This is a genomic window from Cypionkella sp. (assembly GCF_028290025.1).
In the GTDB taxonomy this organism is placed as follows: domain Bacteria; phylum Pseudomonadota; class Alphaproteobacteria; order Rhodobacterales; family Rhodobacteraceae; genus Cypionkella.
This window is the reverse complement of sequence record NZ_JAQGKQ010000050.1, coordinates 56,526-114,196: the sequence shown is the minus strand read 5'-3', so window position 1 is coordinate 114,196 and position 57,671 is coordinate 56,526. Positions and strand designations below refer to the sequence as shown.

The following is a 57,671-nucleotide window of genomic DNA, read 5'->3' as shown; positions in this document are numbered from 1 at the left end:
ACCGATTGTGCCGCTCCTCAAACATATTTCAATTATCAGGGCAATGTCTGCTACAAATCGCATTGACGCGACAGCGGTGGCAGGATTTTGGACAGTGTACCGGGCGCAGAGTAACCTCTGCCACGCCGACTGTTGCCGCTTTGCGGGAATTGACAGAGATGTTAAGCATTCCCCTTCACAATTTTGTTTTCGGAACAACAGCATGTCTTCAACGCGCTACGGCGGCCCGCAACAGTCAATGGCCGAAGCCAACGCTGTGCCGGAAAACCCGTATGGGACCGAAGCCGCGTCGCAGACAGCGGCGGGCGTTTATCCGTTTGGCTCAACCCTTGCGGGTTTGGTGGTCACTGATGCGTTGAAGCAGCGGCTTGGGTTTAGCGATCCCGCAGAAATCCCGATTGATCTGTTTCTGCACCGCGTTCACCCGTCAGACCGCGCTCAGGTTTCGGCGCATCTTGCAGGCGCCGATCAGTCCAGCTTTGACTTTACGCTTCGATTGAATGTTGCAGATGGAACAATGCGGCCTTTTGTGATGCGCGGCGTGCATATTGGGGCGCATAATGTGTCGGGCGTTCTGGTCGAACTTTCGCGCAACAATGACGCGTTGCACGTTGAAGACATGACAGGCACCCAGACCTTAGGCTTTGCGGCGATTGCCGATGCGATGCCGCAAATGGTTTGGTCGACCCGACCTGACGGCTTCCACGATTACTATAATGCCGTCTGGTATGATTTCACCGGCGTGCCACCTGGCAGCACCGATGGCGAGGGCTGGAACGGCATGTTTCACCCCGATGATCAAGCGCGGGCGTGGCAGCGTTGGGAGCATTCCTTGGCGACCGGTGCGCCTTACGAGATCGAATATCGGCTGCGCCACAATTCAGGCGAGTATCGCTGGGTTTTGGGCCGCGCCCGTGCAGTGCGTGACGATAGCGGCCAGATCGTGCGCTGGTTGGGCACTTGCACTGACATCAATGACACCAAGAAGGCGGCTGCCTACGTTGAATTGCTCAGTCAGGAGCTGAGTCACAGGATAAAGAATATCTTTGCGATCATTCAAAGCCTTATCGGGTTGTCGGGGCGACGTGCGCCAGAATCCGCGGCCTTTGCGCGCGATCTGCAAGCCCGGATTGCCTCGCTGGGGCGTGCGCATGATCTGGCCCGGCCGCACAGTGATCAATCGCGGCCCCACACTGGCGAGGTGACGCTGCACAGCCTCGCCCGCGAAATTCTCAAGCCTTATCTGGCGATGGATGATGGCCGCATCACCATCAGCGGCGAAGATGTTTCGGTTGACGATGCGGCAGCGACACCGTTCGCGCTTATCCTGCATGAACTTGCAACTAATGCCAAAAAATACGGCGCATTGTCTGCAGATGCGGGAAAGGTTGATCTATTCTCGCGTTGTGATGACACGCAGTGTCGATTGGTTTGGACCGAAACGGGCGGTCCTGATGTCACAGGGAAGCCTGTGGTTGCAGGCTTTGGCACCAAGCTGATGCTGGCCAGCGCGCAATCTCATTTGAATGGGCAAATTGAATGGCAGTGGACGTCGGACGGCGTCGTCGTCAACGTAAGCTGCCCGCGCAGCAGTTTATTGCGCGCACGTCAAACCGTCAAAACTCGGGATGCTTAATGCTGATCTTCGCTAAACTGGCGACCCTAGGCGTGGATTTGCACCGCGCCGAACATCGTCAGCGCTGGCGGCGGCGCGAGCATGTGAGCTTGGTTGCTTTTCAGACCAAGAATATACTCAACCGTTTGCCGTATGATGTGAGGGTCCGCGGGCTTCGGTAATACCCCCACCGCGCCCGGAAAGCCGTCGCCAAGCATCCGTGGATTGGCGGTGATAAACACCACGTTAATCCCAAAGTCACGTGCCAGTCTTGCGCCAATCTCGCGCCCTGTAGGGCCATCACGCAGGTTCACATCCACCAGCGCCACGTCGGGATTGCGCGCGCCAAGCTGCAGCGCGCTTGTTGTATCGGCAGCGATGCCAACAGTTTCAAACCCGAAGTCTTCGAGCGTGGCCTCCAGATCCATCGCGACGATGATCTCGTCCTCGACAATCAATATGCGTCCAGCCATTTAAATACCTGCTCGTTTCACCCATCTTGCCTCGGAGACCTCACAAAGCACAGGCTAACGGGGGATCCGATGCATGGTTCCCTAGGTCTAAAGTTTGATGCGCCAGTGGTACGCGAAATCATCAGTGCAAATCGTCGCGATTGTATGTGTTGCCGGTGGCAGTGTGGCATCACAAGTTATCCTCTGACGGCAGCGTTATAACCAGACCGAGGGCAGCTAGTTTCAGCACGCAGGGGATCACGGTATAGGCAATGTTCAGGGTGTTCAATGCCTGCGCAGAATTGATCTGCCCCGGCTGGAAACCGTTCCATTGCAGCAGTGGCATCACGATAAAAGCCGCCAGCGCCAGCCCCAACTTGCCCGCAAACGCCCAGATGCCAAAGGCAAGCGAGGCTTTCAGACCCGCCCGCGTCAGTGCGACCGAAAACATCGCAGGCAACAGGATGGTGTCAGACCCAAGGGCGGCCCCGGCAGCGACGCAGATGATGGCAAAGCTCAGATAATCGCCGGGACTTAGAAAGGCCGCCCCGGCAAAGCCCACAATCGCCAAGGGCACTGAGATCATCAGAGTGGTCTTGGCACCTATCCGCTGGCTCGCTCGGGTCCATATCGGCACGCTGAGGCCCGCGCTGAGAAAGAACAGAGTGAGCAGCGCCCCTGCGCTACCCGGCAGCAGCAAGCGGTCTTCGACAAAAAACAAAAACAGCGTTGAGGTAATGGCGACGGGAAGGCTGTTGATCAAGGCCAGCACCAAAATCCGCAGCGCCCCTGCGTTGGCTAGACCGGCGAGCGAGAACGTCTCACCCAAGACCACCGGGCGCTGCCAGATCGAAAAGCTGAACGCCGCCGTCAGGATCGCGAGCCCGCCCAGCAGCAGGCCAAAGGCCGGATAGCCTTGCCCACTCGCCCCCAAAGCCAGCAGAACCGCCGGCGCCATTGCCGCAAGGATGACACCCGCCAACATGCCGCCCTCGCGGTAGGCGGCCAGTGTCAACAGGGCTTGCGGTTCAGGCCGCTCGGCCAAGGTGGCGCTGCGACCATAAAGCAGAATTGTGCCTAAGCTGTAGGCGGCAAACAGCAAAACCAAGGCCGCTACCAGTTGCGCCACGACATCTGGGCCGGGCGACAGCGAAAACAGCAGCGGAAAGCCAACCGCAAGCCCAGCCACGGCGGCCATTGCGAAGGTGCTTTGCAGGCGCGGCCAGCGATCTATCGCCCAGCCGATCAGCGGATCTTGCGCAAGATCAATCACCCGGATCACCAGCAAAATCGTGCCAATGGTCCCCAGACCGATGCCAAGATTGATCGCGGCAAACTGCGGCAGATGGATGTACAGCGGTATCCCCGTTGCAGCCAGCAGCAAGGCATAGAGACTGACGCGCGGGTAATGGCTTGTACCGTTGCGGGGTTCGGCGTTGGCGATCTGCGGCATATGGGATGGGCCTTTGAAATGAGCGGATATGGTTCGGCTTTGCGACGCGGCCAGTAAAACCGACGCATCACGAAGGTGCGAACAAAGGAAAGCTGACGCCTAGCGCCCAAGCGAGGCACAGGCCCAGCCCGAGCCCTGCCGCCAAGGCTCCGGAACGCTGCGCGATCCACCGCCCCATCAAGCCATGCACCAGAAAGAACAACACAAACACAGGCAGCACGATCAACACAAAGGTCAGATCGCCCGGATCAAGGACCGCGGCGACCCCCAACGAGGCAAACAGTGCCAGTCTTGCCGCACATCTGCGCCACAAAGCTGCTCGTCCGGCTTGGGTCAGATAGCTGTCGGCCACCATGCACGGCACCGTTCCAAGGCAGAGGGCTGCGATGATCGGCAGGCGTTGCAGCGTAGGCCAGAAGTTGGCGGCGTAGCGATCCAGTGCCAGACCGAACACCAGGGTGCCCCACAAGACCAGCATCAGCGCAGACAGGGCGGCGGCTTTGGTGGGCCAGCGCGGCCAAATCCGCAGCAAGGCAAGCTGAAGCAACCCGAACAACGCCAGATGCAGCATCAGATAATCGGCCACCAAAACTGGCAGGAAGTTGCGGTAAAACGGCGTTATTATAAGAGGCGCTGCGACCGTCGGCACAAGGATAGCCAGCAAAAACTGGCTGGTCGAGATGCGGGCGGTTGCAGGTGCGGCGGGCTGCTTTGAGACGACAGGGTAAAAGCCCAAGACGATGCCCCCGAGCAGCGCAAAAATCCACCAGCCGCGCGGGGTGGGTGTGGTTTTGCTTTGATGGGCAAAGGCTACGTCGAACCAATCTTGCGCAGCCTTCACCGCGCTGGGGCTGAACAACACGCCGACATGCTCGACACCGGGTGCCACCATCGTTGCCCGCCTGACAATGCCCGAATGGGCCAGCGCGCCCTCGAGAGCATTCGGGTCGACCAGATGCACAGCGTCAAGCCCGGCCTTGCGCAGATAGCTCTCCCACGCGCCCGAGATCACCAGCAGTTGTTGCGGCGCATCGGCGGTGACGGCCTGCGAGAACATCGAAATCGCAACAACGGCCTGCACCGGATGCCCTGCGGTCGTCTCGGCAATGCTGGCGCGCACGATGATGTCTGTCGCCATTGAATGGCCCAACAAGCCAACGCGGGCATCTCCGGGCAGGCTGCGCGCATAGGCGATCACCCGGCGCGTCTCGGCGACCAATAGCGCGGTTGTACCCTCCACCGAGGTCACATCGCCCGACATAGGCTGCGAATTGCGGCCGTGGCCCTCAAAATCAAACGCCAGCACGCGGTATCCCGCTTGCGCCAAAGCCAAAGAATACGACTGCATGATCTGGCGCGATCCGGCAAAGCCATGCGCTACCACGACAATCGGTCCGGGCTGCTCGCCCTGCTGCAAGGACGCGCGCTGATAAAGCGTCACCGGAGTTGTGCCAACGCTCAGGTCGGAAATCTGCAATCCCGCCCGCGATTGCTCTAGCTGGATCACCGCGACAAGGCTAAGCACTAGCGCGAAAATACCAATGAATATGCGAGCTTGGTTCAAATCAAATGCTCTGAGCTATTTGGCGAATCTGTTGGGTTATAGTTGGATACGCGGCTTTGAGGGCAGCGGATCACTGTATGACAAAGATCATCGCTCGCGGTAGCAATCCGTAAGCTTTCGATTGCAGGCGGGTTCGGCACGATGGCCGACGGCGTAAAGGACGCTGCACAGTGCGGCGGTGCGACTATGGGTGATGATCGAAGTTAACACAGAAAAGAGGCACGGCAATGCCGCCCATTCTCAGCGTCATTATACGAACTTAAAGCAAGGCTCTTGTAGATTTGAAACTCGCCTGAAAATTGCCTAAGCTCGAAGCCGCGCGCCCTCTGGATCGAGAAACGCCTTGCGCGCCACCCGCCCTGCAATACCGCCAACCGTCAGCTCTGCACCCTCTACGGCAAAGGCTTTCTCGATATGCGCCGATGCCAAAACTGCCCCGACCGAATAGCCATGATCGCTATAGGTGACATGCCCAACGCGCCGCCCATCCGCCATAACCGCAGCGCCTTCAATCGCCGAAACCTCGCCCTCCAGCCGCAACCCGACCCAAACCGTTGGCACCCCAGCATCACGCACCCGCAGCAACGCCTCACGTCCAATAAAATCCCCCTTATCAAACTTAATGAACGCATCCGTCCCGACATGAAACGGCGTCAGGCTTTCGTCCATGTCAATGCCATGTGCGGGATACAGCTTTTCCAGACCCAGCGTGAACATCGCCTGCACGCCATAAGGCCGCAGGCCAAACGCCCCACCGATAGCCATCAATCCGTTCCAAACCCCTGCCGCTTCATCTGACGGAACGAACAGCTCAAACCCCAACTCCCCCGTCACCCCGGTGCGCGAGATCATCACCCGCGTCTCGCCAAAATGTCCCCAAGTGAACTGCCACCGCTTCAGCGCGCTCAAATCCGCATCCGGAATAACCGCCGCCAACAGCTCACGCGAGCGTGGGCCCTGCACCGTCGGAAACGCAATCGCCGCCGTAATATCCGTCACATAAGCCCGCCGCCCATTCGCGTGTTGCATCGCCCAATCGCGGATTTTCAACCGATTGCGAGAGCCTGAAACAATCAGAAAATGCTCCTCTGCCAGCCGGAAAACCGTCAGATCGTCCATCACCCCGCCATCCGGCGCACAAACCGAGGCGTAACGTGCGGCTCCGACCTTCATCGCCGACGCATCATTGACGATCAGATAATTGACCAGCGCCTCAGCTTCCGGCCCCTTCACGTCAATTTTCCCCATGGTGGAAAGATCCTGAACCCCGACATTAGCCCGCGTGTTCAGATGCTCGGCGCGCACGTCGCCGTAATGATGCGCCGAGATAAACCCGCCACCCACCGGCCCCATCTGCGCCCCCAAAGCCGAAGCCAAAGCATAAAACGGTGTGCGGCGCAGCGGCATGAATGTCTCCGAAAATGGGTTTTGCAGATCCTAACAACCCAACCCATCGCCGCAGCACCACCCGCGACATTTCCAGTCGCGAACGTGCGGATTTAGTCGCGCAAGACAAACTGCAAATCGCGTGCCGAGTGCAGCACCCGCTGAATTGTGACGCCCTGCGCAGTTTCCAGATAAAGCACCAGCTGTGGAAATCCCTTGATCGGCCAAACCCGCAATCCGGCAATCGCCAGATTTCCCGCTAACCGAGGCGATCCGCTCGCCGGAAACGCATCTAGGTGGTCGATGCAGCCATCCCAAGCCGTCATAAATCCAGCAGCCAGTACGATGCCAGCTTCGGTCAAATAAAAGTCGGTAATCGCGTTCAAGTCAGCCTCTGCTGCCCGGCTGACGATAACTGCCGTCATTCGGCGGCCTTCATCCCCATTCGGGCCGCCTCAATCTTCGCACGCAATCGAGCCGAGACATCTTCAGCGGGCCCCGCATCGCCAGACTCCATGCCCTCAATCACCAAAGCCCGCAGCCGCTCAATGCCCTCTTTCCGCTCACGGATCAGCGCGCGCATATATTCGCTGGTCGTGGTAAAGCCATGCATGCGCACCTGCTCGTCCACAAACGCCTTCATGTCATCGGGTAAAGAGATATTCATCGTGCTCATACCACCCAGCATACGACATTGGCAAACTTTGGCAAGACTTGCCAAACGCCGACGTTGCGGAACCAACTGTAACACCGTTGCGTGACGACTCGCCGCTCTATAACTTCGACAAAACGGCCTGGCAAAATAACATCTAGCCGACGCGGAAACCGCCCGATTCACCGTGTCTTTCGCCGATGATAGGGCGACGAGCGATGCGGCGAAGACATTAAGAAACACCTAACGCAAAAAATAAGTTGTTGATATAAACCCAAAGCCATTCTGTCCAAACGCGGACACTTCTGATTAAAGGTCTCAAATGCCGCAAATTCTCGCAATTGACCAAGGCACGACTTCAACGCGGGCCATCTTGTTTTCGCATGACCTCACCCCGATCACCTCCGCGCAGGAGGAATTCCCGCAGCATTACCCCGCCTCGGGCTGGGTCGAACATGACCCCGCCGACCTTCTCCGCACCACGCTTTCCGTGGTCCGAACCGTCCTCTCCCGCACCGACCCCGCCGACATCGCCTGTATCGGCATCACCAACCAGCGCGAGACCACGATTATCTGGAACCGCGAGACCGGTAAACCCATCGCCAACGCTATCGTCTGGCAAGACCGCCGCACCGCCGCGATTTGCGACGCCCTGCTGCCTCACGAGCCGATGATCACCGCCCGCACCGGCCTGCTGCTCGACCCCTACTTCAGCGCCACCAAGGTGAAATACCTGCTCGACCACACGCCGGGAGCCCGCGCCGCAGCCGAAGCAGGCAAGCTCGCCTTCGGCACCGTTGACACCTACCTGATCTGGCACCTCACCGCCGGACGCAGCCACGTCACCGACGCCACCAACGCCGCCCGTACCATGCTGTTCAACATTAAAACCAACCAGTGGGACGCCGAAATCTGCGCTCTCTTAAACATCCCAATGTCCCTACTGCCCGAAGTCAAAGACTCCGCCGCCGAGTTCGGCACCACCGACGCCGCCTTGTTCGGCCACGCCATCCCGATCCGCGGCGTCGCGGGCGATCAGCAAGCCGCCACCGTCGGTCAAGCCTGCTTCCAACCCGGCATGATGAAATCCACCTACGGCACCGGCTGTTTCGCGCTTTTGAACACCGGCACCACCATGGTCGCCTCAAAGAACCGCCTGCTCACCACCATTGCTTACCGTTTGAACGGCGAGACCACCTACGCGCTGGAAGGCTCGATCTTCATTGCCGGGGCCGTGGTGCAATGGCTGCGCGACGGCTTGAAAATCATCGCCAACGCCGCCGAAACTCAAACCCTCGCCAGCCATGCCGACCCCGCGCAAGACCTGATCCTCGTCCCCGCGTTCACCGGCCTCGGCGCTCCGTATTGGCGGCCCGAATGTCGCGGTGCGGTCTACGGCATCACCCGTAACTCCGGCCCCGCCGAATTGGCCCGCGCCGCATTGGAGAGCGTTGGTTTCCAGACCCGCGACTTGTTGGAAGCCATGCGCGCCGATTGGGGTACCGCTGCCGAGGGCGTGCTGCGCGTCGATGGCGGCATGACTGCAAGCGATTGGACGATGCAATTTCTCGCCGACATTCTTGGCGCCCCCGTCGATCGCCCCAAAGTCACCGAAACCACCGCGCTCGGTGCCGCCTACCTCGCAGGCTTGCAATCCGGCCTTTGCCCGCCGCCGCAGGAATTTGCGCAAAACTGGGCGCTGCAACATCGCTTCCAACCGCGAATGTCCGAGATCACCCGCCAAAGCAAATATCAACGTTGGGGCAGGGCGGTGCAGGCCACAATGTTAGTGTGAGCCAACACTTGACCAAATCCAGTCGTTAGGGCCTAAGCTGCCGCATGGTCGATACCCCTAAAAAATCGCGTAAAAAACCTGAGCCAGAGCTGATCGCCCTTAAATCCAAGGGGCGACGGATCAGGCGTTGGCTGCTGCGCGGTGTTGCGGGCGTTGCCGGGTTTTTCGCCGTCCTGATCCTGCTGTTCAGCTTCATTCCACCACCGATTAACCTGTATCAGCTGTCCGAAAGCTGGCGGCTTGGCGGCATCAGCAAAGACTGGGTCGATTGGGATGAAATCGCCCCGGTGATGGGTCGTTCGGTTGTCGCAGCCGAGGATGCCAATTTCTGCCTGCATTGGGGCTTCGATATGGCCGCGATCCGTGCTGCCGTCGATCAAGGCGGCAATCGCGGTGCCTCGACGCTAACCCAGCAAGTCGCGAAAAACGTCTTCCTCTGGCAAGGTCGTAGCTGGGTGCGCAAGGTGATTGAAACCACCCTCACCCCGCTGGTGGAACTAGTGTGGTCGAAGCAACGTATCCTCGAAGTCTATCTCAATGTGGCAGAATTTGACGAGGGCGTGTTTGGCGTCCAAGCCGCCGCCCAGCATTACTTTGGCGTCGATGCGCGCGACTTATCCGCCCTGCAGGCCGCCCGTCTCGCTGCGATTTTGCCTGACCCCAAAGGCCGCTCTGCCAGCAAACCCAGCAGCTTCGTGCGACGCCGCACCGGCGCGATCATGTCGGGCGCCGAAACCATTCTGGCGGATGGCCGCGCGGATTGCTTTCAGCGCCGCGACTAACCGGGGATTGTGGTTGAATTTCCGAGCTTGGCGCGGCATTGAAGATCAAACCCTGCATACAAAGACCAATCCCCCCATGATCCGCCTGTATCACTTCCCGCTGTCGCCATTCTGCCGCAAGGTGCGCCTGACTTTGGCCGAAAAGCGGCTAGAGGTAGAGCTGATCGAAGAACGCTATTGGGAGCCTTCGCCCGATTTCCTGCGCCGTAACCCAGCTGGCAAAGTTCCGGTGCTGCGGATTGAAAACAAGGTGCTTTCTGAAAGCCAAGCGATCTGTGAATACTTGGAAGAAGCCTATCCGAACCCGCAGCTGATGCCGCGCGACATGGATATGCGCTTCGAAGTGCGCCGTCTGTGCGCGTGGTTTGATGACAAATTCCACGCCGAAGTCACCTCAAAGCTGCTGTATGAGCGGGTCAATAAAAAGATCATGGCGCATGGCAATCCCGACTCCAAAGCGGTGAAGTCCGGCGCGGGTAGGATCAAGTATCACCTCGACTATCTCGGCTGGTTGCTCGATCAACGCCGCTGGCTGGCTGGCGATGTGATGACTTTGGCCGATCTGACGGCGGCGGCACATCTGTCCTGTCTCGATTATATCTCGGATGTTGATTGGCATCGCTCGGCGACGGTGAAAGATTGGTACGCCAAGATCAAATCGCGGCCTTCGTTTCGCACGCTATTGGCCGACCAAGTCTCGGGTTTTCCGCCACCCCAGCATTACGCCGATCTGGACTTCTAGCTGTAATTGGGGGCTAGCCCCCAAACCCCCAGGATATTTGAGCAGAGAGGATGACCTTGCCGTCTCTCAAAGATCATTTGATCGCGAAAGCGTTGGAGGAGGGATTTTCCAAAGTCGGTATCTGTGCGCCGGATGCCGTGCCGGAAACCGCAGGACGCTTGCGCGAGTTTCTGTCAGCCGACCGTCACGGTCAAATGACTTGGATGGCCGAGCGAGAGCATTGGCGTGGCAACGCCGCCGCGCTTTGGCCCGAGGCGCGTTCAGTCATTATGCTGGCCGAGGTTTATACGCCCGAAACCGATCCGCGCGATGTGCTGAGCCAACCCGACCGCGCGGCGGTGTCGGTCTATGCGCAGGGCAAGGATTACCACGATCTGGTGAAGCGGCGGCTGAAGCGGCTTGGCGGCTGGTTCGCGACCGTTGCGAAAGCCGAGATCAAGGTTTTCGTCGATACCGCCCCGGTGATGGAGAAACCGTTGGCCGAGGCGGCGGGCTTGGGCTGGCAGGGCAAGCATACCAACCTTTTGTCGCGCGACTTAGGCAACTGGTTCTTCCTTGGCGCAATTTTCACCACCGCCGATCTGCCGAAAGATGCGCCCGAGGTCAGCCACTGCGGCACCTGCACCGCGTGTTTGGATGCCTGCCCGACCAACGCCTTCCCTGCGCCCTATCAGTTGGATGCCCGCCGCTGCATTTCTTACCTGACCATCGAGCACAAAGGCCCGGTTGACCTTGACTTGCGTGCCCTCATGGGCAACCGAATTTACGGCTGTGATGATTGTCTCGCTGCTTGCCCATGGAACAAATTCGCCCAAGCCGCCAAGGACATCGGTTATCAACCGAAAGTCGGCGCGCCTGAACTCGCCGATCTGGTGAGCCTAGACGATGCCGCCTTCCGCGCGCGCTTTGCTGGTAGCCCGATCAAGCGCATCGGCCGTGACCGTTTTGTGCGCAACGTGCTGTATGCGATCGGCAACTCCGGTCTGCCGGGTCTTGCGACCCATGCCGCAGCGTTGAGGGCTGACTCTGATCCGACCGTGGCCGAGGCGGCAAATTGGGCGGTGGGTCGGTTAATCGGTGGAGCAACTGTGAACGGTCTCTGAAGTAAGGCGCTCAAGCCAATGAGTTTGGCCGGAGTTGAGACGGTGTTTGGCCAACTTAACGCACCTTGAAAGCCATCAGGCGCTCATCCACCGAAACCAGCTTCGCGACCTTCAATCGCTGGATGAAATCCGCCACCGGCTCAATCCGCAAATCTCCGCTGAGCGGCGCTTCGGATTGCACGACCAGAACCATCGCCAGCCCGGCATTGTTAACCACAAACGCCGACCCGCCTTCAATGGCCTCGGCGACCGATGATGCGACCTGCAGCGTACCAGCCTCGCCACCCTTCCGGTTCGCCAGCAGATGCAGCACATGACCCGACCCGTCCACCACAACCGCTGACACATAGCCAGCCACCGCGGGCATCGCCACGTCAATCACCGGGTTCTGGCCGACCGTATACATACCGTCCGGGTTAGGATCGGCGCTGTCGCCATAGCCGAGCGAGACCGTGAACCCGCCAGACCCGACAGATGGCAACGCGTTCAAAACGCTACAAATCTGGGGATTTAGCGGCTGCAAATCCAGTTCCAAAGCCCGCTTGCCCACTGCGGGCGCAAGGCTGACTTTCAACGCGGAAATGGTCGCCTCCGACCCTACGCGACCATTGATCCGCACCGCATCGCCCTCGGCATACCCATCCGGAGGCGGGTTTGTTGCGCTGAGTGGCCCGCAATCCTGCGCTTGCGCCAGCAAATTCGTCAGCGTCGCGGCCGTCAGCACGGCTGGCTTGACGGACTCAGCTATCGGCACATCAGCAACGGTTTCCGGTTCCGGCGAAGGGGCGGAGTTGAAGGCACCCGAAAAATACGCCACGCCACTGGTCGCCACAATAACCGCAACCGCAAGCGGCAGGATGAGCGATCTTTTAGCTGGCGTCGCCGCGCTCACGCTAGGTGCAGCAACGGCGTTGCCAAATGGGCTGGCATCTGACGCGCCAAGCACCGGCAGCACCCCGCCGATGATCGTGGCGTTTGCCTCGGGAGAGGTTTTACCAGCAGGCACCAACGCCGGATTATCCAGCGCCGCGATCACCTGTGCCATCGTCGCGGGCCGCGCATCCGGATCAGGCGACAGCATCCATTGCAGCAACGGCACCAAGCCCGCGTCAACACCGCTAAGGTCCGGCACCGCAGCCCGCTTGCCCACGGCATCGACAATCGAATCGCCCATCGGTAGCACGGCACCTTTGCTCGCCGCCGCAGCCACCAATGCCAGCGAGTAAATGTCCGATCGACCATCCACATGGCCACCAAACGCCCCCAGTTGTTCTGGCGCAACCCAGTTGAACTTGCCCGCAAACTGGCCTTGCAACAGCGTGCCAGCCCCAATCGCCGAGGATTTCGCGATGCCAAAGTCGATCAGCTTGGCGTGCTCGACCAAACCTTCCTCAAGGATGATATTGTCCGGCGACATATCGCGATGCACCACCCCGGCGCGGTGGGCCTTGTCCAACCCCGAGGCCACCCGCCGCAGCATCACCCGCACATCATCTGCGGGCATGGGCCCCTGCTCGATCCGATCGGAAACCGGAGTGCCCGACACAAATTCCATCACCAGACACGGCCGCCCGATAATCGGATCGTTGGTGAACACATGATAACGCACAATCGCTTCGTGGCTTAACCGCGATAGCGTGGTGCTTTCCTTTTGAAACAGCGCGACGATCTTTGGATCATGCGCCAAACTCGGCAGCACGATCTTGATCGCAACCGGCTCGCCATTGTGGATGTTATGTCCGCGATAAACCTCGCCCATACCTCCCGCGCTGATCAGCTTGTCGATTTCATAGGTGCCAATAATCCGGGTGCCACCACTTACTGTTGTGGCGCGCTCGCGTGGCGGTTCGGCGGCGAAGCCGGGGTTTGTCGGGTTATTTGTCATTGCGACCTACATCCGCCCAGCGCCCACGCCTTCAGACCAATCTTGAAGGTTTCACCCAGTGGATGCGGTTTGGTCAGAGCCTCTGCTGCATCGGGTTTGGTATAGGTTTTCGCCTGATCACACAGGCTTGCTTCGGTCCAGGCATGGCAGTTGGCGCAGGATTTGTCCTTCCACGCCTCTTCGGGCAACCCTTCAATCGGCGCGAACTGCGGGGTCGCGGTTGAGATCAGGTTGGCAATGGAGCGACCCTTGATATATTCGCCCACTGGAAACGGCGTGGTGAAGGTTAGCCCGGCGAGCTCAGCCATAGGATCGGGCGCAGCCTCCACCACAGGAGCTAGGGCCAAAAGCGCGAGCTCCGATTGAGCAACTGGCGCGAACAAGCCCTGTGGATAGACAGTCAGATAGGTTTGATAATCCGCCGCATCTTTTGACATTCGAGCCGCGACAATCAGATCATGCTGCTGAACGTAGCCCTCAACCGCCTCAATCGGCATCAGTCCAAGCGCGCGTGCCGTATTGATGCTTTTGCCCAACATCGCCTTCGCTTCAGCTAGATGCGCGCTTTGCGGATAATCTTGCACAAAGCCTTGCAGTCGCACGATATCTTCAGAGCCCAGAACGGCTTGCCAATCACTGACTTCATCTGCACGAAGCTTCGGTGCCGAAACGGTCAACCCAAGCAGAGCCAGCATCACAATCCAGCCGCCTAGTCGCACCCTACTGCACCAAAGCAAATTCGATCCGCCGATTGCGAGATTTATGCTCGGTCGTATCATTGGCAAATATCGGCTTATCCTCGCCATAGCCGACCGCAGTGAAGCGGTCTGCCGCCAGCCCCTTGCCCACCAAATAGCGCATTACCGATTTGGCGCGCGATTGCGACAATGATTGGTTTGCCGCCGGGGCACCGTCAGAATCGGTATGGCCGGAAATCTCTATCTTCAAGCCGGGGCAGCGCGCAATGATATCGGCAACACTATCTAACAGCGGTGCGCTGCTGGCTTGTAGTTTGGCCGAGCCGGATTGGAAATTGATGTTGCCGCTGCGTGATAAAATCTCAAATCGCCCGGTGCATGCTTCGAGATCAAGATCGCCGGTCGGCTCCAAAGCCACTGCTGCCGTATCTACCGCGACTGCGTCGGGCACCACCGGAGCAGTTCCCGCGGGCAGTGGGGCTTCTGGCGTTGCAGGCGCGACGGGGGCTTCGGCGATCACTTCGGGCGCGGTTGGTTCCGCTGTTGTCGGTGTGGTGGTCGGTGCCGTGGCGCCACCATTGCGCTTCAACATCAAATCAAAGCTGACTGTGCCGGAGGGGATTATCACCACCTTCGCGGCCTCTTGCAGTTTTTGCACGCCTTCAGCCAAGCCGAAATCATCGGTGGCAATCACCACTGGCACCGTCGACGACACCACCACGGTATCATCTTGCAACAATGTCACAGCGACATCCGTCTCAAGCTGTTTCTTCACGCCGTGCAGGTCCAGCGTATAGGGCAGATGAATGGTCTTGCGCCGCAACGTCGGCAGATCAGCCAAGTCAGCAGGATTGATCTTGGCGGTGATCACGGCTTCGGGGAAGCGAAAGGTTTCAAACAGTAAAAACCGCATCCGCACGTTGCGCAAATCAATCTTGGTATCTACCGAGTCCAAAAACACATGCAGCGACAGCGTGCCATCTGCGGCAAGATCACCCGAGAAGGCAGCGAAGGTGCTGGACTCAACTTTGGTGACATTTTTCACGGATTGGAACCGCAGTTGAGAGCTGGCCGCATCTACTTGCCAGCCCGGCGAAAAGCTAGCCTCCTCAGCCGCGAGGGGCAGCGGTGCAAGCAAGGCAATCAGAGCGATGCTCAGTTGAAATTTGTTAAAATATGCAAACGGGCCGAACATCAAAAAGCTCCTAAATCGCGCGGGGCACAGGTCGGTAAGAAAGCAATAAACGCATTAACCTGTTAAGAAATTCTTTATCGACCCAGCCTATCGGAACCGCTGTCACCACGCAAGCCTGCCGCCTCTGGTCTGAAAGCGAAGCGAATCATTCACACACGGCATGATTGCAACGGTCCAAATTTGGTCACGCTTTAATTGCGCAGAAACAGTGACTTCTGATTGTTTCCGTGCTATCAATCATTACGCGGGTATAGACCGACAGGTGATTGTCAGGGAAAACCCTTGTAGCGCACTTTGCGCACCGCCGACACAACCCCACCACATTCCCGCCCGATTTGGATCGCAGCCAAATAGGGTCTGTTGCTCAAGCTCATAGGTGTTTCATGGCCGCTGCTCTCTCCTCCAAGCTGATAACGATTGCCGCCGGAAGCTCGGCAGCCACAATTCAAGCCGCAATTAACTCCGCCAGCGCGGGCACCCATATCGTCTTGCAACAGGGCACGTACACTTTCAACAAAACCGTCGTGCTGAACAAAGACGGCATCACGCTCGAAGGTCAGGGCAATGTGACGATCATTGCCTCAAAGGCACTCGCGGGTGCGCCTGCGTTGCAAGTTGGCAGCACGCTGTTTCGCGAGGTTGAAACCGGCATCACCCGTTTGAGCGCAGCCGCGAATGAAGGCTCGTCCAGTCTGCATTTGACCAACCACACGATGAAGGTCGGCGATGTGCTGTGGATTGAGCGGCCGAATGATGCGGCATTGTTCAAAGAGATTGGCGATACGCTTTGGCAACAGGACAAGCCACTGCGCACCGCCATGGTCGTCGTCACTGCGGTTAACGGCAATACCGTCGTGTTAGACCGACCGCTGCCATTTGATTTCGATGCCAAGACCACGACCGTCGGCATCGCAGATGTGGTCGAGGATGTGACGGTGCGCAATCTGACGTTCAAGAGCGCATACGGCACCGCCAACCCTGCCAACTTCACCAATGGCAACGCAGCCGAAGATGGCGGCATTATGATGCTGGTCAACAGCTCGGTGCATACAGTGGTGCAGAATGTTGACATCGTGCAGCCGGGCTCCAACGGTCTGGTGCTCGGGCGTTCGATTGATGCCGTGGTTGATGATGTGACGGTGACGGGCGCCCAGAACAAGGGCGACGGTGGCAACGGCTATGCGTTTTGGCTGCGCGACATATACAACTGCACGTTCACCAATCTGAAAGCAGTGGATACCCGCCATGCTGTGCTGTTCGCCAGCTATACCTCGGCTGCCAACAACACGGTTCAGGTCGATTTCACCAACCGTGACATCAATTTCCACGGTGGATTAGACCACGACAACGTCATCATCGTGAACAATTCGGTCCGCAGCACGGCACAGCAAAGCTATATGGCATCGGTTAGTTTCTTCAACGAAGGCACCACATACGGCGCGCCGACCAATCCCGATACCAACGTGATCAAATTCGCCAACGTAGTAGCAACGGTGCGTGCAGATGCCTTGGTGGCGGTGGATACCGGGGCGACGATCAGCACACTATCAGGCAATGACAGCGTCGTAGGCGGTGCAGGCAACGACAAGATTGATCTTGGCACCGGTTCTGATCTGGTGCTGGCCTCAGCGGGACAGGATACCATTATCGGCGGGCAAGGCACTGATCGGCTGGTTTTCGGCGTGAAAAGCGCGGATGTTCTGCTGACAACCATAGCCGGGCAAGATGTGATCCTAAGCGCGCTGGGCTACAGTTTCATTTCTGGCATGGAAGAGTTTCAGTTCAGCGATGGCGTCAAACCCTTAAGCGCCTTGCCGACACTGACCTCTGCGGGCACCTCGCTTGGCAAGTTGGATCTGGCGATCCCTTCGGCTGCGGCTGCATCGGTGGTTAATGTGAAGCTCGGCGGAAGTGCCAATCTCGATTTCGTTGGCAACGCCAAGGCCAATCAGATCATGGGCAACACAGGCAGCAATCTCTTGTTCGGTGAAGGCGGAAATGACCAACTTCACGGCTACGCTGGCAATGATCTCTTGAACGGTGGCGGTGGTAACGACAGCCTTTCGGGTGGAATGGGTCGGGATACCCTGAATGGTGGCACAGGTAACAACGGCCTGATCGGTGGCGTGGATGCCGATGTGTTCATCGCCAGCAAAGGCACCAATTCCGTGCGCGACTTCAGCTTTGGCCAGCACGACACTTTGGTGTTCTTCGGGTTCTCCAATCCTGATCTGGCAGAATCGCTTGACCATTGGAGCCACGGCGTCGCCCGTTCTTCAGATGATTTTACGATCTCAAGACATGTGCGCAGTGGCGTGAGCTACCTCACCCTCACATCTGATCTGGGAGATTCTTTGATTCTGTCGAATGTGAGCGCGTCAGCACTGCACGACTACCTGCTAGGCTGATCAGCCTAATCTACATGCCGCGTATGCAAACGTCATCAAAAGGCAGCCCGAGCTCACGGCTTTCCCCTGACACGCACGTAAGGCAAAAGCTTACATGCCAGCTTCCAATCAGCCCTTCTTGTAAGCAGTTGAGCGCAATTTTGCCCAATTTCCCGTAGGTTTAGCAAAAGTCATCGAATTGCTGCACCGCGTCATTGTAGCGTCGCAATAACATACGATATTGTGCAACTGTAGGTAGATTAGTCGACTTGTTCCAGAGAGGGGACGCGTTAACAATTTAGCCGTTTTCGCCCGAGTCGCCATTCTGGCGTCGTGCCCGGCGCAGGCGATACCAAGGAAATAGTATGAACGTTGAAGACCAAAAGATCCGCATGGTGGTCATCGACAAAGATCCAATGTTCGCGCTGGGCCTGTGCTCGTTGCTCGAAAAGCGTCCGAATATGCACGCATTGGCTTTCACGCCAACTGATCTGCTGGGTGCCGCCAAAGACCATATTATTGAGGCGACCGATATCGCCTTGTTAGACCCGGCGCAGATTGATTTGCTGCCATCGCAACTGGCGCAGCGCTTGCGCGACAGGTTTGCCGCGCGCTGCATCATCAGTTACACCAATGATATGTCCACAACGCTGGCCCGCGCCTGTCTTTCAGCGGGGTTCCGCGGCGTGCTGCCAAGGTCGGCGGGGCTAGAGCAGTTAGAGGCTGCCATCTCAGCGGTGCATGGCGGCGCTACCTGCATTGATCCGATTTTTGCACATCTGTTTGACAACTCACAACCCGCGCGCGCCAATCCGCGCACCCGTGATCTGACCGAGCGTGAGACGTATGTTCTCAAGTCGGTCGCTTACGGCAAAAGCCTGAAAGAGATCGGGCTGGAGTTAGACCTCTCATCCAAGACCATTGAAACTTACAAGGCGCGGGGCAGTAGCAAGCTGAACCTGCAAGGTCGCCGCGCCATCGTCGAATACGCGATTCGCAACGGTTGGGTTCAATCGGAAGAGCGCATCGCCTGACATTTCAAAACCGTGAACAAGTCCGTGCCTCAGCACACCCAAATAGGGTGTCCTGGGGTCAAAGTCATTGTTTCTGCATTGCGGCATAATCTTTCGGTCTAGCCCTACGTCCAACCTTTAGGTGTAGGGGATTCCGTAAAAATTGCGTCAAAAGTGGGGGTTTAGCCTGACTTTTCAAAACTGTTTGCGCAACCTTAAGGTGGCGTTAATGCTGCACTGCCGCATTTTCGCCGCAGAGAACCAGTTCAAAAGGACGATTGTAATGGCCAAAATAGTCGTGTTCGGGATCGGATATGTGGGTGTGGTTTCGGCAGCTTGTCTGGCGAAAGACGGCCATGAAGTGATCGCGGTGGATGTTGATCCGGGCAAGGTCGCCGCGATCAACGCGGGGCTTTCCCCCATCGTTGAGCACGGCCTGCCAGAGCTGATCGCCGAGGTTTTCGCGGCAGGTAAACTCACCGCCACTTTGGATGCGGCCGCCGCTGTGCAAGCCGCTGATGCGTCGTTTGTCTGCGTTGGCACCCCTTCGGCTGAAGATGGCTCCATCGGTTTGAAATATGTCGAAAGCTGCTGCCGCGCGATCGCCGCAGCACTTCCCGGCAAAGACGGTTTCCATTCGGTGATCGTGCGCTCAACAATCGTTCCCGGCACGATGGAGAAGGTCTGTATCCCGATCCTTGAGGAAGTTTCCGGCATGAAAGCCGGGGAAGGCTTCGGCGTTGGCTACTACCCCGAGTTCTTGCGCGAAAGCACCGCGATCCAAGATTACTACGATCCCGGCCTGATCGTGTTCGGCGCACTGGAAAAGAAGACCGCTGATTTCCTGACCATGCTGAACAAAGACCTGCCCTGCGATGTGAACGTCGTCGATGTGCGCTCAGCCGAGATGATCAAATACACCTCGAACGCTTGGCGCGCGGTGAAGGTCACGTTTGCCAATGAGATTGGCAACATCGCCAAGGCTTGCGGCCTCGATGGTCAAGCCGTGATGAAGATCCTGTGCTCGGATCACAAGGTTTCGATGAGCCCGTATTTCATGCGCCCCGGCTTTGCCTTTGGCGGCTCGTGCCTGCCGAAAGACGTCCGTGCCCTCCGCTCCATCGCGGCCGATATCGAAGTCGCCTCGCCGCTGCTGGATGCCGTGCTTATCGCCAACGCTGAACAGATCAACCGGGCAGAAGCTATGGTGATGGCCTCGGGTTCCACCTCGGTCGGCCTTGTCGGCATCAGCTTTAAACCCGGCACCGATGACATGCGCGAAAGCCCATTGGCTGAACTCGCCGCCCGTTTGATCGAACAGGGCATGACGCTGAACGTTTATGACCCCTTCGTGCACGAAGCCTACGCCAATGACATGAGCGCCGCTGGCCGTGGCAACGATTACAACATTGATTTGAAGAACCGTCTGGTGCCGACAATCAAGGAACTGCTGGCGAAATCTGACATCGTTCTCGTCGGCAACAAATACGACGACACGCTGGAGGAGCTGAACGCAGCCACCCACCCGGTGATCGACCTCACTCGCATCAAAGCCGGCAAACGCTCGGGCGGCTCTTATCAGGGCATTTGCTGGTAATGATGATGCTGGGACATATCGCTTACATCGCTGTGATGTTTTGGCTGGGGCTTAGCCTGCCGCTACATGCGATGGGCGATGTCGGCATTGCTTTGGTGGTGGTCGGTGTGATTGGCCTATGGCGCTACACTTGGGCCGCCACCAACTTCCTGCGGGCGATGCTGTTCCTGAAATGGGTCTACCCGCGCCGCAAGGCTCAAGCGATGGCTGCCTATGCGGCACTGCCCACCCCGGCCCACGCCTACTTCCTTGTCACCAGCTATAAGATCGAACCGGAGGTGACGACCCGGGTTTACCAAGCCCTATTCCGCGCCGCCGCTGCCTCGGTTGGTGGTGCGACGGTGGTGTGTTCGGTGGTCGATACCGCCGACGCCCGCCTGATCCGCAACATCTTTGACCGCATGGCGATTGATACCTCGACCGTCCGCCTGATGGTCGATCAGATTGCAGGCACTGGCAAACGTGACGCGCTCGCCCGCTCCCTGCGCCTGATCGCAGGAGAAGCTCCGACTCGCCGCGATATCGTGCTGTTTGTCGATGGCGACAGCTGTGTGCCGGAAGACATCGTCGCCGCCACAGCACCATTCTTCACCAATCCCGATATGGGTGCCGTGACGACAGATGAAGAAGTCGAGATCCGCGCCACCGACATGCCACTGTTCCGCGATTGGTTCATGCTGCGCTTTAACCAGCGCCAAGTGATGATGTCGTCAATGGGCCTGTCGGATCGCGTGCTGACGCTGACCGGCCGGATGAGCGTGGTACGTGCCGATCTTGCCACCAACGCAGGCTTCATCAACCAAGTTCAAAGCGATTTCATCGACCATTGGCGGCTTGGTCGGGTCAATTTTCTGACTGGCGACGACAAATCCACTTGGTTCTGGCTGCTGAAAAATGGCTACAAGATGGGCTACCTGCCCGACGTCGCCTCGCTGTCGATGGAAAGCCAACCGCGCCCCGGATTTGTGGATTCCGCCCTGACCCTGATGATGCGCTGGTTTGGCAACATGCTGCGCACCAATGGCCGCGCGCTGTCACTGTCGCCCAACAGCATCGGCTGGTTCACTTGGTGGTCGATCCTTGATCAGCGCGTCGGCATCTGGACCACGCTTGCAGGCCCAATCTCCGTTCTGTTCGGCGCGGTGTTTATCGAGCCGCTCGCACTGCCAGTCTACATCGCTTGGGTGATGTTCACCCGCTATTGCTACTGCTGGATACTCGCCTCCGTGCGCTTCCAGCCGTTCCCGATCACCTACCCGTTCTTGCTTTACTTCAGCCAGATCACCGGAGCAGCCGTCAAAAGCTACGTGCTGTTCCGCCTAGATCGCCAACGCTGGACCCGCCAATCAGCCCGCAAAGCCCGCGCCGTCGGAGTGCCATTGCGCCAACGCCTGCAAGGCTGGTCATCGACCTTCTCCCACTCCCTCGCCCTAGGATGGCTGACTTTGGGCGTGATTCTTTTGTCTGGTATCGTTTGAATTCGTGAAGGATTTCTGAAATGGACACCCAAGTCGCTGAACATATAGCTCTGGCTCCGCTGCCAATTCTGCCAGTGCAAGGTGAGCATCCTTTGCTGGATATTCCCTTCGTCGTCGGCATCGACGGTCGGCAATTCAAGGGTGAGCGTTTGTCCTTGGTCGCCGCCGAAATCACCGGCCTGATGGACCCTGCGATGGATGGCGCGACCCGCCTGATGCGCTTCATGTTCCCGTTCAAAGGTTTCAGCGTCACGCTGGAAGTGCTGGGCAAGGTGCAATCGTTAGACCGCGACAAGGGTGCCGCCACGGTTAACTTCGTTGACCCAACCGGCGAGCATCTGCCGCAACTGCGTCACCTCATCAACTCCTACATCGCCGGTGATCTGGTGGCGCTGGGCGAGGTGATTGGTGTAGCGCCTTCGATCCCATCGCCCGCCAATCGTGCCGCAAGCGTCGCCGTCAAACGCCTCACCTTCAGCCGCATTCTGGGCAGCGCAGGCTTGGCGCTTGCAACTTTGGCACTCGTCGCCGCTGTCGGCACGCTGGCCTATAACCGCATCTTCACTCAGCCTCTGACCGCCCCCGGTTTGGCCGTGCAAGACGGCATGACCCTCGCCGCCGTCAGCGCGGGTCAGGTCGATTACGTCAATCTCGCCGCCGCCAAGGGCGAGGTGGCTTTCACCATCCGCGCCATCTCCGGCGAATTGCTGTCGATCTCAATGCCCTGCGACTGCACCGCGACGGCACTTGCCGCGACCGTCGGTGCCACCGTCAGCGCCGGAGAGCCGATGCTGAACGTCCACACCGCCGATGCACCTGTGTTGCTGACAGCGACCGTCCCGGCCTCGGATGTGCTGACCCTAGCCTTCGCCGATCATGTCAACGCGACCTTCGGCGACGGCACCACCATCAAAGCCAAAGCCGACCCCGCCAGCCTGCGCGCCGAAGCCACAGATGCAGGTCTGCCGGTGCGGCTGATCCCAGAAACCCCGTTGCAGCCGGATCAACTTGGCCAACTCGCCAAGCTGACCATCATCAAGAAACCTTGGTTCTAGATCAATAAGTTAGCCATCCAATTCCCAATTCACCTCGGACAATGAGTTAGCGGAGCGTGCAATGAAAACGTCGATTTACCCCTTGGTTCTGTGCGGTGGCATGGGATCGCGGCTATGGCCGATGTCTCGGGTCGAGCAGCCCAAGCAGTTTCAACCAGTCCAAGGCAAAGGCAGTCTGAGCTATTTCCAGACCACACTGCAGCGCCATCGCGGCGGCGTGTTCAAATCGCCGATCATCGTGACCAGTGCCGGGCAAACTCAACTCGTCGCGCGGCAAATGCGCGATCTGCAACTGACCGGCACGGTGATTGCTGAACCAATGGGGCGCAACACCGGCCCCGCCGTTCTGGCCGCTGCGCTGAGCATCGTCGCCGAGGATCCCGAAGCGCAGCTTTTGGTGCTACCATCCGATCACATCATCACCGGCGATTTGAACGCGACCGTTGTCGCAATGCAGCAGGCGGCGGACGATGGCCGCATCGTGCTGTTCGGTGTGCCGCCCGCATACCCCGAAATCGGTTACGGCTACATCGTCGATGGCGGTGGCTACACCAATTATCCCGGCTTGCACCGCGTTGAAACCTTCATCGAAAAACCCCCATACGAGCGCGCCCAAGCCCTGATCTCCGGCGGCTATTCCTATTGGGCGTCGGGCATCAGCCTATTCCGCGCTGACGTGCTGATCGAAGAGTTCCACCGCTTCGAGCCTGAGACATTCTACGCGGTCTCCGCCGCCGTAAGCGCGGGCAAGATGATCAACGGCGCGCTGCATCTGGAAGAAACCGCTTTCGTCAAAGCCAAGTCCGAACCCACCGAACGCATGGTGTTCGAACGCTCCACCGCCGTTGCCCTAGCCCCGGCCCGCGATATCCAATGGGACGACGTTGGCGCATGGAATGCCGTCCAGAAAATCTCGACCCGCAACGAGCATGGCAACGTCATCAACGGCGATGTCTTTGCGCTGGATACCCAAAACTCGCTGATCCAAAGCGACTCGCGTTTGGTTGCGGTGATCGGTCTGCAAGACATCATCGTGGTTGATACGCCGGATGCTTTGCTGGTGATGAACCGCGATCATGCCCAAAGCGTCAAGCAGGTGGTTGAACATCTCAAAGGCTTGAACCGCCCCGAAGTCGCCAGCCACCTTCTGCGCGATACCAACTGGGGCCAGATCGAAACCATCTCGAAAGATGATGGCTACGACATGCGGATGCTGGTCGTCGCCCCCGGTGCCTCGCTGCGTGTTAACGGCACGGGCCACGGCCCCAGCCTGCTCACCTTCCTAAATGGCGGCGGCGTTTATGAGCGTGAAGGCCAGATGATCGTGGTGGAACGTGGCGACAGTGTCGCAATTCCCGCCGACGTGACCCTGCGGCTAACCAACACGGGGTCGAAAGAACTGCGCGCGATGCAGTTGCTGATGACCTATGGCACCGAAGACTCCGCCCGAACCGCCTCACCAACCATAAAGGCCGTGGCGTCGCTGTTCGCCAAAGCTGATCTGGTGGAGCCTTTGGCAGATTTCGCGCAGTATGGCGTGGTGCAGTAAATGACCCGCGCTTTGGCATATTTAGCGAGCGTCGCGCTGATCGGGGTAAGCATGGTGCAAGCCGCGCCGCAGCTTGTCGCCCCCGCAGCGCTGCAAGCCAATATCGCCGGCCTTCGGCAAGACGCCACCGCGATGAGCGCGCCCGATTTCGGCTATAACGCCGCAGCCCAGATCGGCGCGCTATATGCGGTTCAACCCGCGCCTCAGCCCAAAGCAATGGCGAATGTGATGTTGCCCCCCGGCGATACCGCCAAAGTCGCTGCCGGAGATACCCAAATCGCGCTGACCCAGCTTTCGATTTCGGAAGGCACCAACAACCAACTGCGTGTCCAGCAGGCTCAACACGGCAGCAAAGACGGCATTTTCCTCAGCGCAGGCGTGATCACCTTGCAAGATCTTGCCGCCACCGCACAACAGCAAGGCATCGCCGGCATCACGCTCAATGATGGCGTTGTAACGCTGACCAAGCCGCTGGTGATCTGGCTCGGTGCGGCACTGGTGATCCGCCCCGGCGATGTGCTGGAAATGCACGCAGCCGATGGCGCTTTCCTGCTGAACTTCGGGCAACTCGATCTGCGCGGGGCAACCTTGCGCAGCGATGTGGCCGTCACCGCACCGGAATCCCAATACCGCCCCTTCGTGCTGACCTCTGGCTCTGGCCAAGTCTATGCCGAGTCCAACCAATTCTACGGCCTCGGCATGGCCGGGATGGGCCCATTCGCGGGCTTTGTCGTATCAACTCAAGGTCTGTTCGCCTCGACCACCGTGTCGATGCTGCACGCCAACCGCTTTGAAGACCTCGGCGGCGTTGCGATGATCGGCACCAAAGGCGCGCAGATCACCCAAAACGCCTTTCTCGCCTCGCGTGGCAGCGCGCTGACCTTGTCGCAAGTGGTCGATGGAGCAGCGCTGGGCAACACGATTTACGCCACCAAAGCCGGTCCCGGCTTGCGGGTGACGGCGCGGTCGCAAGATATGCTGGTCGCGGGCAATCTGGTGTTGAGCGGGCAGGGCAATGGCGTGCAACTTGACGGCGGTATCACTGGCATCACCCTGCGCGGCAATGCTGTGCTGGATAACGCGGAAACCGGCCTCGCCGCCAAATCCGCCGAATGCCTGTCGGTGCAAAGCAATGTGATTGCGGCCAACGGTGCTGCGGGCCTGCGACTGTCGAAGACCGGCTATGCGCAGATCATCGGCAACGCGGTGGTGGCTAATGAAGGCTCGGCCATCGCCGTCGGTGGGCAACTCAGCAAAGCGCGGCTCGATCTTAGCGGCAATCTGATGGCGCAAAACCAAATCGGCCTCAGCGGTGCGCAACTGACTCGAGTGACGATGCGCGGCAATGATCTGACCGCACAACTGCCCCGTCTGTTCGATGGTGAGTTCGCCCAACATCAGGCGGCATTTCTGACCTCGGGCCAAAATGGCCAAACGGTCGATTTTCAAATTACCAGCGATCCGGCGAGCGATGCCGATTTCGCTTCGGCATGTAACCAGGAGTAACACTATGGTCTTTTCATCGGAAACCTTCCTGTTCCTGTTCTTGCCGTTATTCCTGTGCATTTACTACCTGACGCCCGCCAAAGGCCGCTCGATGGTGATCTTGCTCGCCTCATATCTGTTCTACGGCTGGTGGCGCTTTGACTTCCTGCTGCTGCTGTTCGGCACAACCGTCTGGACCTTCTGCATCGGCCTGATGATCGCGAAAAACCTCGACACCCCCCGCGCTAAAGTCTGGTGCGGTATTGGCGTTGCGGGCTGTCTTTGCGTGCTCGGCGTGTTCAAATACCTCAACTTTTTCATCGACAGCCTTGCACAACTGGTCGGCACCGATGCCGCTGGGCTAGGAGTCCACTGGCGCCTGATCCTGCCAATCGGCGTGTCGTTCTACGTGTTCCACTCGATCAGCTATCTGGTCGATGTGACCCGCAAAGACGCCGATGCCACGCTGAAGTTCTTCGACTTCGCCGCCTTCATCGCCTTGTTCCCGCAACTGGTCGCAGGCCCGATCCTGCGCTTCAAAGACCTCGCCGATCAGTTCAAACACCGCACCCATTCACTCGTGCTGTTCGCCGATGGCCTCGCCCTGTTCGTCGTCGGCCTCGGTAAAAAGGTTCTGCTCGCCGATACCGTTGCCCCCCTCGCCGATATCGCGTTCACCACCCCCGACCCATCCGCCGCCCTGTCATGGCTAGGCTCTATCGCCTACATGATGCAGCTTTACTTCGACTTCTCAGGCTATTCCGACATGGCTGTTGGCCTCGGCCTGATGATGGGCTTCCGCTTTCGCAAAAACTTCGACATGCCCTATATCAGCCGCTCGATCACCGAGTTTTGGCGGCGCTGGCACATCTCGCTATCGGTCTGGCTGCGCGACTATCTCTATATCCCACTCGGCGGCAACCGCGTCGGCCCCGGCCGCACCTATGTCAACCTGATGACGGTGATGGTGCTCGGCGGATTGTGGCACGGCGCCAACGGCACCTTCCTCGCTTGGGGCATCTGGCACGGCTCTTGGCTGGCGATTGAGCGCGCAACTGGCTGGGCCAACCGCAGCTCCACCATCGGCCTGATCCAAACCCTGCTACTGGTCTTAATCGGTTGGGTCGCCTTCCGCGCCGCCGATATGACGCAAGCCATGGACGTTTACGCTGGCATGATCGGCCTGCATGGCTTTGCCATTCCAATGGATATTGCCTTCCAGATCAGCGGCGAAAGCATGGTGATGCTGTTGATCGCAATAATTTACTGCGCAGCCGAGCCTCGCATCAACCGCATCGGCAAAGACATGTATTTCGCCCCCCAAGGCGGCATTGGCATCAGCGGAGCAGGCACCCTGACCGCCACCACCTCGCTGCTGCCCGTCGCCGTAATCTCGCTGATCGCCATGCTCGCGATCATGAAACTGGCCGAGGCGAGCTTCTCGCCCTTCCTTTACTTCCAGTTCTGAAGGATCACACCATGCAGCGCCTTTATCGGATGTCCCGCTATTTCCTGCCCGTGATGTTCTTCGGCTACGTCCCGTTCGCCAATCTCGCGGTATATGAAGAACCCGGCGGCAAGCTGGCCGCCTTCGACATGGCCGCCCTGCGTGGCAGCGTCACCCATAGCTTTGACACGCTTTACAAAACCGCGATGCCGCACCGTGATGCCTCTATCGGTGTCGTCGGGGCTGCGCGCTATCTGCTGATCGGCGAGGGGCGCAAAGGCGTCGTTGTCGGCAAAGACGGCTGGCTGTTCACCAATGAAGAAACCCGGCCGCTGCCCGTCAGCCTACAGCCCTCGGTCGCGAAAATCGCCGAAATACGCGATCAACTCGCGACCCACGGCACCAAACTGATCGTGCTGCCGCTGCCCGCCAAGGTCGATGTGCAATCAGCCGAGGCCGCATCGCCCGAGCTTTCCGCCGAGATGGCAGGCTTTTACAGCGACCTTCTCGCCAAGCTGAACGCCGCTCACGTTGAAACCGTCGATGCCCGCACCCCTCTGCTCGAACTTGTGAAATCGAAACCGGCGTTCTTCGCCACCGATACCCACTGGACGCTAGACGGAGCCGCAGCCGTCGCCGCTGCCATCGCCAAATCCGGCCTGATCCCGCTTGGCACCGCAGAGATGACGCGCACCGAGGAACCGAAAACCGAATTTGCCGGCGATCTGGTGTCCTACGTCACCACCGAAGGCATCGCGCCAATGCTTGGCCTCATCCGTGAAGACGCCAATCCCTATCTCGTCGCTGGCACTGCCGACACTTCGGATATTTTCGCCGCGCCGCAAGTCGATGTTGTCCTCGTCGGCACCTCTTACAGCGCCAATCCGCATTGGAGCTTTGCCGAAGCCCTGAAACTCGATCTGCACCAAGACGTGCTGAACGCCGCAGAGCAGGGCCAAGGTCCAGTCAAACCGATGGACAGTTACCTTGCCTCCGAAAGTCTCCGCGATACTCCGCCGAAAGTGGTGATTTGGGAAATCCCCCTGCGCTATCTGACCGACCCAAAACTATGGGACGGCCATAAGGTTGGTCAGGAGCTGGCAAGTGCAGATTAAATCCGCCCTCATCGCCGCGTTGATGCTGACCAGCTTTATGGCGACTCCGTTGCCGGTGCAGGCAGAAGATCGCGTGGTGCCCCCGACCGTGGTGTCGAAGGTCCATCTCAGTAAAGAACAAAAAGCCGCCAAATTGGCCGAAAGGTTGGCCCTGCAGAAGGCCGCGCGTTTAGCCGCCAAACCTGCGGTTGACCCAGTGGTGTCACGGCTGAAAACGCTGCACAACCGCATGATTGCAAAGCAAGAGTTGAAAGACCGCGAGCTGCAGGAACTGGCGGATTCCGGCGATGGTCTGGCGGCGTTCTATTACGCCCGCCGCCTTGAAGAAACCGGCAAGACCAGCGCACTTCCCTCCGCCACGCATTACTACGCGATGGCGTCCTATCTGGACCGCGAATTTGCCATTCACCGCCTGATCGCCCTGATGAAGTCGCCCGAGGTTAAACTTTCGGATGCCCAGATCAAAGGCGGCAAGGACGCGCTGGTTAAACTGGCCAATGCTGGCAATACCACTGCCGCGCTTGGGCTTGCCGATCTATATGCCGCAGGCCAGCCTTTCCCCCAAGACGCCGCCGAGTCGCGCTATTGGTTGCTGCGCGCCGCAAAGTCAGGCGACGCCAATGCCGCGCAAAAGCTGGCGCAGTCCGCGATCATGCCGCCAGACGGCAGCCCACCCGATGTGCCTACCGCGCGTGCAGCTTTGGCGCTGATGGTCGCCTCGAATGAACCCGGCAAAGTCGCGATGGCGCAAACCCTGCTCGCCCGGCTTGATGCCACTGACCCAACGGAGGTTTCTCAATGACCGCAGCTTTCAAGCTTGCCGCTGCCCTTGGCCTAAGCCTCGCAGGCAGCCCCGCCCTTGCGCAAACCGCCACCAACTTTGACTGCAACAACTACGAGTTCAACACCATCCTTCCTGCGATTGAGGGCAAAGATGGCGTGTTCTTCCGCACCTTCGCAGATCTGCGGATGCAACATCCACTCGACGAACGCACCGTGCAAATGATGGGCCAACTGGCGAAAGTGTTGAAGGAAAACGGCACCACGCTGGTCTATGTGACAATTCCTTCGAAATCGCAGGTGATGCCGCAATACCTGCCCGCCCACGCCGCTGACTATGGCTTCCAGCCCGAAGTTGCCGATGCGATCTACACCGATTTCATCACCCGTTTGAACCAAGCGGGCGTTGAGGCGACCGATATGATGACCGCCCTGCGCACCAACAAAGGTGGCGAGCGGGCGCTGTTTGGCGCCGACTTTCACTGGACGTCTCAAGGCGCTCGACTGGGTGCGCAAGCGATTGCCGAGACCCTCAAAGCCGATCCAGACTATGCCGATCTGCCGAAGCAAACCTTCGTGACGACCGCGATTGCCCCGGAAGTTGCGTTCTCGGGGATGCGCCGTACGCTGCAAGGCTACTGCGAAAATTCGCTGCCGCCGACCGAGACCATGGCCTACAGAACCGAGGCCACCGCCAGCACTGATGACGCTGCCGCTGGCCTCGACATCTTCGCCACCCCAAGCGATGTGCTGCCTGCGGTTCTGGTCGGCACGTCCTATTCTGACTCGCCAATCAATAATTTCGCGGGCTTTCTGGCTGAATACTCGCAGTTGGAAATCGTCAACTACGCGATTACTGGTGGCAACCAATTCGGCTCAATGACCTCTTATATGACTTCAGACGAGTTTAAGGCGCAGCGCCCGCGCTTTTTAATCTGGGAAAACCCGATCTATAACAATCTCGCCCAATATGGTGCTGCCCCGATGGAAGAGCTAATCGCCGCTGCCGGTAATTCCTGCACCACCAATATGCCTGTGACTAAAATCGACGCCAACACAGTGGAAGCCTCGCTCGAAGGCATCAAACTCGGCGCTGATGATGCAATTTTTGCTGACTTCGGTGCCGAGGGTCCGCGCGTTGCCACTTTTAACATCGAAGCCGCCGATGGTTTAATCCGCCATTCGAAAATAGAGCGCAGCACTCGGTTGCGCGCTACTGGTAACTTCTACCTAGGGTTGTCTGCCTTTACGATGCCGGATATTAAGAAAGTGACGGTGCATTTTGACCGGCCCGTCACAGAGGCAACAACGCTTAGTTTTTGCGCAAATACCAAAGGAGATGCGTCATGATTAAAGATTGTAACTGGAAGATGATTCTTTGCCTCTGCTGGGCAGGCATGTCGGCCTCGGCAGCACTGGCTCAAGATGGCGGTCTTTACGAAGACGTGCCCGATCCAAGCGCCAGCTTTGTGCGTGTTGTCGCAGCCTCGCCAACCAATGCGGTGATCGACAGCAAGACCTTCGATCAGCTGGATGACGGGATATCGGGCTATGTCGTCGTTACCAAACCCGGCGAAATCAATCTGGTGACAGGCGTTGATGATGCCACCGTTACCGTCGCTGCTGGCAAGTACTACTCGTATGTCGTCGGTGCAGATGGCACCAAAACGCTTGTGCCCGAAGATATCACCTCAAATCCAGCGCAAGCGGTGATCAGCTTCTTCAACCTTAGCGATCTGCCGACAGTTGATTTGTATGTTCCCGCCGCCAAGGCCGTCGCCCTAAAGGGTGTCGCGATGAATGGTGCGGCCAACGTGGCGCTGAAAGCCCCGCTCAAGCTGGATTTTGAAGTGCGTGACGGCGACAAGGTGCTCGCCAGCCTGCCAGCCGTTGATCTGCAACGCCGGGGCGGTGTTGCCATCGTGCTGCGCGGGTCTGCGGGCAACTACACCGTGGTCGGCTCCAACTCGGCTCTTGCGAACTAAGCTTGACGGCCCAACCGCCGCGCGGATCATCTCGCGCGGCGGCAAATCGGCAAAAGGATAAACCATGACACGCGCCGCAGCCCTGATCTCTCGTCCGCTAATGTCGCTCTGCCTTGTCGCTGTGACCGGGCTTCCCGGCTTTGCACAATCCAGCGCGCAGACCGTCGCGGTGAACTTTGAGCCGCCCCGGATCGAGGTTGAAAAGATCTGCGCCGCCAGCGCGTCGGATGAAGAACTCGCGGCGAAATGGCTTGGCTGGGATGGCAAGGCGCTGCCCGATACCGACCCCGAACTGATCCAGCGCGAACTTCGCCGTCTGATGGACAGCGACGCGATCCGCTGGTTTGACACCATACAGAAAGCGCACACGCTGATGTCGGCGGTCGATCCGCAATTCACCACCGACAAGGCGCTGCTGGCTCGGGCTGAATTGCTCATCGCTGCGGGCCGCTTGAAAGAGCTTACAAATCAACGCCTTATTGATCAGCTGATGGCAAATGAGAATGGCGGCTCGCCGCGCTTGCAGAACATCCTCGCGGATTTCCTGATGAATGGCACCGGCATCGCCGTTGATAAACAAAAAGGTCTGCAACTTCTGGTCGCCGCAGGCTATGGCGGTAACGCTGATGCGCTGTTGAAGATCGTCGCCTTGCAGGAAAAGGGTACGCAAATCCCCGGTTGGGACGTGCCGCCTGACATTGCGATAACCATGGCTTTCGGCGCTCTGGTCGGCAAGATGGATCCGATGATCTGCGACCGAGTTGCCCGGATTGCGCGCGAGTATATGAACGGCACCATTGTCACACGTGACGTCAGTTTGGCCGAAAAATGGTTCCGCTTCGGTGCTGATATGGGCGACGGCGTTTCGGCTTGGAAAGTCGCCGAGATGCATCTGCGCTCGGAAGATCTGGTGAAGTCCAACGAAACCTTGATCACCTATCTGACCAAAGCCGCCGATGCGGGCCTGCCTTATGCGCAAGTCGCACTGGGTCGCCTTTACGAGCAAGGCGCGCTTGTCGGCACCAAAGACATTGATCACGCCCGCGCGCTTTACAACCAAGCCGCGCAATTTGGCGATCGGGCGGGCCTGCTGCGCAATGCGCTGTTCTTGCAATCCGAAGCCAAGGCCGACCCCGCATATCAAGCCGCCTACCGCGCTGCACTGGAAGAATTCTCCAAGCGCAAAGACGCTCCGGCTTGGATTTTCATCGCTTTGGGCGATTTTGAGATCGCAGACAAAGGCCGCTGGGGCGGCGAGTCTACCGCCATAGCCTATTATGAAAAAGCCGAGGCGATGGGCGAGGCGAGCGCCACCAAGCGTTTGACTCCGATCCGCTTTCGCTACGCCGATACCTCGAAAGCCTTCTATGAGGTGATCGACGAGGTGATCGACACCGTCCATACCGGTGGCGAGATTGATCCGATGAACGGCTTGAAAGACGCCTTCAGTTGCCGCGCCCCGCATGCACCTCAGCGCGAAGAAGCGTTATATTGGGGCGACATCAGCGCGGCCACTGGCACCAAAACCGCCGAATACACTCCTGAGCAACTGCTTGATCTGATCGCCAACCCCAACCCGCAGGACATCGCCCGGCTGCAAAGTCAGGCGCTGTATGGCCGCCCCACCGCCATCGCGCAATACATGGCCGTGATGCAACGCAGCGGCGCTTCAGCCGAGCAAATGGCGTTTTGGGAAAGCTATTCCAAACGCTTCGCAGGCATCACTGCCGCCCGGGGTCGTCTCGAAAATAAGTTTGCCGAAATTGGCCAAAATCTTAGCGATCCTGCAATCTACCTGCGCACCGCTGTTGCCGAAGGCGATACCACTGCCGAGGTTGATCTCGCTGAACTTCTGATGAAACGCGACCCCGCAGCCAACGCCGCCGCAACGCTCGCCGCCATTGAGCCTTTGGCTGAAAATGGCGTAGGTGCTGCCATGCGGATGCTGCCCAGCCTCGACCCCGCCCGCTTCCCCGATATGGCAGCCGTCTATGCAAAATATGCCAAAGTGATTGAGGCTCGTGGTGATTTCACCGCCGTGGTGCTGGCCCTACCGTTCCAAACCGTCGCCACCCGCCGCGAAGATTACCTGCACCGCGCCACCACCGCGACCGATTGCAGCTTTGATGAGGTCCGCACCATTGCTGACGCACTCGGTCAGTTGGGCGATCATCCTGCCTTTACCAAATGGCTCGAAATCGCCGAATTCCTCAGTGAAAACGATGGTTGGCGCTTGGTGCAGCTTGGTGATCTGCTGCGTCAATATGGCAATGAGGCAGACGAACCCGCGCAACTCGCCTTTTATGAACGCGGCTTGGCGGACGGCAACACTACCGCCATTCACCGCCTACTAGACGTGTTCAGCCGTGCCGGAGCGCCGAAGTTCGATGCCGACCGTGCCGCCGATCTCTACGTCGCCTTGGTTGAACGCAGCGCCCCGCAAGACATTCCGCGCGCCTTGGCTCGGCTTTCGGTCGCACAAAAGGATATCCAGGTAAACGCCTTCGCTCGACTTGATGTGCCAGCACTCTATCGTGCGGCTGCCGATGCCGGCAATCCGGCGGGTATGCGGGAGTATGGCAAATTGCTGCAAGCCAGCGCCACATCCGCCGACGAACTCGCAGCCTCAACGCAATGGATCTCCAAAGCTGCTGCGGCAGGCGATGTGCAAGCGATGCTGGTCTATTCGGACTCGCTTGCCTTTGGTCTGGGTGTGCCACCTTCACGCGAAGACGCACTGGCTTGGCTGCAAAAAGCCGCTGACGCAGGCAATGCCGATGCAGCCGTCAAAGTCCGCAGCCTGATGCTGCAACCGGTGGCAAGTCAATGAGCGCCCGCATCCGGAATACGGTCTTGGCGCTCGTCCTGATCGGCTCCGGCCAACAGGCTTTGGCGCAAGCCGAGCCTGCCGCCGACGAGCCCAAGCCCTTCGTATGTTTTGACGCGATCCCGCCAGTCACCGCGCTCGACATCCCCAGCCGCTACAAAGATGACAGCAAAAACCGCTCGGAGTTTGACGCCGCTGCCAACGCGGCTGTCGAGGCTGCACTGAACCCGGTGGATGATTTCATCAATATCTTGGTGAAAAATGCCAACGCAGCACTTCAAATCACCGCCGCGCCCGAGGTTGATCCGAACGCCCCGGTCGATCCACCTGCCGAAGTCAAACCTGAGACCCCACCCGATCTCGCCAAGCAAACTCAAATCGCCGATTGCGTCGTGGATCGCCTGCATGAATGGGCCGCAGCCGATGCGCTGGCCGATATGAAAACCCAAGGCGCGCAGCTTTCGGTGCCAAGCCGTATTGGCGGCCTCGCGATGGCCTATGCCCAAGTGCGCGGCCTTGCCACCCAAGACACCCGCCAGCCCGCTATTGAGGCGTGGCTGACCGCGCGGATGCAGGCGAGCATGGTGTTTTTCGACACCGAAGCCCCGCCCAAATCGCGCCAGAATAACCTGCGCGCTTGGGCCGCTTTGGCTGCAGCGCAGGTCGGTTTGCTGCAAAACGACGTGGTAATGACAACTTGGGCCGCCGATTCCGTCAAACTGGTGCTGTGCACCGCCACCCCTGAAGGCGCTTTGCCGAATGAGATGTGGCGCGGCAAACTTGCGCTGCACTACCAAATCCACGCCGTCGGCCCCTTGGTGACGACCACAGCTTTGCTGCAACCGACGTTCCCCGATCTGCTCGCCACTTGCGACAATGCCCTGCTGCGTGTGGTGCGCTTCACCCTCAAAGCCGTGGAAGACCCGAAACTGGTCGAGGCGATCACCGACAAACCGCAGAAGTTTGACCCCCCCGCCGAGATGAAGCGCGCGTTCCAGTTCGCATGGCTGGCCCCGCTGGCGACTTTGGCGCAAGAGCCGGATTTCACCACCTTCGCGGCGAAGTTTGAACTGCTCAGCAACTCAAAACTGGGTGGCAAACAAAGCCTGCTGTGGCCTGCGCCAAAAGACCCCGCCACACCGTAAACCCCTCGCGCGGGCAAGCATCGCCAAGCCCGCGCCATATGCCGCTCTCGACATTGCCGGGAATTATTAATACTTGAAGAAACCCCAATGCTGGAGCCGCCATGACAGAGGTCTATATCTGCGACTATATCCGCACCCCAATCGGGCGCTTTGGTGGCAGCCTTTCCTTTATTCGCACCGATGATCTTGCGGCAATTCCCCTACGCGCCCTGATCGCCCGAAATCCCGATGTCGATTGGGATGGCGTTGACGATGTGGTGCTAGGTTGCGCCAATCAGGCGGGCGAGGATAACCGCAACGTCGCCCGCATGGCGCTTTTGCTCGCGGGCCTGCCGCAGAGCGTCACCGGCACCACGATCAACCGTCTGTGTGGGTCTGGCATGGACGCGATCCTGCTCGCTGCCCGTCAGATCAAAGCGGGTGAGGCTGATCTGATCATCGCAGGCGGCGTCGAATCCATGTCGCGCGCGCCCTTCGTGATGCCCAAAGCCGAAACCGCGTTCTCTCGCGCCGCTGAAATTCACGACACCACAATCGGCTGGCGTTTTATCAACCCGGCGATGCAGGCGGCTTACGGCACCGACTCCATGCCGGAAACCGCCGAGAACGTCGCCGCGGATTGCAACATTTCCCGCGTCGATCAAGACGCATTCGCCCTGCGCTCTCAGTCCAATGCCAGCGCCGCTCAAGCCAATGGCCGTCTTGCCCAAGAAATCACCCCAGTCAGCATCCCGCAACGCAAGGGTGATCCGCTGCTAGTCACCCAAGACGAACACCCCCGCGCCACCACGCTGGAAGCCCTCGCCAAACTCGGCACCCCGTTCCGCAAAGGCGGCAGCGTCACCGCAGGCAACGCGAGCGGAGTCAATGATGGTGCCGCCGCCCTGATCATCGCCTCCGCCGCAGCTGCCCACAAACACGGCCTCACCCCCATCGCCCGTATCCTCGGTGGCGCAACTGCCGGAGTAGCCCCCCGCGTCATGGGCCTTGGCCCGATCCCCGCCAGCCAAAAACTGATGGCTCGCCTAAACCTGACGCAATCCGACTTCGCCACCATCGAACTCAACGAAGCCTTTGCCTCTCAGGGTCTCGCCACCCTGCGCGCGCTTGGTATTGCCGACGATGACCCCCGCGTGAACCCCAACGGCGGCGCAATCGCTCTCGGCCACCCGCTTGGCATGTCTGGAGCCCGCATCACCGGGACGGCGGCTTTGCAACTGCAACCCGGTCAGCGCGCCTTGGCGACCATGTGCATCGGGGTAGGGCAGGGCATCGCTATTGCGCTAGAGCGGGCATAGAAAAACCCGCCGCTTCCGAAGATGCGGCGGGCCATTTAGATCACGCGGCACATTATTCGGCAGCAGAGAGCCGCTTCTTCCAGAACCACCGCCGACCCTCACGCAGGCTGCGATTGGACCGGCTCACCAGCATCAGCATCGACGGCGTCACGATCAGCGTCAGAATCGTTGCGAACGCCAGCCCGTAGACAATCGCCGACGACAGCGAAATCCACCATTGTGTCGAAGGCGCACCAATCGTCGTCTCGTGGCTGAGCAGTTCAAGGTTCAACCCGAAGGCAATCGGAAACACCCCGAAAATCGCCGTCAGCGCGGTTAGCACCACCGGACGCGCCCGCTCGCGACAGGTTTCCAGCACCGCCTCAATCTTATCCATGCCCTCATCGCGCAACTGGTCATAGGTCGCGATCAACACGATGTTGTTGTTCACCACCACCCCCGCCAAGGCGATCACGCCGATGCCTGTCATCACCACGCCAAACGGCTGACCCATGATCATCAGGCCCAAAAACACCCCAATGGTTGACATGATCACCGCCGACAGCACCAAGCCAACCGAGATGAACTTGTTGAACTGCGCCAACAGCACCACGAAAATCAGGAAGATCGCCGCCCCAAACGCTTTGCCCAGAAACGCCCCAGCTTCGGCCTGCTCTTGATCCTCGCCCGCCATATTCCAGCGTATCCCCGCTTTGGCATAACCAGCCTCGGCAAAGGTTTTTTCGAGCATCGCCTGCACCTGTTGGCGCACCAAATCCGGCTGCACATTCGCGCTGGCGGCAATCCCCGCCTGCACCGTAATCGTTCGCGCGCCACCCAATCGGGTCAGTGTGCCAGTCGTCGCCGCCGCACTGCGCGTCACGAAGTTAGAAATCGGCACCGGGCCATCCGGCGTCTCAATCCGCAACTGATCCAGCGCAGATATCGTGCGCTGTTCGGGCGGCAAACGCAGCACGATATCCACCGGATCATCCGAGCCCGCCGGTCTGAACTCTGACAGCTTCAGCCCAGACGTCACCATCTGAACCACCGCGCCCACCGCCGCAGGCGAAGCGCCATAACGCGCCGCCTCGCCCCGATCTACCATCAGTTCCCAATCCACACCCGGCAGCGGCAGACCGTTCGCCACGTCGATCACGTTCGGGATAGTCTTCAGCTTTTCCGCAATCGCGCGCGCCGCATCGTTCAGCCCCGCCGGATCGTCCGCCCACAGCTCAATCTGAATGGCCTTGCCCGTCGGCGGCCCCGCTGCGGGCACGGACACTTCAATATCCACGCCGGGAATGCCCTGCATCGCCACCCGCAGATCAGCCAGAATGTCATTCGCTGGCTTGCGTTCACGCCAATCGACAAACTCATACTGAATGGTGCCAATCGTATCTGGTGGAGCCTCGCTCGCCCCCTGACCTGGAGCACCCACCCGCGTGTAAACCGTCTTCAGCCCCGGCCAGCCGAGTATCCGCGCCTCGGCCTGCCGGGTCAGCACGTCCATCTCATCAATCGACAGATTGCCGCGCGCCTTCACATACAGCAGCCCATAATCCGGCTCGACATTCGGAAAAAACTCCACGCCCTTGCCCATATGCGTATAGGTGTAAGGCACCGCCACCAGCGTTGCGATGGCAATGCTCAGCACGACAAACGGATGCCGAATAGCCTTGCCCACCACCCACATATACGCGCCATCCTTATGCTGCGGCGGATGCGGGAACGGTTTGGCGATAATCGCGCCCAAAGTCGGCACGAAGATCAGCGCATAAAGCATTGAAGCCGAAAGCGTCGCGATCAGCGTGATCGGCATGTATTTCATAAACTCGCCGACAATTCCCGGCCAGAACAGCAAGGGTGAGAACGCAGCAATCCGCGTCAGGGTGGAGGCTATCACCGGCCCAGACATCTTATGGCTGGCTTCGGCAAACGCATCGCGCTTGTCCATGCCCTCACCCATCCGGCGCTCGGCATATTCCACCACGATGATGGCATCATCCACCAGCATCCCCACCGCGAGGATCAGACTGAACAGCACCACAAGGTTCACCGTCAGCCCCGCCAAAGACAGCCCCAAAATCCCCATCAGGAACGACGACGGGATAGCCAAGCCGATCAAAATCGACGACCGCACCGACAGCGCATACAAAATCACGATGAACACCAGCACCACCGCCGTCAGCACCGAGTTTTGCAGATCGCTTAACAACTGCCGGATCGTCGTCGATTTATCCTGAGAAAACGACACCACCACCCCCGGCGGCATCTGCTTTTGCAACTCGGCGGTGACAGCCTTCACCGTATCCACCGTATCAATCAAGTTCGAGCCGATCCGCTTTGAAACCTCGATCGCCACCGCAGCCTTGCCGTCCAACCGGGTGATCGTCGTCGGATCTTTCAGCGCCGGCCGGATTTCCGCCAGATCGCTGACCCGCACAATCGCATTGCCCTCAGCTACCACCGGCACTCCGGCCAAATCCTGCACCGTCTCAATCAGCGACGGCACTTTGATGGCGTAACGCCCCTCAGCCCCCTCCAAAGATCCCGCCGCTATCAGCCGATTATTGGCGTAAAAGCCCGCAATCATAGTATCGGGCCGCAGCCCGTAGGATGACAGCTTGGCCGGATCAATCACGATCTCAACCACATCCTCGCGCACACCCTGCAACGCGGCGTCGAGCACACCCGGAATATCCTCAATCCGGTCGCGCAACGCCCGCGCCGTGGCGTTCAGCGTGCGTTCCGGCACATCGCCCGACAAGGTCACCACCAGCACCGGAAACTCCGACAGGTTAACCTCGTTCACCGTCGGCTCATCCACCTCGGCAGGCAGATCGGGCCGCGCATCGTCAACCTTATCTTTCACATCCGACTTCGCTTTGGCGAGGTTCGCCCCGGCCTGAAACTCCAACAACACATTGCCGCCACCCTGATACGCGGTCGCGGTCATCTTCTTGATACCTTGGATCGACTTCAGCGCGGTTTCCATCGGCCGCAGCAACAGCCGTTCACTGTCTTCCGGCGAAATCCCGTCCAGCGTCATCGACACATAGATGATCGGAATTTGCACATCCGGCTCGGCTTCTTTCGGGATGGTGTAATACGCCAGCGCCCCCGACAAAATCAGGAACACCAGCACCGAAATCGTCAGCCGCGCATTGCGGATAGCAAGTTCTACCAGCTTCATTTCATCGCCTCAGCCGCTTGTGCCGGAGTCAATTCCGACACCGTCACCACATCGCCATCCGTCACCAGATCCTGCCCCGCGACGATCACCTTTTTGTCCTTCGGCACGCCCGTCACCACCATGCCCGCCTCGCCATCGTCAATCACCGTCACCGGCGCAAACTCGGCTTTGCTGTCAGCCCCAACCACCCGCAGACCAATCACGCCATCCTCGTTAATGGTAATAATTGACCGAGGCACCAGCACAGCGGGCACCGGAGCCGTGTATAGCCGCACCTCTGCCGTCATGCCCGCAGGGATTGCGTGATCGGCATTGGGCAGCGCCACCTCCACCTCAAACGTCCGCGTCGCGGCGGAAGCTTGCGCCGACACATGCCGCACGGCGCCTTCCAGTTCTGCCCCATCAACCAGCCGCACCTTGGCCTTCGAGCCGATCGACACGAACGCTACGTCGCGCTCGCTCACTTCGGCTTTCACTACAATCGGGTCCAGCGCCAGAATTGTTGCAATCGCCGCGCCTGCCTGTACCCATTCGCCCACTTCCACATCGACCGTATCCACAGTCCCCGCAAACGGCGCTTTCAAAAGCAGACGATCCTCGGCGGCTCTGGCCTCCGACAGCGCAGCCTCCGCCGCAGCCTTCCGCGCCCGGCGTGAGATCAACTCCAACTCGGGTAAGCTGCCCCTGTCATACAGAGTTTGCCCGATCCGCAATTCTTCGGTCGCTTGCTCCAGCGCCGCCTGCGCCGTCTCGACCCCTGCCAAAACTTCCGAGCCTTCCAGCCGCACGACCAGGGCATCGGCCGCAATCTCACCGCCCTGCTTCACACCCAACTCATGCACGATCCCCGCCGCACGCGCCGCCAGCACCGCCTGCTTATCGGCTTCCGTTGCCCCTGAAACGCGGATTTCGCGCGCATAATCAATGAATGTCGGGACCACCGCCGCCACCGTCCGTTGCACTGGCACCGCAGCCTCAGGCGCCTCGGCCGCCTCGGCGCTTTGACCCGCTACGTCAGCGTCGGGTTTTGCTTCTTCGCTACCCACAGCCGAAAACTCGCCCGTTGCCACCCAAGCAGCGGCGGCGACCAGCACAACAATAGCAGTGACGCGATGAGCAGTGAAAAATGACATGAATACGACCCTGACTACACCCGAACGCCGCACCAAGGCGCACATTCCACTTATCTGTTTCGATTGAATAGGATTTATGTCTTTGACGCAAAGGTCAATGCACTCCGCACCTTTAGCGCGCTAATTGGACCCAACAGGCTGTTACATTTCTAGCGGCTAACCGGCTCAATCGCCCTTTCTGGCCGCTTCTTCCATGCTATCAATCTTGAGCAGTCCGAATTGCAAAAGGAGCCCAAATGCCCGCGCCGATAAACCACCTTAGAGCCGCCCTCGCCGCGAAAATCCCGCAATTCGGCATCTGGCTCAACCTTGCCAGCCCGTATTCTGCCGAATTGCTTTCGGGATGCGGCTTTGATTGGCTGCTCATTGATGGCGAGCATGGCCCGAATTCCATCCCCACAATGCTAACCCAAGCCCAGACCATCGCGACCCGTACCAGCACAATCGTGCGTATCCCGGTCGGTGAGACGCATCTGATAAAGCAAGTCCTCGACCTCGGCATCCAAACCGTGATGGTGCCAATGATCGAAAGCGTCGATCACGCCAAACAAATGGCGCTTGCGATGAAATATCCACCCGAAGGCGTGCGTGGTCTTGGCGCTGCCGTGGCGCGGGCCGCTGATTTTGGCCGTGTTAGTGACTATTTATCCACCGCTAACGCCGAAACCTGCCTGATCCTGCAAATCGAAAGCCGCGCTGGCCTCGCGGCGCTGCCCGCGATCCTAACGCTCTCCAATATCGAATGTATTTTCATCGGCCCCTCAGACCTCGCCGCCGATATGGGCTTCCCCGGCAACACCGAAGCGCCCGAAGTACAAGCCGCCATCGACGATGCAATGCGCCAAATCATTGCCAGTGGCAAAGCGGCAGGTATCCTGACCTTCGATCTCGCGCGCGCCAAACATTATCGCGACATGGGCGTGACCTTCCTCGGCATTGGCGGCGACATCCCACTTCTACTGAATGCCGCAAACGCCCTGTTGGCAGAGGCGCGCAGCTAAACCGCGCGATGTCGGGCGCGAAACGCTGCCAACTCTATTGCCGTCGGGGCTATGCCGGTGAAAATCAAAACATAATCCGGGATACTATGCAGCCGATATTCCATCGGCTCCTCTGTCCGCATTGATATATACCCAACTTGCGTCAAATACACTGTTTGCGCCCGCACCCGAGCCTCCAGCGCCGGATAAGAAAACGTCTCGAACATGCCAGTTAGAGCCTTAACGCGCGCCAGATCCGCCGCCCGCAACACTTCGGCCAAGGCCGCATCCGTCAGCGCCCAGGTGCGAATTGCAAACTCCATCCTGCTGTCAAACAGCGCGGGCGTGATCCAACAATCGTTCACGTTCAGCATCGCCTCGGCAATCGTCGCCGCTGGCGCTTGGGTCCGCGCAATCAGATTGGCTGTGTTCTGACTTTGCCACCGCGCGATCAGCCCCGCCAACAGCGCCTCACGATCGGCGAAATGCCAATAGAAACTGGTCCGTGATAGCCCGAGTTTAGCGGCCAGCGGCATCACCTTAACCGCCTCCACCCCGCCTTCAACCAACAGATCATAGGCCGCGTCCAGCCATAATTCCGGCGTGCCACGCCAACCGCGTTCTGATGTTTGACCAGTATCCATCCCGCCAGACTAAGCCGCGCGCCGCATCTTTTCAACCTCAACACAGAAAACTTGACACATATGTCGATTCCTGTTTTCCTGAGCAAAACCCAGCCAGCGCGAGGCCCAAATGTCCAGTGATCCCCTGTTGCAACCCTTTCAACTAAAACACCTCACCCTGCGCAACCGGATCATGACAACCAGTCACGAACCCGCCTATCCTGAAGACGGGATGCCGAAGGATCGCTACCGCCTCTACCACCTCGAACGCGCCAAGGCTGGCGTCGCTTTAACCATGACCGCAGGCTCGGCAGCGGTGTCGAAAGACTCACCGCCCGTGTTCAACAACATCCTCGCCTACAAGGACGAGGTAGTGAAATGGATGAAGCAACTCACCGATGATTGCCACGAGGCTGGGGCCGCCGTGATGATCCAATTAACCCATTTGGGCCGTCGCACCCGCTGGGACAAAGGCGATTGGCTGCCGGTCGTCGCCGCAGGTGCATCCCGTGAACCCAGCCACCGCGCCTTCCCAAAGGTGATCGAAGATTGGGATATCGAACGCATCATCACCGACTACGCCGACGCCGCCGAACGCATGAAAGACGCGGGTCTCGATGGGGTGGAGTTCGAGTGCTACGGCCATTTGATGGACCAGTTCATGTCCCCCTTCACCAACACCCTCGACGCCCCCTACGGCGGCAGCTTGGAAAATCGAGCCCGTTTCGCGATGGATGTGCTGGCCGCTTGCCGTAAACGTGTGGGGGAAAACTTCCTGTTGGGGGTGCGTTATACCGCTGATGAAGTCGAGCAAGGCGGCATTTCCGCCGATGAAGGCGTTGCAATCGGTAAAATGTTCCGCGACTCCGGTCTCGTCGATTTCCTGAACATCATCAAAGGCCGCATTTTCACCGATGCCGCGATGACCGATGTGATCCCGATCCACGGCATGAAATCCGCGCCGTTCCTTGACTTCGCAGGCCGTATCCGCGCCGAAGTCGGTCTGCCCACCTTCCACGCCGCCCGCATCCCCGATGTCGCCACCGCCCGCCACGCCATTGCCACCGGCCAGCTTGATATGGTCGGCATGACCCGCGCCCACATGGCCGATCCGCATATCGTGCAGAAGATCGTCGAGGGCCGCGAGGATGACATTCGCCCCTGCGTCGGCGCCACCTATTGCCTCGACCGGATTTACCAAGGCGGCATGGCTTTGTGCATCCACAACCCCTCGACCGGCCGCGAAGAATCCCAGCCGCACGCCATCACCCCGGCCGCCACCAAGCGCCAAGTCGTTGTGATCGGCGCAGGCCCGGCTGGTCTGGAAGCCGCCCGCGTCGCCGCCGAGCGGGGCCATAAAGTAACCGTGTTTGAAGCCGCCAGCCAACCCGGTGGCCAAGTCCGCCTGACCGCGCAAACCAAACGCCGCGCCGAACTGATCGGCATCATCGACTGGCGCATGTCGCAATGCGCTGCCCTCGGCGTCGAGTTCCGCTTCAACACTTGGGCTGAGGCTGATGAAATTCTAGCCGAAAACCCCGACGTGGTGATCATCGCGACCGGAGGTTTGCCCGAGAAAGACATCCTGAAATTCGGCAACGACCTCACGGTTTCCGCTTGGGATATCCTGTCCGGCGACGTCAAACCCGGCTCGAACGTGCTGCTTTACGACGATGCTGGCGACCATACCGCCCTGCAAGCCGCCCAAACCCTGACCGAAGCCGGTGCCAAGGTAGAGATTATGACCCCCGACCGCAGCTTTGCGCCCGAGGTTATGGCGATGAACCTCGTCCCCTATATGCGCGCGCTGCAAGATAAAAACACCACCTTCACAGTGACTTACCGCCTGACCGGAGTCGAGAAAGACGGCAATCAGATCAAAGCCACCGTCGATTCCGATTACATGACCTTGGGCAAAACCAGCCACTACGACCAGATCGTCGTCAACCACGGCACCCAGCCGCTCGCCGATATCTACTTCGATCTGAAGCCGAAATCCGTCAACCTCGGAGCGGTCGATTACGACGCCCTAATCGCCAGCCAACCGCAAACCTACGGCGGCGGCCCGGCTGGCTTTCAACTGTTCCGCATCGGCGACGCCGTCGAGGCCCGCAACATCCACGCCGCCATCTACGACGCGCTGCGGCTGACGCGGACGATTTAGGGGCGGAGGCGCGGCAGCTTAATCGTGCGATAGGGCGGGGATTTTCTCGGGCCTGACACGCGTGGCCTGTGGACCTTAAAACGGGGGCTGGCAATCCGGCGAGAGAAATGCACGAACGGCTCGTCGCTGAAACTCACCGGCCACCACGCGCGCAGCGGTGGCCTCATCGACGACGTGATAGACGAGATCAGCGACTGTTTCGGCCGGAGTAGGGGCGTTTGCGTTGCATTTTGAATGTGAATTGTTGCGGTAACAGAGTTTGCAAGCGCAGGCGATGAATCGAGTGACATGATTCGCACCGTGTGCCAGAGTGATTCGCAGATACCTTTTTATCGCGGGGTTTTTGTGACTTCAGAAATTTGCCTAATGAACAGGCTTGGTGTGGTCTTGGCAGCTGACAGTGCCACAACTGTTACATACTGGAACGGCAACGCCGACGAAGTAAGATACTTTAAAGGTGCAAACAAAATATTTCAGCTTACGGATCACCACCCCGTGGGCATAATGATTTACAATTCCGTGGACGCTTTGCATGTGCCTTGGGAGGTTGTAATCAAAGAGTTTCGGCGCACGTTGGGCTCAAAATCTTTCAATAGCGTAGCGGGCTATGCAGATGAATTTCTTACTTTTATTAACAACGATCAACGGATATTTCCGGCGGAAGCACGTCGAGCAGAGTTTGAGGATGTTTTAAACAGATCTATTCTTAAAGTGCTGGTGAACTTTCGCGAGGATCATAAGGCGGGAAAGGTTGCCGATCTTCGTGCGTACTTTGACAACCTTCTGCAAAATGGTCTGGTTGACCAAGATAAAGTAAAATTTAATCTCCAAAATATTTCAAGCCTTCGTCAAATATTTGGTGATGCTACTCAGGAGAAATTCAACGAATGGCTCGGCATAATCGAGCTTACGTTTGAGCCTCTTTCGGAGCCAGAAATAGACATTATTCTCGGCATCGCGCTAGAGGACATTAAGAGCATCAGTCCATCGACCGGTTTGGTTATGGCGGGGTTTGGCGATCATTCCGTTTTTCCAGAAGTGGTACATCTTAAGAATTGCCAATTTTGGTATGACCACTTTTGCGAATCCGAACGGGTTCTAGAAGGAACTAGTTATGATGTGCCAGCGATTATTTCGGGCTATGCTCAAACGTCCATGATCGACACGCTACGCATGGGATTTAGCGATGATGTTCTTGGATCCATTGCCCGCGACTCGACAAAGCACTGTGACGCCCTAGTTGACAGCGTGGCTGCATCAGTTGGTGGGGTCGTGTCCGAAGAAGACAAATCCGCGTTTGTAGGCAAAGCTGTGAAGCAGATAATAGATGGGCTATTCGACTACGCACGCGCTCAGCACTATGTACCGTTGCGTCGTGTTGTGGGCGTGTTACCCATCGACGAGATGAGCACGCTGGCAGAAACTCTTATAAATTTGCAGTCTCTAAAGGAAAAAGTCACTAAACCGTCGGAAACTGTAGGTGGGCCTGTGGATGTAGCTGCAATAACTCGTTCAGAAGGGCTAGTATGGGTGAAGCGAAAGCACTACTTCAGCCCAGAAATCAATTCGCGCTTTTTTGAGCGCCGTGGGAGGTGATCGGGATGGATAATGACATGTTGGGCGCAACCGAAAGGCTGGTTGAAGACATGACGGAAGTGGTGCGGCGCGAAAGGGAGAAAGCACGTTCGATTAGTGCCACTCCGGAGGCAGAGAAATTTCGCCAGCAATATCGTAGCGCGCTCAGGTCCATGAATCTCCTTACCGAGCGGGAAGCCGGACAACTTATGCGATCTGCGTCGCCTAAATAAATATTGAACTATCGCATGGCAATGCCACTCAATTATGAGTGGTATAAGCGGCGCTGAGCGGCCGAATCGTTTGATGCGCATCGTTGTAATGCGTTCAAACCTTAACAAATCGTTAAATCCATCACCCCAACACACTGAAATAAAACAACAAAATAACCTCCCAAGTTGGGAGCCTACCCAATCACACCCCGAACCCCACCTGTCTGGCCTCGGTCCAGCAACACATGGTCGGCCAAAACGCAGGCCATCATTGCCTCGCCGACCGGAACCGCTCTGATCCCCACGCAAGGGTCGTGGCGGCCCTTGGTGACAAGATCAATCTCGGCCCCGGTCGCATCAATCGTCGCCCGGGGGGTCAGGATAGACGAGGTCGGCTTCACCGCGAACCGCACCACAACCGGCTGCCCCGAGGATATGCCGCCCAATATCCCCCCCGCATGGTTCGACAAAAACTCCGGCCCCGCAGCCCCCATCCTGATCTCATCGGCATTCTCAACCCCGGTCAAAGTGGCGGTATCGAAACCGTCGCCAATCTCCACCCCCTTCACCGCATTGATCGACATCATCGCCGCCGCCAGATCGGAATCCAGCTTGCCATAAAGCGGCGCGCCCAAGCCCGCAGGCACACCCGAGGCCGTCACCTCAATCACCGCCCCCACCGAATTGTGGCTTAGCCGCAGCCCGTCCAGATACTCCGCCCAGCCCTGCACCGCCCCCGGATCAGGACAGAAGAACGGGTTGCTGCCGATCACGCCCGCATCGAACCGCGCCCTATCAATCCCCATCACCCCCATCCGCACCATATAGCCTGAGATCGCCAGCCCCGGCACCAATGACGCCAGCACCGCCCGCGCCACACCCCCAGCCGCCACCCGAGACGCCGTCTCCCGCGCGCTCGACCGCCCGCCGCCACGATAATCCCGCACGCCGTATTTCTGATGGTAGGTGATATCCGCATGGCCCGGCCGAAACGCCTGCGCGATATCGCCGTAATCCTTGCTGCGCTGGTCGGTGTTCTCAATCATCAACTGAATGGGCGTCCCCGTGGTGACGCCCTGAAACACCCCCGACAAAATCCGCACCTCATCCGCCTCTTTCCGCTGCGTGGTGAACTTGCTTGTCCCCGGTTTGCGCTGATCCAACCAAGGCTGCAAATCCGCCTCAGACAGCGTAATCCCCGGAGGACAGCCATCCACCGTGCAGCCAATCGCAGGCCCGTGGCTTTCGCCCCAAGTGGTGACGCGAAACAGATGACCGAAGGTGTTCAGGCTCATATCAAGGCTCCTCTTTGCCATCCCAATAGGCCAAAGCCGCGCCAGACTGAAGATTTATCGTCACAACTCCAGCAAACCCCGCACCTTATCGCGATCCGCATCCCCACTCGGGTTATAAATCACCAAGGCCAGATCGGGCCGCCCCTCCACCGCAAAGCTTGATGGCTCCAGCCCGATCAGCCCCGCCACCGGATGCCGCACCTGCTTGGTGATCTCGCCATACGACCCCCGCACATCATTCTCGGCCCATATGCGGGCAAATTCCGCGCTTGCCTGCGTCATCTCCGACACCAACGCCGCCACCTGCGCCGAAGCCCCCGCCCGCACCGCTTCCGCCCGGAAGGAGGCCACCACGAAGCGCGCATCATGCTCCCAATTCACCTGCCGCGCCCTGATCGCCGGATTGCAGAACAGCAGCCGCAGGATATTGCGATCCGCCACCGCCATCGCGCCATAATCCCCCAGCACCACCGCCGCCGCGCGGTTCCACGCCACCACATCCCACATCGCATTGCGCAGCATCGCCGGGCTGCTCTCCAACGCATCGAGCACCCGCTGCAACCGGGGCGTGATGCCCTCCACGGTGCGAAACGTCACCTCCGGCGCGCGCCCCAGACCCAAAAGATAGATATGCTCGCGCTCCACCTCGGTCAGCAGCATCGCCCGCGCGATCCGGTCCAGCACATCAGCCGAGGGCGCACCGCCGCGCCCCTGCTCCAGCCACGTATACCAGGTCGCCGAGACATGCGCCCGCGCAGCCACCTCTTCGCGCCGCAAACCCGGAGTGCGCCTGCGCGTTGCCGGAAACCCCAAGGCCACCGGGTCCAGCCGCCCCCGACGATCCCGCAGATACAGACCTAACGCGTTGCTCATCCTGTTACCCTTTATACCGGGATAATCTCCCAACTTTACCCGCATAATAATCGCGCCATATACTCCGCATGACAATCAGAAAGGACATGAATCATGCGTGTTTTTGTAACTGGAGCGACCGGATTTGTAGGCTCGGCGGTGGTGCAAGATTTGCTCGAGGCGGGCCATCAGGTGCTCGGTTTGGCGCGTTCAGACGCTTCCGCCGCCACCCTTGCGGCTACGGGTGCAGAGGTTCATCGCGGCGATCTCGAAGACCTAGACAGTTTGCGCGCGGGGGCCACCCAAGCCGAGGGCGTCATTCATACCGGCTTTGTGCATGACTTCACCCGCTTCGCCGAGATGTGCGCGCTGGATGCCCGCGTGATTGCCGCTTTGGGAAATGCGTTGGCGGGTAGCAATCGCCCCCTAGTCATCACCAGCGGCACGGCTTTGGTCTCCCCCGGCCAGCTTGCCGTTGAGACCACCCGCGTTGGCCCGAATAACCACCACCCGCGCGCGGCGTCCGAGCAAGCCGCCGACGCGGCGCAGGCAATCGGCGTTAATACCCGCGTTGTCCGGCTGTCGCCCTCGGTCCACGGCGCGGGCGATCATGGTTTCGTGCCACTGCTGATCAACCTCGCCCGCGAAAAGGGCTGCGCTGGCTATATCGGCGACGGTCAAAACCAATGGAGCGCCGTCCACCGCTTGGACGCCGCCCGCCTGTATCGCTTGGCCTTGGAACGCGGCGAAACCGGCGCGCGCTATCACGGCGTCGGCGAGCAAGCGATTGCCTTCCGCGACACCGCCACCGCTATCGGCAACGGCCTGAACCTCCCCGTAACCGCACAACCGCCCGAACATTTCGGCTGGTTCGGAGGTTTCGCAGGCTTGGATTGCCCCGCGTCTTCCGAATTGACACAGACGCAGCTTGGCTGGAAACCCGAACATCCGGGTTTGCTGGCCGATCTCGATCCGGCGGGGAGTTATTTCAGCGCCTAGCGGAGTTAGCCGCCAACGGCTCTTACCACAGAGAAAACTCGGCTTTAGAGCAACTGCGCCGGTTATCCACATCCTCTGTGGTTAACCGCGCAAACTGCCTCAAAGCGCCAACGCCCCCTGCGCCGAGCCATCAACTTCCTTCGCCGCCTTCTTGAAGCCATCGTCGCGCCGCGCAGGCAGACGCACCGCCCGGTCGCGCAATGCCATCGCATCCTTGATCGTTACAATCTGCATCCGGGGAACTGAGGCGAAACCGGGCAGTTCAAACAACCCCGCCCCGGCCGCTTCGGTTATCATCGGTTTGGTCGGCTTGGTCAGCGTCAGAAACACCCCGACCCCGGCACGCTCACGCTCAATCACCCCGCGCAGGTCGCGGATATTTCACCGTCATATCAGCTTCAGTTGCCGCGCGCCCGGAATATGCTCGATGACTCTCAACACTTTGATTTCTTTAGTCAAACCAGTAGTCGTTAGCCGCTGCTCTTCCCGAATGCGGCATCTAAGCGTATCATTGGCAGACAGTGACAGCTTCGCTTCCAATACATCGTTCAAAAAATTCGTGTCCTCGATATCAGCAGTAAAAGCCTTTTCGCCGCCGTCCGTAAAACGCCATTTATACCCATCGCGAAAATGCGAGGTCACGATCTTCAACAACACCTCGCGCTCCACGACCTCAACGCGTTCATCATCTTCGCTCGGCGTGGGAACCTGAAACGAAAGACGATCACGAGGGGTCAGAACAAGGCTCGCTTCAACGCCATTGTCACCGAGGCGGAGTGCCTCAATGCCCTCGATGCTTAAAGCTTTCTCGCTGAATTTTTCCAAAGCCTCACGCGTTTGAAAATCTTCCAACAGCGTCACAGTGCGCCGATCCACTATGATTGTGGTATGGTTCACGGTTATTTCAGTGAAGCCATCACTGCGATTTTCAACTTTTTCAGGCTTCTTGCCTTGGAGAAATTTCACCGCATGGAACAAGCCGAACACTGTGCCACCAACGACAGTGCCCGCCTTCAAAAGTAGTTCAAGAAGATCAGTCGCTGCAACTACGCGTTCCGGGTTGTCGACGACCGCATCTAACATATCCTTGATCGCATCCAGCATCGACAAATCGACACTTAGCAATGCCTCAAAGCTGCCCACGTTCGTGGCCCGAAGTTTGAGCCGTGCTTCAGCACGACTGCCATTCAGTGCCTTGTTTGCAGCTTGGACCACCTCACCCAGCGCAAGCAAAGCTGGCGCGAGATCGCTCACAGCAATTTCACCGTTTTCAAACGGCACGCCCTCAAAGGCGATCCGAAAAGATGAACTGCTCATTTTATTATCCTGTTTCGTTTAATGATATGCCGTCAGACGGCATTCAACAAGGACCGCAAACGCAGACTTCGGCTTGGCTAAGTGCTGCCCTACTAATCAACCCGCGCAGAACATTAAGATTGTGACCGTAAGACAAACTGTAAATCCGGCCGACCATATCGGCATATGATCCAACTTGCTTAACTCGTTCTCGCATCCGAAAGTTAAGCCAAGGTTAACCGCGCCGGAGGTTTCGCAAGCCGTAAAGGGTCGCGCACACAACGCAAGGCAAGCGCCCTCAATCTGCGGCAAACCTTAAAAAATTATTAACCACCCCCTCTTAACCCATTGAAATCATTAAAACCAAAGTCCCGCCACACGTGGACACACCCAAAAATCAAACTCCCCCTTGCGCCTACAATCCATTTCCGTATGCTTCGCCATACCTCGGGGAGCCGTCGGTCGTTTCACCAAAAACGAGCCGAAGGCTGAGATGCGAAAGCGAACCCGTCGAACCTGAACCGGATCATACCGGCGGAGGGAAGGTGCATGGATTTCTCCATCCCCGACCGTTTCCGTCGCAACGTTGGAGAGAAAGATGACCACCAAACTCCTCGCTGCGGGCCTCGCTATTTTCGCCTCGCCCGCACTGGCTGACACGCCCGTTTTAACCGTGCTGACCTACGACAGCTTCACCTCCGAGTGGGGCCCCGGCCCCGCAATCGAGAAGGGTTTCGAGGCCACCTGCGGCTGCGACGTGAAATTCATCACCGCAGGCGACGGCGCGGCTCTTTTAGCCCGCGTCAAACTAGAGGGTGCCGACAGTAAAGCCGATCTCGTCGTCGGCCTCGACACCAACCTCACCGCCGACGCCACCGCAACCGGCCTGTTCGCCCCCGTAACCGCCCAGGCCAACACCCTGCCGGTGCCGTTCGAAGACCCGAACTTCATCCCCTTCGACTGGGGCTACTTCGCCTTCGTCTACGATAAAACCAAAGTCACCACACCGCCGACCTCATTCGAGGAACTGGCGGCTTCCAACCTGAAAGTCGTGATCGAAGACCCGCGCTCCTCCACCCCCGGACTCGGGCTGGTTTTGTGGGTGAAGGCCGCTTACGGCGACAAAGCCCCGCAAATCTGGGCCGATCTCGCGGATAACATCATCACCGTCACCCCCGGCTGGTCGGAAGCTTACGGCATGTTCACCGAGGGGCAGGCCGATATGGTGCTGTCCTACACCACCTCGCCCGCCTACCATCTCATCGCCGAAAGTGATGACACCAAGGCCGCGGCGAGCTTCACCGAGGGTCATTACATGCAGGTCGAAGTGGCGGGCAAGCTGGCGACTTCAAAGCAACCCGCGCTGGCGGATGCGTTCCTCGCGTACCTCACAGCGGATGCCGCGCAATCGACGCTGATCACGACAAACTGGATGTATCCGGCGAAGACCCCGGCGGAAGGTTTGCCGAAGGGGTTTGAAACCCTCATTCAACCGGCGAAATCGCTGCTTATGACGGCTGCCGATGCCGAAGCCGCCCGAGCACCTGCGATTGCGGAATGGCAAGCAGCGCTGTCAAAGTAACGCCAGCCCTCGGGCTGAGCATAGCCATCGCCGCGCTGGTTTTAGGCAGTGCTGCGATGGTAGCCGCACGCGCGGACAGCTTCGCTTTGGCCCCCGCCGATCTGCAAGCCCTGCGCTTTACCTTGCTGCAAGCCAGCCTCTCTGCGGCAGTGTCCAGCCTGTTGGCGATCCCGGTGGCGCGGGCGCTGTTCCGTCGTCGCTTCCCTTTGCGCGGTGCGCTGATCAGCCTGCTCGCCGCGCCGTTTGTGCTCCCTGTCGTGGTGGCGGTGATGGGCTTGCTGACGGTGTTTGGCCGGGGCGGGCCGATCAATACCGGGCTGGCATGGTTTGGGCTACCCGAGGTTTCAATCTTTGGCCTCCACGGCATTGTGCTCGCGAATGTTTTCTTCAACCTGCCGCTGGCGACGCGAATGCTGCTACACGGCTGGCAGGCGATCCCCGCGGAGCGGTTCCGGCTGGCGCAATCGCTGGGCCTGCCGCCGAGCGCACAGTTTCGCCATCTCGAAGCGCCGATGTTGCGCGCCCGACTGCCGGGGATTTTCGCGGTGATCCTTCTCATTTGCCTCGCGAGTTTCGCCATCGCTTTGATGCTGGGCGGTGGTCCGAAGGCCAGCACGCTAGAGCTTGCGATCTACCAATCGTTGCGGTTTGAGTTCGATCTGGGTCGCGCGGCACTGCTCGCGGCGGTGCAGTTTGCGCTGTGTGCTGCGATCACTTTGGCTGCGGCGCGACTGACTTTACCGCAAGGCTTTGGCGCGGGGCTAAGCAGGCATTTGCAGATCAGCGCACCAAATGGCTGGCGGCGGGCTTTGGATATTATCGCCGTCATTGTCGCCGCGGTGTTCCTGTTTGCGCCTTTGCTGGCGGTAGTTATCAAGGGTTTGCCCGGTCTCACAACCCTGCCGAACGGGCTTTGGCCTGCAGCGTTACGCTCGGTATCGGTCGCAATAGTGTCGGCGGTGCTGGCGACCAGTGCTGCGCTAATTTTGGCCAATGGCGCGGCGCATAGCAAAAGCCGGATGATAGAATTGGCCGCGATGCTACCGCTTGCGGCGAGTTCATTGGTGCTTGGAACCGGTCTTTTCCTTCTGGTGCGCCCGTTTATCGCCCCCGAAAATCTGGCGCTTGCCATAACAATTCTCGTTAACGCCACGCTAACGCTCCCCTACCTGTTCCGCCTGCTGCTGCCCGAGGCGCGGCAGTTGCAGGCCGATTACGGTCGCCTCACCGAATCCCTTGGCTTGCCACGTCGAACCATACTGCGGTTCGTCACCTTGCCACGGCTGGCGCGTCCGTTGGGTTACGGCGCGGGCTTAGCTGCGGCACTGTCGATGGGCGATCTTGGGGTGATTGCGCTGTTTGCAGGCGATGGCGGCGCGACCTTGCCGCTGTTCGTGCAGCATTTGATCGGGGCGTATCGGTTGCAGCAAGCTGCTGCCGCCGCGCTGATACTCGTGGCGCTTAGCTTCGTGTTGTTCTGGGCCTTTGACCGACTGGGAAGCCACTATGCTGACGCTTGAAAATCTGGTTCTGACACAAGATGAGTTTCGCCTGACCGCCGACTGGAAAGTGCAAGCGGGCGAGCGGGTGGCTCTGATCGGGCCATCCGGTGCGGGCAAGTCAACATTGCTGATGGCGCTGGCAGGGTTTTTTGCCCCCGCAGCGGGCAGCATCCTGTGGCAGGGCGCTGATTTGGCCGAAGTTGCGCCGGGAGATCGGCCTTTGACTATTCTGTTTCAGGATCAAAACCTGTTCCCGCACCTAACACTGGCGCAAAATCTTGGACTCGGCCTGTCACCGACGTTGCGACTGACCCAAGCTCAGACGACACAAATAGAGACGGCCTTGCTACGTGTTGGCCTTGCCGGAATGCAGGCGCGCAAACCGGGGCAGCTTTCGGGCGGTCAGCAGGGCAGGGCGGCATTGGCGCGGGCACTGCTCCGGGCGCGACCTGTGCTGCTATTGGATGAACCCTTCGCGGCGCTTGGTCCGGCGCTAAAAGCGGAAATGCTAGAACTGCTGGATGAAGTGGCGACTGCCACCGGGGCAGCGGTGCTTATGGTCACGCATGACCCGAACGATGCCAAGCACTTCGCGGATAAAACGGTGCTGGTCGCGGACGGGGTGGCGCAAGCCCCGGTGGCTACGGCAGAGTTGTTTGCCGACCCGCCGCCCGCTCTGCACGACTACCTTGGTTAGCCATGAAAAAACCCCGCGCGAGGCGGGGTTTCTTTTACGCGTGTTTTCCAAAAGCCGGCGCGGAAATCAGTGCGCTTTCTTGCCTTTGACGCCCGACCACAGCCGCTTGTTAGTCAGATACAACAGCGAAGTCAGCACGATCAAAAACAGCACAGCCTTAAAGCCAGTGTCCTTACGGGCGTTCAACTTTGGCTCAGCCGTCCACATCAAGAATGCCGCAACATCTTCAGCCATGTGCTTCACGTCATTTGGCGCACCATCAGCGAAGGTGACCTGACCGTCTTCCATCGGCGGCGGCATTGCAATCCAACCGGTTGAGAACGCGTGGTTTTCGTAAAATGTCGTGCCCGCTTCCTCTTTGGTTTCGCCGGTATAACCGTGCAAAATTGCGACGATGTATTCCGGCCCGCCCATCCCTTTGAACAGCTGGTTCATACCCAAGCCATAAGGGCCGTGGAAACCCGCCCGCGCTTTCGCCATCAGCGAAAGATCGGGTGCTCCTGCGCCGGTGTTGGCCGGGAAAAGGTCAACTGGCAGGCCGGGACGATCTTCACCAGTTTCCTTATCGGTCACCGTGAAGGCCGCCGCATAGGCGCGCACTTGGTCTTCTGGCAGATGCGGGCCACCCTCATCCGACAGCGTGCGGATCGGCACGAAATTCAGACCATGGCAGGCAGAGCAAACCTCGGTAAACACCTGAAGCCCACGTTGTAGCTGGTGCTCATCGAAGCTGCCAAACGGGCCTTCAAAGCTGAATGCCACGTCTTCAACATGGCCACCTTCAGCGGCGAAGGCAGCACCCGTCATCAAAGCGCCAGTCGTCAGAGCCCCAGTCGTCAAAGCCAATGCAGAGACAGCGCTGATTGTGATTTTTCGAAACATCTCAGTCAGTTCCTTTCTCTCACTCAGCCGGATTGGCGTAGTGCGACTTGAAGTCATCTTCGATCGTTGCCGGTTGTGGCAGGGGTTTTTCAAGCACCCCCAACAGCGGCAAAATCACGAGGAAGTAGGCAAACCAGTAGGCCGAGGCGATCAGTGAGATCCAAGCGATCAGTTCGTTTGGCACCTGCGCGCCCGCCCACATCAGCACCACGAAGTCTATCACCAGCAACCCGAACCACGCCTTGAACTTCGGGCGGTATTTGCCCGAACGCACCGACGACGTATCCAGCCACGGCACCATAGCCAGCACGGCAATCGCGCCGAACATCGCTACGACGCCGAAGAATTTGGCGTCAACGATGCCGAAGGTAACGAACTCAACCAGTTGCACCAGCCAAACATCGGCGGTGAAGGCGCGCAGGATCGCGTAGAACGGCAAGAAATACCATTCAGGCACGATATGCGCCGGGGTCGAAAGCGGGTTGGCTTGAACGTAGTTGACGGGGTCGCCAAGGTAGTTTGGCATAAAGCTGACGACTGCGAAGAAGATCACCAGCACGACGCCCAGCGCAAACAAATCTTTGATCACGTAATAAGGCCAGAACGGCACGGTATCTTTTTCAGCTTCTTCTTTCGAGCCGCGACGGACTTCAACTCCCGTCGGGTTGTTGTTGCCGGTGTTGTGGAACGACCAGATGTGCAACGCCACCAATGCCGCGATCACGAAGGGCAGCAGATAATGCAAGCTGAAGAAGCGGTTCAACGTGGCGTTATCCACCGAAGGGCCGCCCAGCAGCCATTATTGGATGGTTGGGCCGATGCCGGGGATAGCACCGAACAAGCCGGTGATTACCGTAGCACCCCAGAACGACATCTGGCCCCAAGGCAAAACGTAGCCCATAAAACCAGTCGCCATCATCGCGAGGTAGATCAACATCCCGATGATCCACGTCACCTCACGTGGAGCTTTGTAGCTGCCGTAGTAAAGGCCGCGGAAGATGTGGAGGTAAACTGCAAAAAAGAACAGCGACGCACCGTTGGCATGAATGTAGCGCAGCATATAGCCGCCGTTCACATCGCGCATAATGTGCTCAACCGAGCGGAAAGCCAGATCGACATGCGGCGTGTAGTGCATTGCGAGCACAATGCCGGTGACAATCTGCAAGCCCAGACAGAAAGCAAGCACGATGCCCCAAATCCACATCCAGTTGAGGTTTTTCGGCGTCGGGAGCATCAACACATCATAGCCAATCGCCACGATCGGCAGACGCTTGTGCAGCCAGGTCTGAAAGCCCGGCTTTGGTTCGTAGTGGTCGTGCGGAATTCCGGCCATGTTTTTGTCCCTTATCCCAGCTTGATCGTGGTTTCGGTTTCGAATTTCGCCACCGGTACCGGCAAGTTACGTGGCGCCGGTCCTTTGCGAATACGTCCAGCCATATCGTAGTGCGAGCCGTGGCACGGGCAGAACCAGCCGCCAAAATCGCCCGCGTCTCCCAGAGGCACACAGCCCAAATGGGTGCAAACGCCCATCATCACCAGCCACTCACCGGCTTCATCCAACGTGCGGTTTTTGTCTTCCGCGGTGGTCGAGGCGTCAAGGTTGGCGTTCTCGGCATTGGTATCGACCAGATCGGTCAGTGCCACCGCGCGGCCTTTTTCGATGTCTTCCGGGGTGCGGCGGCGGATGAACACTGGTTTGCCGCGCCACTTTACCGTGATCTGGGTGCCAACTTCGACGCCCGAGATATCGACCATGATCGAGGCCAAAGCCCGGGTATCTGCCGAGGGGTTCATCTGGTTAATCAGCGGCCAAACCGCTGCGCCAGTTGCCACAACGCCCGCCCCGGCGGTTGCGTAATACAGGAAATCCCTGCGGGTGCCTGCGTGATCGTCTGCGTGGGACACGAGAACTTCTCCCTTCAAAGGCCGCATGGCGTGCGGCCCATATATCTATGCGGCCCCGGTTTCCCGAAGCCTTACAGGCCCGGGTTTAGCCACAGAAAGCTGGGACGTCCAGCGGACAAAGGCGCGCAGGGGCGGCGTAAATCAGCTTTTCCTGATGTGCGACCTTGAAGCTACGGAAAAAAAATCCCAACCACCGCAACGTTGCAGAAATTAAAGCATTTCTGTCGGGATTTACGCCGTCAAACTGCCACCGGCCGAGTCGCCAACATCGCCGGACGCTTGGCAAATTCCGCCTCCCACGCCGCCAATTTGGGCC

At 58.9% G+C, this 57,671-nt stretch carries 47 protein-coding genes, 1 pseudogene and 1 riboswitch (1 of these 49 only partly in view); of the genes and pseudogenes, 28 read left to right on the top strand and 20 right to left on the bottom strand.

Annotated elements, in window-relative coordinates; genetic code table 11:
• Nucleotides 1–202 precede the first annotated feature (202 nt).
• Complete coding sequence (locus JWS10_RS07710) at nucleotides 203–1,636, top strand: PAS domain-containing protein (protein WP_299506041.1); 1,434 nt, start codon at nucleotides 203–205, stop codon at nucleotides 1,634–1,636.
• Between the two features lie 26 nt (nucleotides 1,637–1,662).
• Here JWS10_RS07710 and JWS10_RS07705 read toward each other — a convergent pair whose 3' ends face one another.
• The 6 genes from JWS10_RS07705 to JWS10_RS07680 form a co-directional block, all read right to left on the bottom strand.
• Entirely contained in the window at nucleotides 1,663–2,088 is a 426-nt protein-coding gene (locus tag JWS10_RS07705; RefSeq protein WP_299479530.1) for a response regulator, read from the bottom strand.
• 169 nt (nucleotides 2,089–2,257) lie between these two features.
• Nucleotides 2,258–3,520, bottom strand: coding sequence for an MFS transporter (locus JWS10_RS07700; RefSeq protein ID WP_299506038.1), 1,263 nt, complete (start codon nucleotides 3,518–3,520; stop codon nucleotides 2,258–2,260).
• A gap of 67 nt (nucleotides 3,521–3,587) precedes the next feature.
• Nucleotides 3,588–5,084, bottom strand: a complete 1,497-nt coding sequence (locus tag JWS10_RS07695) for an alpha/beta fold hydrolase (RefSeq protein ID WP_299506035.1) — start codon at nucleotides 5,082–5,084, stop codon at nucleotides 3,588–3,590.
• A gap of 303 nt (nucleotides 5,085–5,387) precedes the next feature.
• The gene (locus JWS10_RS07690) at nucleotides 5,388–6,491 is read right to left on the bottom strand and encodes an aminomethyltransferase family protein (RefSeq protein WP_299506032.1); all 1,104 of its coding nucleotides are present in this window, start codon (nucleotides 6,489–6,491) and stop codon (nucleotides 5,388–5,390) included.
• A gap of 92 nt (nucleotides 6,492–6,583) precedes the next feature.
• Nucleotides 6,584–6,895 carry a type II toxin-antitoxin system RelE/ParE family toxin gene (locus JWS10_RS07685; protein ID WP_299479521.1) on the bottom strand — a complete coding sequence of 104 codons (312 nt, stop codon included), beginning with the start codon at nucleotides 6,893–6,895 and terminating at the stop codon, nucleotides 6,584–6,586.
• Nucleotides 6,892–7,137, bottom strand: a complete 246-nt coding sequence (locus JWS10_RS07680) for a ribbon-helix-helix protein, CopG family (RefSeq protein ID WP_299506030.1) — start codon at nucleotides 7,135–7,137, stop codon at nucleotides 6,892–6,894. The genes JWS10_RS07685 and JWS10_RS07680 overlap by 4 nt, the downstream gene beginning before the upstream one ends.
• A 307-nt stretch (nucleotides 7,138–7,444) precedes the next feature.
• Between JWS10_RS07680 and glpK the strand changes: the two genes are divergently transcribed.
• The 4 genes from glpK (at nucleotide 7,445) to queG (ending at nucleotide 11,544) form a co-directional block, all read left to right on the top strand.
• Nucleotides 7,445–8,917, top strand: a complete 1,473-nt coding sequence (gene glpK / locus JWS10_RS07675; RefSeq protein WP_299506027.1) for a glycerol kinase GlpK — start codon at nucleotides 7,445–7,447, stop codon at nucleotides 8,915–8,917.
• 44 nt (nucleotides 8,918–8,961) lie between these two features.
• Complete coding sequence (mtgA, locus tag JWS10_RS07670) at nucleotides 8,962–9,699, top strand: monofunctional biosynthetic peptidoglycan transglycosylase (protein WP_299506025.1); 738 nt, start codon at nucleotides 8,962–8,964, stop codon at nucleotides 9,697–9,699.
• A gap of 76 nt (nucleotides 9,700–9,775) precedes the next feature.
• Nucleotides 9,776–10,441, top strand: coding sequence for a glutathione S-transferase family protein (locus tag JWS10_RS07665; protein ID WP_299480100.1), 666 nt, complete (start codon nucleotides 9,776–9,778; stop codon nucleotides 10,439–10,441).
• Nucleotides 10,442–10,491: 50 nt separating this feature from the next.
• Nucleotides 10,492–11,544 carry a tRNA epoxyqueuosine(34) reductase QueG gene (queG, locus tag JWS10_RS07660; RefSeq protein WP_299506023.1) on the top strand — a complete coding sequence of 351 codons (1,053 nt, stop codon included), beginning with the start codon at nucleotides 10,492–10,494 and terminating at the stop codon, nucleotides 11,542–11,544.
• A 55-nt stretch (nucleotides 11,545–11,599) separates the two neighbouring features.
• On the opposite strand, the gene JWS10_RS07655 is transcribed toward queG, so the two are convergent.
• The 3 genes from JWS10_RS07655 to JWS10_RS07645 are packed head-to-tail and all read right to left on the bottom strand — an operon-like array spanning nucleotide 11,600 to nucleotide 15,322.
• Nucleotides 11,600–13,429 (bottom strand): serine/threonine-protein kinase, encoded by a 1,830-nt coding sequence (locus JWS10_RS07655; protein WP_299506021.1) that lies wholly within the window; start codon nucleotides 13,427–13,429, stop codon nucleotides 11,600–11,602.
• Complete coding sequence (locus JWS10_RS07650; protein ID WP_299506020.1) at nucleotides 13,426–14,124, bottom strand: hypothetical protein; 699 nt, start codon at nucleotides 14,122–14,124, stop codon at nucleotides 13,426–13,428. Before JWS10_RS07650 ends, JWS10_RS07655 begins: the two co-directional genes overlap by 4 nt.
• A gap of 25 nt (nucleotides 14,125–14,149) precedes the next feature.
• A complete protein-coding gene (locus tag JWS10_RS07645; protein ID WP_299506018.1) occupies nucleotides 14,150–15,322 on the bottom strand; it encodes an OmpA family protein in 1,173 nt (390 codons plus the stop codon).
• Between the two features lie 383 nt (nucleotides 15,323–15,705).
• Between JWS10_RS07645 and JWS10_RS07640 the strand changes: the two genes are divergently transcribed.
• From JWS10_RS07640 to pcaF, 15 genes are all read left to right on the top strand, one after another.
• Entirely contained in the window at nucleotides 15,706–17,730 is a 2,025-nt protein-coding gene (locus JWS10_RS07640; protein WP_299506015.1) for a hypothetical protein, read from the top strand.
• Nucleotides 17,731–18,074: 344 nt separating this feature from the next.
• Nucleotides 18,075–18,743: a response regulator transcription factor gene (locus JWS10_RS07635; RefSeq protein ID WP_299480119.1), complete on the top strand. Its 669-nt coding sequence runs from the start codon at nucleotides 18,075–18,077 to the stop codon at nucleotides 18,741–18,743.
• 262 nt (nucleotides 18,744–19,005) lie between these two features.
• A complete protein-coding gene (locus JWS10_RS07630; protein WP_299506012.1) occupies nucleotides 19,006–20,319 on the top strand; it encodes a nucleotide sugar dehydrogenase in 1,314 nt (437 codons plus the stop codon).
• 5 nt (nucleotides 20,320–20,324) lie between these two features.
• Complete coding sequence (locus tag JWS10_RS07625) at nucleotides 20,325–21,797, top strand: glycosyltransferase (protein WP_299506009.1); 1,473 nt, start codon at nucleotides 20,325–20,327, stop codon at nucleotides 21,795–21,797.
• A gap of 20 nt (nucleotides 21,798–21,817) precedes the next feature.
• Nucleotides 21,818–22,852: a hypothetical protein gene (locus JWS10_RS07620; protein WP_299506006.1), complete on the top strand. Its 1,035-nt coding sequence runs from the start codon at nucleotides 21,818–21,820 to the stop codon at nucleotides 22,850–22,852.
• Nucleotides 22,853–22,913: 61 nt separating this feature from the next.
• Nucleotides 22,914–24,401 (top strand): sugar phosphate nucleotidyltransferase, encoded by a 1,488-nt coding sequence (locus JWS10_RS07615; RefSeq protein WP_299506004.1) that lies wholly within the window; start codon nucleotides 22,914–22,916, stop codon nucleotides 24,399–24,401.
• Entirely contained in the window at nucleotides 24,402–25,907 is a 1,506-nt protein-coding gene (locus JWS10_RS07610; RefSeq protein WP_299506002.1) for a right-handed parallel beta-helix repeat-containing protein, read from the top strand. It abuts the gene before it with no gap.
• Between the two features lie 4 nt (nucleotides 25,908–25,911).
• Nucleotides 25,912–27,354, top strand: a complete 1,443-nt coding sequence (locus JWS10_RS07605) for an MBOAT family protein (protein ID WP_299506000.1) — start codon at nucleotides 25,912–25,914, stop codon at nucleotides 27,352–27,354.
• Between the two features lie 11 nt (nucleotides 27,355–27,365).
• A complete protein-coding gene (locus tag JWS10_RS07600; protein WP_299505998.1) occupies nucleotides 27,366–28,448 on the top strand; it encodes a hypothetical protein in 1,083 nt (360 codons plus the stop codon).
• The gene (locus JWS10_RS07595; protein WP_299505995.1) at nucleotides 28,438–29,250 is read left to right on the top strand and encodes a hypothetical protein; all 813 of its coding nucleotides are present in this window, start codon (nucleotides 28,438–28,440) and stop codon (nucleotides 29,248–29,250) included. Before JWS10_RS07600 ends, JWS10_RS07595 begins: the two co-directional genes overlap by 11 nt.
• On the top strand, nucleotides 29,247–30,578 hold the full coding sequence (locus JWS10_RS07590; RefSeq protein WP_299505993.1) for a hypothetical protein: 1,332 nt from the start codon (nucleotides 29,247–29,249) through the stop codon (nucleotides 30,576–30,578). Before JWS10_RS07595 ends, JWS10_RS07590 begins: the two co-directional genes overlap by 4 nt.
• A complete protein-coding gene (locus tag JWS10_RS07585; protein ID WP_299505991.1) occupies nucleotides 30,575–31,213 on the top strand; it encodes an alginate O-acetyltransferase AlgF in 639 nt (212 codons plus the stop codon). Before JWS10_RS07590 ends, JWS10_RS07585 begins: the two co-directional genes overlap by 4 nt.
• Before the next feature lie 64 nt (nucleotides 31,214–31,277).
• Nucleotides 31,278–34,043 (top strand): hypothetical protein, encoded by a 2,766-nt coding sequence (locus tag JWS10_RS07580; RefSeq protein WP_299505988.1) that lies wholly within the window; start codon nucleotides 31,278–31,280, stop codon nucleotides 34,041–34,043.
• A complete protein-coding gene (locus JWS10_RS07575) occupies nucleotides 34,040–35,185 on the top strand; it encodes an alginate lyase family protein (RefSeq protein WP_299505985.1) in 1,146 nt (381 codons plus the stop codon). Before JWS10_RS07580 ends, JWS10_RS07575 begins: the two co-directional genes overlap by 4 nt.
• A gap of 101 nt (nucleotides 35,186–35,286) precedes the next feature.
• A complete protein-coding gene (pcaF, locus tag JWS10_RS07570) occupies nucleotides 35,287–36,483 on the top strand; it encodes a 3-oxoadipyl-CoA thiolase (RefSeq protein ID WP_299505982.1) in 1,197 nt (398 codons plus the stop codon).
• A gap of 52 nt (nucleotides 36,484–36,535) precedes the next feature.
• On the opposite strand, the gene JWS10_RS07565 is transcribed toward pcaF, so the two are convergent.
• Together JWS10_RS07565 and JWS10_RS07560 are read right to left on the bottom strand one after the other, a co-directional pair.
• Nucleotides 36,536–39,658 carry an efflux RND transporter permease subunit gene (locus JWS10_RS07565; RefSeq protein WP_299505979.1) on the bottom strand — a complete coding sequence of 1,041 codons (3,123 nt, stop codon included), beginning with the start codon at nucleotides 39,656–39,658 and terminating at the stop codon, nucleotides 36,536–36,538.
• Nucleotides 39,655–40,791 carry an efflux RND transporter periplasmic adaptor subunit gene (locus JWS10_RS07560; RefSeq protein ID WP_299505976.1) on the bottom strand — a complete coding sequence of 379 codons (1,137 nt, stop codon included), beginning with the start codon at nucleotides 40,789–40,791 and terminating at the stop codon, nucleotides 39,655–39,657. Before JWS10_RS07560 ends, JWS10_RS07565 begins: the two co-directional genes overlap by 4 nt.
• A 236-nt stretch (nucleotides 40,792–41,027) precedes the next feature.
• Here JWS10_RS07560 and JWS10_RS07555 point away from each other — a divergent pair, with 236 nt between their 5' ends.
• Nucleotides 41,028–41,792, top strand: a complete 765-nt coding sequence (locus tag JWS10_RS07555; protein ID WP_299505973.1) for an HpcH/HpaI aldolase/citrate lyase family protein — start codon at nucleotides 41,028–41,030, stop codon at nucleotides 41,790–41,792.
• On the opposite strand, the gene JWS10_RS07550 is transcribed toward JWS10_RS07555, so the two are convergent.
• Entirely contained in the window at nucleotides 41,789–42,415 is a 627-nt protein-coding gene (locus JWS10_RS07550; protein WP_299505970.1) for a TetR/AcrR family transcriptional regulator, read from the bottom strand. The genes JWS10_RS07555 and JWS10_RS07550 overlap by 4 nt on opposite strands.
• 109 nt (nucleotides 42,416–42,524) lie before the next feature.
• On the opposite strand from JWS10_RS07550, the gene JWS10_RS07545 reads away from it, so the two are divergent.
• The 3 genes from JWS10_RS07545 to JWS10_RS07535 all read left to right on the top strand — a co-directional run bounded on the left by JWS10_RS07545 (nucleotide 42,525) and on the right by JWS10_RS07535 (nucleotide 46,366).
• A complete protein-coding gene (locus tag JWS10_RS07545) occupies nucleotides 42,525–44,558 on the top strand; it encodes an NADH:flavin oxidoreductase (RefSeq protein WP_299505967.1) in 2,034 nt (677 codons plus the stop codon).
• A 288-nt stretch (nucleotides 44,559–44,846) separates the two neighbouring features.
• Nucleotides 44,847–46,154, top strand: coding sequence for a hypothetical protein (locus JWS10_RS07540; protein ID WP_299505964.1), 1,308 nt, complete (start codon nucleotides 44,847–44,849; stop codon nucleotides 46,152–46,154).
• 5 nt (nucleotides 46,155–46,159) lie between these two features.
• Nucleotides 46,160–46,366 carry a hypothetical protein gene (locus JWS10_RS07535; protein WP_299505961.1) on the top strand — a complete coding sequence of 69 codons (207 nt, stop codon included), beginning with the start codon at nucleotides 46,160–46,162 and terminating at the stop codon, nucleotides 46,364–46,366.
• A 173-nt stretch (nucleotides 46,367–46,539) separates the two neighbouring features.
• Here the strand turns inward: JWS10_RS07535 and aroC are convergent, their stop codons facing one another.
• Both aroC and JWS10_RS07525 read right to left on the bottom strand, forming a co-directional pair.
• Nucleotides 46,540–47,640 (bottom strand): chorismate synthase, encoded by a 1,101-nt coding sequence (aroC, locus tag JWS10_RS07530; RefSeq protein ID WP_299505958.1) that lies wholly within the window; start codon nucleotides 47,638–47,640, stop codon nucleotides 46,540–46,542.
• 60 nt (nucleotides 47,641–47,700) lie between these two features.
• Nucleotides 47,701–48,513 (bottom strand): helix-turn-helix transcriptional regulator, encoded by an 813-nt coding sequence (locus JWS10_RS07525; protein WP_299505956.1) that lies wholly within the window; start codon nucleotides 48,511–48,513, stop codon nucleotides 47,701–47,703.
• 93 nt (nucleotides 48,514–48,606) lie between these two features.
• Between JWS10_RS07525 and JWS10_RS07520 the strand changes: the two genes are divergently transcribed.
• Nucleotides 48,607–49,491: an SDR family oxidoreductase gene (locus JWS10_RS07520; protein WP_299505953.1), complete on the top strand. Its 885-nt coding sequence runs from the start codon at nucleotides 48,607–48,609 to the stop codon at nucleotides 49,489–49,491.
• 99 nt (nucleotides 49,492–49,590) lie between these two features.
• Here JWS10_RS07520 and JWS10_RS07515 read toward each other — a convergent pair whose 3' ends face one another.
• Complete coding sequence (locus JWS10_RS07515) at nucleotides 49,591–49,851, bottom strand: hypothetical protein (protein ID WP_299505951.1); 261 nt, start codon at nucleotides 49,849–49,851, stop codon at nucleotides 49,591–49,593.
• Nucleotides 49,852–49,878: 27 nt separating this feature from the next.
• Nucleotides 49,879–50,808 (bottom strand): hypothetical protein, encoded by a 930-nt coding sequence (locus tag JWS10_RS07510; RefSeq protein WP_299505949.1) that lies wholly within the window; start codon nucleotides 50,806–50,808, stop codon nucleotides 49,879–49,881.
• Nucleotides 50,809–51,225: 417 nt separating this feature from the next.
• Nucleotides 51,226–51,347: riboswitch (TPP riboswitch) on the top strand.
• A gap of 38 nt (nucleotides 51,348–51,385) precedes the next feature.
• Between JWS10_RS07510 and thiB the strand changes: the two genes are divergently transcribed.
• From thiB to JWS10_RS07495, 3 genes are read left to right on the top strand one after another with little or no spacing between them, the layout of a single operon-like run.
• Nucleotides 51,386–52,369, top strand: coding sequence for a thiamine ABC transporter substrate binding subunit (thiB, locus tag JWS10_RS07505; protein ID WP_299505948.1), 984 nt, complete (start codon nucleotides 51,386–51,388; stop codon nucleotides 52,367–52,369).
• Nucleotides 52,345–53,889, top strand: coding sequence for a thiamine/thiamine pyrophosphate ABC transporter permease ThiP (locus JWS10_RS07500; RefSeq protein WP_299505946.1), 1,545 nt, complete (start codon nucleotides 52,345–52,347; stop codon nucleotides 53,887–53,889). The genes thiB and JWS10_RS07500 overlap by 25 nt, the downstream gene beginning before the upstream one ends.
• On the top strand, nucleotides 53,876–54,568 hold the full coding sequence (locus JWS10_RS07495) for an ATP-binding cassette domain-containing protein (protein WP_299505944.1): 693 nt from the start codon (nucleotides 53,876–53,878) through the stop codon (nucleotides 54,566–54,568). The genes JWS10_RS07500 and JWS10_RS07495 overlap by 14 nt, the downstream gene beginning before the upstream one ends.
• 66 nt (nucleotides 54,569–54,634) lie before the next feature.
• Here the strand turns inward: JWS10_RS07495 and JWS10_RS07490 are convergent, their stop codons facing one another.
• The 4 genes and pseudogenes from JWS10_RS07490 to JWS10_RS07475 form a co-directional block, all read right to left on the bottom strand.
• A complete protein-coding gene (locus tag JWS10_RS07490; RefSeq protein WP_299505941.1) occupies nucleotides 54,635–55,450 on the bottom strand; it encodes a cytochrome c1 in 816 nt (271 codons plus the stop codon).
• A gap of 19 nt (nucleotides 55,451–55,469) precedes the next feature.
• Nucleotides 55,470–56,783: pseudogene (gene petB / locus JWS10_RS07485) on the bottom strand (cytochrome b).
• 11 nt (nucleotides 56,784–56,794) lie between these two features.
• On the bottom strand, nucleotides 56,795–57,355 hold the full coding sequence (gene petA / locus JWS10_RS07480; protein WP_299505940.1) for a ubiquinol-cytochrome c reductase iron-sulfur subunit: 561 nt from the start codon (nucleotides 57,353–57,355) through the stop codon (nucleotides 56,795–56,797).
• A 239-nt stretch (nucleotides 57,356–57,594) separates the two neighbouring features.
• Nucleotides 57,595–57,671: the final stretch of a glutathione S-transferase gene (locus JWS10_RS07475; protein ID WP_299505938.1), read on the bottom strand. It continues 532 nt past the right edge of the window; only the last 77 of its 609 coding nucleotides appear in the window; the start codon falls outside the window, past its right edge; its stop codon occupies nucleotides 57,595–57,597.

Excerpts from the sequence above, each read along its gene's own strand:
- JWS10_RS07710 (WP_299506041.1), top strand. The coding sequence starts at position 203 with ATGTCTTCAACGCGCTACGGCGGCCCGCAACAGTCAATGGCCGAAGCC.
- JWS10_RS07705 (WP_299479530.1), bottom strand. The coding sequence starts at position 2,088 with ATGGCTGGACGCATATTGATTGTCGAGGACGAGATCATCGTCGCGATG.
- JWS10_RS07700 (WP_299506038.1), bottom strand. The coding sequence starts at position 3,520 with ATGCCGCAGATCGCCAACGCCGAACCCCGCAACGGTACAAGCCATTAC.
- JWS10_RS07690 (WP_299506032.1), bottom strand. The coding sequence starts at position 6,491 with ATGCCGCTGCGCCGCACACCGTTTTATGCTTTGGCTTCGGCTTTGGGG.
- JWS10_RS07685 (WP_299479521.1), bottom strand. The coding sequence starts at position 6,895 with ATGACGGCAGTTATCGTCAGCCGGGCAGCAGAGGCTGACTTGAACGCG.
- JWS10_RS07680 (WP_299506030.1), bottom strand. The coding sequence starts at position 7,137 with ATGAATATCTCTTTACCCGATGACATGAAGGCGTTTGTGGACGAGCAG.
- glpK (WP_299506027.1), top strand. The coding sequence starts at position 7,445 with ATGCCGCAAATTCTCGCAATTGACCAAGGCACGACTTCAACGCGGGCC.
- mtgA (WP_299506025.1), top strand. The coding sequence starts at position 8,962 with ATGGTCGATACCCCTAAAAAATCGCGTAAAAAACCTGAGCCAGAGCTG.
- JWS10_RS07665 (WP_299480100.1), top strand. The coding sequence starts at position 9,776 with ATGATCCGCCTGTATCACTTCCCGCTGTCGCCATTCTGCCGCAAGGTG.
- queG (WP_299506023.1), top strand. The coding sequence starts at position 10,492 with ATGACCTTGCCGTCTCTCAAAGATCATTTGATCGCGAAAGCGTTGGAG.
- JWS10_RS07655 (WP_299506021.1), bottom strand. The coding sequence starts at position 13,429 with ATGACAAATAACCCGACAAACCCCGGCTTCGCCGCCGAACCGCCACGC.
- JWS10_RS07650 (WP_299506020.1), bottom strand. The coding sequence starts at position 14,124 with ATGCTGGCTCTGCTTGGGTTGACCGTTTCGGCACCGAAGCTTCGTGCA.
- JWS10_RS07645 (WP_299506018.1), bottom strand. The coding sequence starts at position 15,322 with ATGTTCGGCCCGTTTGCATATTTTAACAAATTTCAACTGAGCATCGCT.
- JWS10_RS07640 (WP_299506015.1), top strand. The coding sequence starts at position 15,706 with ATGGCCGCTGCTCTCTCCTCCAAGCTGATAACGATTGCCGCCGGAAGC.
- JWS10_RS07635 (WP_299480119.1), top strand. The coding sequence starts at position 18,075 with ATGAACGTTGAAGACCAAAAGATCCGCATGGTGGTCATCGACAAAGAT.
- JWS10_RS07630 (WP_299506012.1), top strand. The coding sequence starts at position 19,006 with ATGGCCAAAATAGTCGTGTTCGGGATCGGATATGTGGGTGTGGTTTCG.
- JWS10_RS07625 (WP_299506009.1), top strand. The coding sequence starts at position 20,325 with ATGCTGGGACATATCGCTTACATCGCTGTGATGTTTTGGCTGGGGCTT.
- JWS10_RS07620 (WP_299506006.1), top strand. The coding sequence starts at position 21,818 with ATGGACACCCAAGTCGCTGAACATATAGCTCTGGCTCCGCTGCCAATT.
- JWS10_RS07615 (WP_299506004.1), top strand. The coding sequence starts at position 22,914 with ATGAAAACGTCGATTTACCCCTTGGTTCTGTGCGGTGGCATGGGATCG.
- JWS10_RS07610 (WP_299506002.1), top strand. The coding sequence starts at position 24,402 with ATGACCCGCGCTTTGGCATATTTAGCGAGCGTCGCGCTGATCGGGGTA.
- JWS10_RS07605 (WP_299506000.1), top strand. The coding sequence starts at position 25,912 with ATGGTCTTTTCATCGGAAACCTTCCTGTTCCTGTTCTTGCCGTTATTC.
- JWS10_RS07600 (WP_299505998.1), top strand. The coding sequence starts at position 27,366 with ATGCAGCGCCTTTATCGGATGTCCCGCTATTTCCTGCCCGTGATGTTC.
- JWS10_RS07590 (WP_299505993.1), top strand. The coding sequence starts at position 29,247 with ATGACCGCAGCTTTCAAGCTTGCCGCTGCCCTTGGCCTAAGCCTCGCA.
- JWS10_RS07585 (WP_299505991.1), top strand. The coding sequence starts at position 30,575 with ATGATTAAAGATTGTAACTGGAAGATGATTCTTTGCCTCTGCTGGGCA.
- JWS10_RS07580 (WP_299505988.1), top strand. The coding sequence starts at position 31,278 with ATGACACGCGCCGCAGCCCTGATCTCTCGTCCGCTAATGTCGCTCTGC.
- JWS10_RS07575 (WP_299505985.1), top strand. The coding sequence starts at position 34,040 with ATGAGCGCCCGCATCCGGAATACGGTCTTGGCGCTCGTCCTGATCGGC.
- pcaF (WP_299505982.1), top strand. The coding sequence starts at position 35,287 with ATGACAGAGGTCTATATCTGCGACTATATCCGCACCCCAATCGGGCGC.
- JWS10_RS07565 (WP_299505979.1), bottom strand. The coding sequence starts at position 39,658 with ATGAAGCTGGTAGAACTTGCTATCCGCAATGCGCGGCTGACGATTTCG.
- JWS10_RS07560 (WP_299505976.1), bottom strand. The coding sequence starts at position 40,791 with ATGTCATTTTTCACTGCTCATCGCGTCACTGCTATTGTTGTGCTGGTC.
- JWS10_RS07555 (WP_299505973.1), top strand. The coding sequence starts at position 41,028 with ATGCCCGCGCCGATAAACCACCTTAGAGCCGCCCTCGCCGCGAAAATC.
- JWS10_RS07550 (WP_299505970.1), bottom strand. The coding sequence starts at position 42,415 with ATGGATACTGGTCAAACATCAGAACGCGGTTGGCGTGGCACGCCGGAA.
- JWS10_RS07545 (WP_299505967.1), top strand. The coding sequence starts at position 42,525 with ATGTCCAGTGATCCCCTGTTGCAACCCTTTCAACTAAAACACCTCACC.
- JWS10_RS07540 (WP_299505964.1), top strand. The coding sequence starts at position 44,847 with ATGATTCGCACCGTGTGCCAGAGTGATTCGCAGATACCTTTTTATCGC.
- JWS10_RS07535 (WP_299505961.1), top strand. The coding sequence starts at position 46,160 with ATGGATAATGACATGTTGGGCGCAACCGAAAGGCTGGTTGAAGACATG.
- aroC (WP_299505958.1), bottom strand. The coding sequence starts at position 47,640 with ATGAGCCTGAACACCTTCGGTCATCTGTTTCGCGTCACCACTTGGGGC.
- JWS10_RS07525 (WP_299505956.1), bottom strand. The coding sequence starts at position 48,513 with ATGAGCAACGCGTTAGGTCTGTATCTGCGGGATCGTCGGGGGCGGCTG.
- JWS10_RS07520 (WP_299505953.1), top strand. The coding sequence starts at position 48,607 with ATGCGTGTTTTTGTAACTGGAGCGACCGGATTTGTAGGCTCGGCGGTG.
- JWS10_RS07510 (WP_299505949.1), bottom strand. The coding sequence starts at position 50,808 with ATGAGCAGTTCATCTTTTCGGATCGCCTTTGAGGGCGTGCCGTTTGAA.
- thiB (WP_299505948.1), top strand. The coding sequence starts at position 51,386 with ATGACCACCAAACTCCTCGCTGCGGGCCTCGCTATTTTCGCCTCGCCC.
- JWS10_RS07500 (WP_299505946.1), top strand. The coding sequence starts at position 52,345 with ATGGCAAGCAGCGCTGTCAAAGTAACGCCAGCCCTCGGGCTGAGCATA.
- JWS10_RS07495 (WP_299505944.1), top strand. The coding sequence starts at position 53,876 with ATGCTGACGCTTGAAAATCTGGTTCTGACACAAGATGAGTTTCGCCTG.
- JWS10_RS07490 (WP_299505941.1), bottom strand. The coding sequence starts at position 55,450 with ATGTTTCGAAAAATCACAATCAGCGCTGTCTCTGCATTGGCTTTGACG.